This is a genomic window from Streptomyces sp. ME02-8801-2C, assembly GCF_033793965.1.
Classification (GTDB): domain Bacteria; phylum Actinomycetota; class Actinomycetes; order Streptomycetales; family Streptomycetaceae; genus Streptomyces.
Genome location: NZ_JARAXP010000030.1, coordinates 1 through 41,806 on the forward strand (window position 1 = coordinate 1; position 41,806 = coordinate 41,806).

Consider the following 41,806-nt stretch of genomic DNA (forward strand, 5'->3'; position numbering starts at 1 on the left):
GATCTGGACCCTCGACAAGTCCTATCGTTCCAGGTCAGGAGCACTTCTCGCGTTTCTGATCAAGCCTCGGACAGCTCACCTCATGAAAGCCCGAGGTTAGTCGACCCGGACACGTGGTTTGGAGAACTCGCCGGGATTCCCCGCCTCCTGAACCACACCGGCACCCTGAGGGAGATCGCGGCCAAGTACGACCAGATCCTCGAAAGCATCGAATTCGGTGCTCTGGAGAACCTCAGCGAGACCAAGATCCTCGCAGCCCTGCTCGTCCAGCGCGCCCTGCGGGACAAGCTCCAGATCGACGAACCACGCCTGATCGCAGCCGCCCGCTGCAAGAACATCACCTGGTCTCGCCTTGCCCCGGCCATGGAAGTCCGAAGCCGACAGTCGGCCGAACGACGCTACCTGCAACTGCGCCAGGACATCGACCGCATCGTCGGCCACTCCCTGACCCAGAGCGACCGCGTCGAAGCCGCCCGAACCCAGCGCGACCGCAAAGCCGAACAACGCTGGGCAGCCGATCATGCCCCCGAGATCACCGATCTGGCCCGCCGCCTGGCCGCCCTCCCCGACCTCCAGCAGCGGGCCGACGCCTGCCTCCACGTCAAAGCGCAGCGTAAACCGGCAGAACGAAAGAACAACCGCGAAGAAAACCTAGGGAGAGTCAGTGAAGAGGCGGACACTCATGCTGATCCCTTCCCTGGCTGTACCGCTGGGAGCTGCCAGCCTCGCTGTCTCTCTTGCCGCCAAGGACGAATCACCTGCCCCCGCAGTGCCGGAAACACTGCGCGACCTTCTGCCGCAGCCGCATCTGGAGATGGTGGCCCTCGACAGAGCGCCAGGAAACGCGCTCCGGCGTGCCGTACCTGAGCTGGAAGTTGCCCTTCGTCAAGCCCGCCAGCATGACCTGCGCGTGGACATCGGCATCGCGCATTCCATGTTCACTGACGAGACGACTCGGCCCCGGCAACTTCGGGCCATGCCTGCCTATCCAGGAGACCTGCTAGACCCGACCCGCAGCCACGGTGACATCTTGGTTCAGGTATCCGGCCCGACGGCCGAGAAAACCAGTACCGCCCGTGACCGGCTCCTGGCCGGTCTCTCCAACTGGACCGTGCGCTGGCAGACCACCGGATTCCGGCCGGACAACCGGATCGACAACGACAGGGCCCTCACACGCAATCCCTTCCACTCCGAGGAAGGTTTCGGCAATCCGCCGGACGCGCGCGGTGTCGCCGAGCGATCCCTTATCCGCTCCGACCAGAACGAACCGCAGTGGGCCGTGGGCGGCAGCTACCAGGTCGTCCGAATCATCCAGATGGCCACCAGCCTCTGGGACACAGACACTGTGGACGCGCAGGACAAGATTATCGGCCGGGCGCAACGGCCGCTGGCTCGACGGCACACCCGCCAACGAACGGCCCGACTTCGCCGCCGATCCCCACGGCAAGATCACACCTCTCGACTCCCATGTACGGCTCGCGGCTCCCGACCGCCGTAACCCGCCCCCCTCGTACGCCGTGGCTACCGCTACAACCAGGGCCAGGAAAATACAGGCCTGATCTTCTCCTGCTTCCAACGTGACATGGCCCATGGCTTCGAAGCCGTACAGAAGCGGCTGCAACACGAGTCGATGGCCCCGTACCTTCTGACCACCGGCGGCGGATACTTCTTCATGCCACCCGTCGGGGATACCTGGATCGAGGCACTGGCCGGAGCGTGATTTACGAAGGCCAATACTCCGTCTGCGACTGATGATCTCCACCGTCGGCTGGCAGCGGTCCTGGCACGGCGACGAGCAACTCGCGGACTTTGGACCGAGGCCCGGTTCGTACCCGCCACGCTTCACCGTGCCTGGCGACACACAATCCGCAACGACACCGACCACCGAACTGATCTGGGACTGGTTCGGCCACCCGCCTGGGAAGATGCGGACCGCCGAAGCCAGCTAATCGTCAAGGACTAGAATCGGCTGGGGCTTGACTGCCGAGGAGGGCCACGATCTCCCGTGCACCGTGTGACGTCAGCCGGGCCCACGACCCGTCCTGGAAGAAGATCGTGAAGTCGGTCTCTTCCATGCTGAACGGCTTGAGTTCTGCGCCGATGATTTCCTTCCGGGGCAGCGTCCAAAGGACGACCTCGGATCCCGGAACCCTCTCACCACCACCCCAGGAGAGGAGCCGGCTGCCCCGGGCATTGTCCGTGTACGCCGTGATGCGCACGAGCTCATCAGAGCCTGCGAGTTCGATCTCGGTCTCCATGGGCCAGGGCCGCCGGGAGGGATCGAGCTGCCAGGGCAGGGTACGAGCCGTCTCGCCCATGCCCGCCCATATGACGGGGAAGTCGTCGACCTCGTTTTCACGCTCCTCCAGCTTCCCCCGCTTGGCGGGCGAGGAGGGACTGCCGAGGGCATCGGCGATGATGTAGAGCGGCAGCATCAGGATCCCGGTCACGACACCAAGGACGTACTGACCGAGCCGGCCGAAGAACCCCCGCGCCGCGAAGGCCGGTCCAGGGGGCCAGCTGGGCAGGTCGGGTTCAATGTCGTTGCGCTCGTGGTCGCGGTAGGACCGCCTCTTTGCCACCGAGGCGGCAGTACCAGTGGCGAACTCAACCCGGTAGCGCTTCGGTTCGTCGTCCATGACCTTCCCTTCCCTGCCATTCCGGCAAGGTCAACTATGCCAAGGGGGCAGTAGCCGACCGTCCCGGCCCTTGCGGTCGGTGGCTGGGGTGGCCGTGGGACTACCCGTGGGACTACGGGGTGAATTCCTGCTCGAGCTTGTCGACCGCTCCGTCCGCGCCGGCGTGGTACTTGAAGACCAGGCCGGAGTTGGGGTGGGCCTCCAGCCAGTCGAGAAGTTCCTGCACGCCGATCTGCTGGTTCTCGCTGCTTTCGGTGATCGGGTTGGTGGCGGTGATGTAGGCGGCTTGGTCGAGCGGCAGGTCGTATTCCTTGCCGGTCGTCTCGAACGCCGGTCCGTCGGAGTCGGGGTCGGGGCAGCCCCAGGCACCGGCCTTCACGATCAGGTTGAGGCTGCCGCCTTCGGGGGTGTAGCGGTACACCGCGACCTCGTCCGGTGAGATCGGCATCTTGTGGTCGCAGCCCGGTGTCGCGCCGGGCGACGACGCAGCCGATGTCTCGGCGGCCGCCTGGGCTGTGGGGGCTGCGAGGGGCGCTGCGGGGGTCGTCGGGGCGGACACCGTCGGCGGGGCGGTTGTCGCCGTGCTGGGGCCGGAAGCGGAAGGCGCGGCGATACCGGTTGCCTTGTCCTGCGTCTCCTGCGTCGCGGTGGCCTTCCCGGAGCCGCCGCAGCCGGTCAGCGCGGCCGTGCCGAGCGTGGTGAGCAGGAGCGCCGCGACCACCGCGGGGTGTCCCGGTCTGCTACGGCTCGTTGAGTGTTCGTCGGCCATGGGTCCTCCCCTGCCAGGGACGGCCTCGGTGGCCGGTCCTCTCGGTGATCCGTTGGCGAACGTAGCAGCGGAAGTCGCTGTGCCAGGGTTTGCCGTCGTTCCGCCATATTCCCGGGACACAGCTGATGCACAGGGGCGGCGAAGGTCCCCGTCGTGTGTCCTCACCATGAGTGACAGACCAAGGCCCTCGCCGCATACGCTCAACTTGATTTGCTTCGTAGCGGGCGAAGCCCGTTCCTTCCTCTGCAATCCGCAGCCCACTCACCCGTCCGGGCCGGTAAGTCACACAGGCCCCCGCCCCCTGGTATGCAGAGCTGGCGCCGGCCGGACATGCGGGAAGGAACGTGAGCGGTGGCGTGAAACGGTGCGCCCGTCGATCGGTTGACGGCGGATCGGTTCCGCACACGGAAGGCGTGCTGCCCGCACCGCGCCGGGGCCCCCGCCGCGCCCTCAGCTCAGCTGACTGGCGACGATGCCGACTGGGGCCTGGTCCTCGAGGACCAGGCCCGCGAGCAGGTCCGGCATCGACTGGTACGGCGAGCGTCGGCGCAGAGACTGTTCACTAGGGCCTTCGTCGGTGGTCGTCCGCTGGCGCAGCCAGATGCTCCGCAGGACCAGCGGCCGGGACTCGACCGTCATCGCCAACGTCTGTGCGTTGTTGACACTTTGGATCCGCCTGCGCTGGCGGATCCAAGCGCGAACAGCAGCGGCCAGCGGTACTTTCTGGGTGTAGCTCCGCTCGGGGGACGGGCGACCGTGCTGTTGGATGGGTGCATGACGTCGCCAATGACTTTGACTGTGGAATGCACTCCGACCGCGTCGGCCCTGACCCTCCGTCCCCGGCAGGACTCGGACATTGCCATAGTTGTTGCCGCTCACTGCGACGAGGCGATGCGCCGATGGTTGATGCGCCCCATCAACGACGAGGACGAGGCCCGCGCCTGGCTCGCCGACCAGAACACGGGCTGGGCGGACGGCACCCATCTGAGCTGGGCTGTCGAAGAGGACGGCGCGGTCGTCGGCTACTTCGTTATCAAGGCGGCCAATCCGCCGGAGACGCTCGCGACCGGCGTAGGTTATTGGACGGTGGCCGAAGCCCGTGGCAAGGGCATTGCCTCGCGCTGCGTCGAGGCCGCCACGAAATGGCTGTTCGGTGGGCAGGACTTCATGCCAGCCGACGAGATTGAGTTGCTGCACGCAGTCGGCAACGAGGGCTCGTGCCGCATCGCGCAGAAATGCGGTTACGTCCTGGACTCGGTCCTCCCAGCTCTGCCGCCGGAGTTCCCAGACGAGGGACACCGGCACCTGCGCAAGCGGCCCGTGTAGGCAGCGACCAAATTGGGTGTGGCACTCCTTCCGGGACGTTCCAGATCAGGGGTGAGGTCGTAGTTGTGCTGGGGGGGGAGAGGCGTTGGTGTTCGCGGGCGCAGGCGCGGACGCGGTTGAGGGCAAGGTTGCGGCCGAGGCCTTCCACGCGCGCCGCCCGGGACCTTCAGAGCTGCCTGGGACGGTGGCACGCCGGAGTGACGCTACCCAGCTGCCGGGGCCAGAGCTCCTGGACCGATGGGGTGTCCCTGGCAAGATGGGGCCCATTCCTTAACCTTGACTCTGTCGGGGATCTTGGAGTTTCCCGGTGCGGCAGCGTGATCAACGGGCATGCTCGGGGTTGTTCCGAAGGCCCCTGCGATTGTCGAGGTGCTCGTTGTCGCGCCGTCTCCGTTCTGGTGAGCAAGTCCCGTCTCTGACCGCGCAGATCGCGCGGGCGAGCAACCCGGACGGCACGACGGCGATATGGGTGCGTGACCGGCTCGACGGGCTGTGGTGCGACGAGGACTTCGCCGACTGGTACCCGCGCGACGGGCGTCCGGGTCTCTCGCCTGCTCAACTGGCCACCGTCTGTGTGCTGCAGTTCCTGCTCGGCCTGTCGGACCGGCAGGCCGCCGAGGCGGTCCGCTGCCGCATCGACTTCAAGTACGCCATGGCCATGGAGCTGGATGATCCAGGGTTCCACCACAGTGTGCTGGCCGACTTTCGGGACCGTCTCGCCGAAGGCGACCGTGCCGACCGCCTCCTCGACCTGGCGCTGGCCCGCCTCAAGGAGGCCGGGGTGGTGCGCGAGCGCACCACGCAGCGCACCGACTCCACCCATGTCCTGGCCGCGGTGCGGGATCTGACCCGCCTGGAGCTGATCACCGAGGCGGTCCGCGCGGCACTGGAAGAAGTCGCCGGTATCTCTCCTCACCTGCTGGACGAGCTGGCGGATGAGGACTGGGGGCGCCGCTACGGCCGCCCGGTCCGCCTGGGCAGGAACCCCACCAAACCCAAGACCAGGATCCTCGCCACCGGAAACGACGCCGTCCGGCTCCTGGACCACCTCTACCAGCACGGGTCGGACCGAGCGTTTGGTCCCCGCGTCCAGGCCCTGCGCCGGATCATGGTGCAGAACTACCACCGCGACGCCGCAGGGCACCTGCGCTGGCGCACCGCCGAGACCGAAGGCGGACCCGGGCTGCCGCCCTCGTCCCGGGCGGTCGTCTCTCCCTACGACACCTCGGCCCGCTACGCACGGCACGGACACATCATCAGTTGGAAGGGGTTCTCCGCCCACCTGACCGAGACCTGTGCTCCCGACAGCGTCAACGTGATCACGGACGTGGCCACCACCGCGGCCACCACCCACGACAGCCAGGTCCTGCCCGGCATCCACACCCGCCTGTCACGTCGCGGGCTGCTGCCTGCCGAACACCTGGTCGACGCCGGCTACACCTCCCTGCCCCACCTGGAACAAGCCGCGCGTGAACACCAGGTCACCGTCTCCGGGCCACTGCGCAGCAACCCCACCCGCCAACACCGCAAGAACGAAGGCTTCGGCCGGGACGACTTCCACATCGACTTCGACCGCCGCCAGGTCACCTGCCCCCAGGGCCAGATCAGCGCAGGCTGGCACGGCCCCTACCCGACCTCCTCGCCCACCGCCGCCCCGCTGATCGTGGCCAGGTTCACCAAGAGCCAGTGCCGCCCCTGCCCTGCCCGCACCCGCTGCACCACCACCGCCGACAGCGCCCGGAGCGTGGGATTCCCCCCACGAGAACTCCGCGACCTGCAACTCCGCGTCCGCGCCGAGCAGCAGACCCCCGAGTGGAAGACCCGCTACGCGGTGCGCTCCGGGGTGGAGGGAACCGTCAACGAGTTCGCCCACGGCCACGGCATGCGCCGCTGCCGCTACCGAGGACAGGGAAAGGCCCACATTCAGCACATCCTGACGGCCATCGCCGTGAACATCGAGCGCATCAGCAGACTGACACCGACCGAGGCAGCACCCACACCCCGCCAGCCGACCGCCTTCCAGAAATACCTCGACCAGCACGAACTACCCCGGCCGAAGTCCTGGCGAACCCTAGGCACCTGACCCCGGCAACTCCAAGATCCCCGACAGAGTCAAGCTGAGAAGCTGTGTCAGAACCGGTGATCTGTGACGTTCTGCTACTGGTGTACCGGTCGGTGACTCCGAGGGCTGCGGTCGCAACAGGGGCTGAAATCGGCCATGTTGGCTCCGTATCTGGTGATGTTGGCGGTGCGAGGTGGAGTCTGGCCACAACGCCGGGCCGGGGTTCCGCAGCCGACGCAGGACGCCGACGCTTCGGCCCGCGCCGGGTGGTGCGCCATGGCCCCAATGGTGGAGATGGTCGGGAAGGTCACGCGAAGCCGTTACGACGAGCTGGTGGCCGAATCTCTGGACATGGTGGAGGAGGACACCCGCTGCCAGTTCTCGCTCGGGGACGCCGCCCTTGAGCTGGAGCCGCTGCGCGGGCACGGCGGTCACCTGCCGCTCGACGAGGGTGACCAGGGTGTGGAGGAGTCGCTGCGGCTGTTCGCCGAGGAGCTCGGTCTGTCCTTCTACACCGTCCGCACGCACCGGTGGGTGGCTGCGCAGTGGCCGGCGGAGCACCGGCAGCCTGGGGTCTCCTACGAGGTGCACCGGATCCTGGCCTCCGCGCCGGACCGGTTCGAGCTGATCGGGAACCCTCCGCTGAGCGAGCGCACCGGCCGGCGCCGGTGGAGTGCGGAGGTGGCGAAGAAGGTGGTGGGCTGGAAGACCGAAGAGATCCAGGTCCCGGTCACCACCGAGGAGAAGGTCGAGGCGATCCGTGAACTGGCGCGCGATGACGAGGCGGTGGCGGCGCAGGTGGCCACCGACTTCCTGCGCCGGCCGGAGGTGGCGTTCAAGGCCATGCGCGATGCCGAGGCCCGGGAGAACGTGAACGAGGCCCAGTTCGCAGGCCGGGCTCGACGGTGACGAGTTCGACGAGGAGTACGAGGATGCCTTCGCCGAGGAGGGCGAGGCGTTCGACGATCCGGCCCGCATCCTGGTTGTCGGCGTCGGTGAACGCGTGGATCGCCAGGAGGACGGATCGGGCGATCAGCTTCGCGGTGGCGGGGTCGTCGTCGGCGGGGGCGGCCTGATTGTGCAGGGCGTCGGTCAGGACGAAGACGATGCGGGCCATCGGATCACTGTTGATCTCCCCGACCAGCTGGCCCGTTTCGTCGTAGTCCATGGTGGCGTCGATACCGAAGCCGGCGATCAGGATGCGGTGGAGGGTGTGCTGCCCGTAGGCGGCCAGCAGCACCGGCAACGGCCGCTCGCCATCACTGCCCGCCAGGACTGTCAGGGCATCGTCGTTGTTTCCGACGATGGCCTCCAGCGCGGCCAGTGCCCGCAGGTGTTCATCGTCCGTCAGCTCGATGTCCATGGCACCGCAGGGTAGGGCAACGCTCCGAGGGCACGGCGGCGTTCGCCGCGAAACCACCCACCAGGGTCTGGCCACCGGTTGCCATCCGGGCGGCAACGCGTATCCGCGCGGAGTATTCACCAAGCGCCACGGGGACGTTCGGCACCGAGCTGGACCTCGCGCAGGCATTCGCGGCAGTCCGGCAGTCCGGTCACGGTGTGGCCTTCTTTCTCCGTCCAGCTGAAGCCGCACAGTGCTTTGGGCCAGCGCCTGGAGGCGCCTGTAGCCGCGAGGGAGCCGTAGCCCGGGACGTTCCAGGTGACCGTCGTCCCGCCGTCGTAGGGGGCACCGTGGGGCCAGGTGTAGGCGGCTTCGGTGGTGGTGCAGCGCATCCGCAGATCAGGCCGGTCCAGCGTTTGCCCTGCCGGGCCTCAGCCGCGGCATCGACGGCATCGGCCAGGCGCTCGAAGGACAGGTCGTAGTCGTCCATGTGCTTCCACCTCCAGGCCGCTGCTCGCGCATCAGTGAACGGAACATTAGAAGCAGCCGGGCCAGGTCGTGCTGACCGACCCGGACCGTGTTCGTCTCCGGGTCGTAGCCGTACGGGTTCTCGGTGCCGGTCTCCTTGGGCATCGCCTTCTCCTCGTCCACGCGCGCTGGTGGGCTGAGTGTGCCGGGAATGAGTGGCGCGGAGGCCCCATCCCGATCTCCGTACTGCTCGCGTGGACTCAGGTGTGGGCGGCATTCGGGAGGGGGAAGAGCCTAACGACCTTCTGCATGCGGCGAGTTGGCCGGGAACGCAGAGGACCAGGGCCAGGCTGAATGAAGGGTGACATGGACAGCTAGACCTCTTCCGGCATCTGACCGTCGAAGACGCGGACCACCGAACGGTCCAAGGCGAGGAGGGACATCCGTCGTTTGCGGGGCGTGGAAGTGTCACCGCCGATCTCCTCCACACGGCAGGGCCAGGCCTGCCAAGGCTGTTCCTCGACGAGCTTCGCGATGGGGTCGGGGGTGTCGGCGCCCACGGTCTTGAGCACGAGACGGCCCAGCAGAGCAGGGAGACCGAGAGCTACTGCCAGTCCCCAGGATGCTTCATCCATCGCGCCGGCAATGAACAAGAAGAGCACGAACGCTGCCAATGGCACCCAGACCGCCCACTCGTTGGCCGTCTGGCGCCGCTTCTCGATCTCGTTCCGCCGTTCCCTTATGAATTTGGAGGCCGCGCCGGACCGTATGGCCTTGCCAGGGGACACCCAGTAGCCGTACTCGCTCGCCAGCATGATCCCCCCGGTTTCGATGCTGAGTATCCCCATCCGTTGTGTCATGCTCGCGCTCCACAGAGCAACTGTTAGTCGCCGGTTGGAACGCCACTGTGACAAGGGCCGCGCCAGCTGGACGAACCGGGGCCGAGCGCGATGAGAGTCGTGCCTCTTCGACACGCTCACGGAGTACCAGTGAGCGCGGGACGCGGCCGGGCTGATGCCCGCGCCGATCGACCAGTCGATCAAGCCGGTGATCGAGATGTGCGAGGGCGCTGTCACGTTGTTGGGCGGGTAGGCGTCTGATGGTGCGTCGTGGTGTGGCGGAGCCCGGTTCCGGGCTGTGCTCAGGCAGTGGTGGCAAGGCCGGCGACTCCGGTGATCTGCTCCCGGATTGCGAAGCGGACGGTCATCTCGGCGCGGTAGTCGTGTGCGGGCATTGGGGGGCGGAAGTGGGGCGAGATGCCGCTGAACGCGGACAGAAAACGCTGCGCTCCGACCACGGAGCGGAAGCCTTTCATCGCCCGTTCGCGCTGCCTGGTTGCCTGGTGGCTGTTCTCCGCCCGGTTGTTCAGGCCCTTGTGCGAGCGATGTTCCACGGAGGGCATGATCTCGCGGTGGGCCGCGTCGTAGGAGCGGAGCTTGTCGGTGACGACCACCCGGGGCACCACGCGGGCCGTCTTCATCAGCCTGCGGAAGAAACGCCTGGCCGCGGCCTTGTCCTGGCGGTTCTGCAACAGGATGTCCAGCACGTTGCCGTCCTGGTCGACGGCCCGCCACAGGTACTGCAACCGCCCGTTGATCTTGATGAGACCTCGTCCAGGTGCCATGCGTCCCCGGGCCGTGGCTGCCGGCGGCGCAGGGAGTTGGCGTAGGTCTGCCCGAACTTCACACACCGCCGCCGCACCGTCTCGTAGGAGATGGTCACGCCGCGCTCGAGCATGAGCTCCTCGACCTCGCGGAACGACAGCGGAAGGCGGTGGTACAGCCACACGCAGTGGGAGATGACCTCGACCGGGTACCCGTGCCCCTTGTACGACAGCGACGCGCTCCCCACGGACGGCCCTTCCCAGGCTGATCAACCAGAAGATCATCCCACCGATCAGCCAACGTGACAGTGCCAGCCAGCCGATACGACTCGGTGCCGGTCTCGATGAGGGTGGCGTTGACGGTGAGCCGGTCCACGATCGCCGCGCAGAGCCGTGGGTCGGTGAAGGTGCGGCTCCAGCCGTGAAGCGACCTCGGCATCCGCACCGAGCGCGTTGCTGAGTGGGGCCGGGCTCGCGGCCGGCATCACCGTCGGAGCCCTGCTCGCACAGGACATGCTCGGCTCCACCGACCTCGCGGGTCTGCCGACACGCACAGCGGGCCGCCGAATTCTCGGCAGCCCGCTGGTTTACCTTCTCCGCATGGAGAAAAGCCCCCCTTCTTTCTGCTCCACATCCCCCCGCCCCCGGAAATGGCTTCGCCGTTGGATGATTCCGGGAGTCGTCATGCTGGTCACCGGATCGGTGCTCGGCATCTCCGCGTTCCAGGCGCCCTCACGAGCGCCGCACGCGATGAATATCCTGCTGATGGGAACCGACAGTCGCGACACCATCAGCCCCGAGGAAAAAGAGAGATTCCACGCGGGCGGTGTCGCCTGCGACTGCACGGACGTCATGATGCTCGTCCACGTGTCGGCACTCCGGGACCGGATCAGCGTCGTCAGCCTGCCGCGGGATTCCCTCGCCGACATTCCCGAGTATCGCGACGATTCCTCCGGACAGGAGTTCCCGGCGCGTCCGGCGAAACTCAACAACGCGTTCGCGGAGGGCGGTGCCCCCCTCACCGTACGCACCGTCGAGGCCATGACGCATGTGAACATCGACCGCTATCTGCAGGTCGATTTCCGGCGCTTCATGGACGCCGTCGACGCGATCGGCGGGGTCGAGGTGTGCACCGCGCGGCCGCTGAAGGATTCCGCCACCAAGCTCGACCTCCCGCCCGGGAAGCACCGGCTGAGCGGCGGACAGGCGTTGCAGTACGTCCGCTCGCGGCACGTCGACGGCAGCGCCGACCTCGGCAGGATCCAGCGCCAGCATCGGTTCCTGGTGTCGGTGATGCACGAGCTGAAGCACCTGACCAGCGATCCGGTGGCGATGGCGCGCGTGGCCCACGCGCTGCTCGATTCCGCGCAGGCGGACCCCGGCTTTGGTGTCGGGGAACTGGTGGACCTGGCGTCGTCGCTGAGCCGGATCCCCCTGTCGTCGACGGAGTTCACCACGGTGCCGGTCGCCGGGTCCAACCCGCTCATCGCGGGCGTCGGTTCGACGCTGCGCTGGGACGACAAGAAGGTGGACCAGGAGTTCGGGAAGCTGCGCGACGACCGTCCGCTGATCCCTCGTGGACAGTCGCCCCGGCCGGACGACCCGCCCCGGTTCAGCGGCTACGCCCCCGTCCGGGGGAGCTCACTGGCGTGCTCGTGACGGGCGTTCTCCCTCGCACGCTGGGTCAAACGGGGGCACAACCCGCAACCACGCCGACGACGAGATCAACGACGCCGCCTACCGCACGAAATACGGTCAGTACGCCGTCAACATCATCAAGGCCATCACCAGCCCCGAGGCGAGCTCAACGACCATGCGGCTCGTGCCCCGTTCCGAGGACGCCTAGTTGGAGAACGAGCAGTCCGGACCGTCGCGAGGCGGCCCGGCGACCGGAGTGTGTACCGCGCTGACGAGCAGCCGCGTGACCACCTTCGAGCTGTTCTTCGACCTGGTCTACGTCTTCGCGCTCACTCAGATCACCGAGTACATGGCCCACGAGCACACTGCCACGGGCGTGCTGCACGGCGTGCTGCTCCTGGCCCTGGTGTGGTTCTCCTGGTCCGGGTACGCGTGGCTGGGAAACCAGGCCGGGGCCGACCTCGGCGTCGTCCGCGCGGGTATGTCGGCGACTGAGTCGCCGACAAGACTCGCTACCGGCTCGCGGTGGACCCGAGCGAGGAAGCCGCGCTCTTCGAGGATCTCAGCCGCTGCCCGAACGAGCCCGTCACGGATACGTTCGCCCAGTAGCGCTGGCCGTTCGGCGGCGGGACAGGCTGCCGGGCGACAACGCGAAGCCCCGGCTGGTCGGGGGAGACCAGCCGGGACCGTGGCGGTGGCGGCCGGAGGGCGGTCGCCTCTCGGCGGAAGGCTCCGTGGGGCACTGTCACGTTGGCTGACCGGTGGGATGATCTTCTGGTTGATCAGCCTGGGAAGGGTCGTCCGTGGGGAGCGTGTCGCTGTCGCAGGGGCATCGGTACCCGGTCGAGGTCATCTCCCACTGTGTGTGGCTGTATCAGCGTTTCCCGTTGTCCGTTCCGCGAGGTCGAGGAGTTGATGCTCGAGCGCGGCGTGACCGTTTCCTACGAGACGGTCCGCCGCTGGTGCGCCAAGTTCGGGCAGGCCTACGCCAACGCGCTGCGCCGCCGGCAGTCACGGCCCGGGGACAAGTGGCACCTGGACGAGGTCTTCATCAAGATCAACGGGGAACAGAAGTACCTGTGGCGGGCCGTCGACCAGGACGGCAACGTCCTGGACATCCTCGTACAGAACCGCCGGGACAAGGCCGCGGCCAGGCGTTTCTTCCGCCGCCTGATGAAGAAGAGCCGAATGGTGCCGCGGGTGGTCGTCACCGACAAGCTCTGCTCCTACGGCGCGGCCCACCGCGAGGTCATGCCCTCCGTCGAACACCGCTCCCACAAAGGCCTGAACAACAGAGCGGAGAACAGCCACCAGCCCACCAGCCCACCAGACAGCGTGAACGCGCGATGAAGGGCTTTCGCTCTGTGGGCCGTGCCCAGCGGTTCCTGTCCGCGTTCAGTGGTATCTCGCCCCACTTCCGGCCCCGCCGCCATCTGCTGACCGCACACGACTACCGCGCCGAGATGACCGTCCGCTTCGCAATCCGGGAGCAGATCACCGGAGTCGCCGGCCTGCCACCGCGGCCTGAGCACAGCCCCCAACCGGGCTCCACCACACCACGACACACCATCAGACACCGCCCACCCAACAACGTGACAGCGCCCAGGGACAAGCTCGCTCAGGAACAGCTGGACGCGCTGCGGGAACTGGGTATCGAATGGGCATGAGCCGAGCAGGCACAGGGCTTAGCAGCGCGTGAGTTCCTCGACCACCTTGGTGATGCGCCGCTGACGCGTCGCGTCGGTCTTCGCGTCGTCAATCGACGTGACGTGCGCCTTTTGGCGGCTTGGGGACAGCGCGCGGAACGCCGCCCCCGCCCCCGGCACCGCAGCCAGGGCGGCCGCGAGGTCCGCAGGCGGCTCCACCGTGCGCGGCGCCGTGTCCAAAGCCAGCTCAACCTCGATGCTGTCGCCACCGGAGATACCCGACTCCCGCCGCTTGTCGGCGCTGAACGGGATCAGGAACTGCCCGCCCATCGAGGCGATCGTCGAGCGGTAGGCATAGCCGTTCACCAAGACGCTGACAGCTGGGCGCCTGCCGCCGCCCAGCGCCTCGACCACCTCAGCCGGAACCGGCACGCCGGTGTTATTGCCGGTCTGGAACATCTTCGTCGTGAACTTCATGCCCATCGCCCTCTCAAGTCTGCCGACACCCTGCGAGAAGAAGACCGCGGCCGCACGGAAAACTCATCGCCCCTCACATGCCGGCGCAGCACCGCCGCGTTTCCACCCGTCTGTCCCAGCGGAGCGGCCGCGGTCGGCGTGATGGTCGGCGGGCCGTGACGGGCGTGGGCCCCGTAAGCGTCAGCGGACCGTGCCGAAGTCCTGCGTCCAGTAGTTGCCGGGCTGCGCCACCCCCACACCGATCTCCTTGAAGCCGCAGTCCAGGATGTTGCGTTTGTGACCGGCGCTGGCCATCCAGCCTGCCATGACCTGCTCGGGCGTGGAGTACCCGTACGCGACGTTCTCTCCGTAGGTGCTCCAGAGGTAGCCCGCGCGCGTGATCCGCTGTCCCGGGTCGGACCCGTCGGAACCGGTGTGTGACATGGTGTTGTGGCTCGCCATGTCCGCGCTGTGGGCCTGGGCGGCCTGCGAGAGCTTCGCGTCCAGGGTGACCGGGGAGCAACCGACCTTGTCGCGCTCGCTGTTGACCAGGGCGACCACGCGGGCGACGGCGGGGGTCGCCGTGCCGGCGGGCGGCTTCGGTGCGGCGGTGGTCCTCGTCGGGGCGGGCGGGGCGGTCGTCTTCAAGACGGGCGCCTTGGGCTTCTCCGGGGCGGGCACCGCAGTCCCGGGAGAGGTCGTCGGCGTGGCCGAGGGCGAACCCGTCGCCGTGGGCTTCGCAGTCCGGATGTCCCGCCCCCAGTGCCCGTCCCAGGACGTCTGCCCCCCGTCCGTCCGGTGTCCGTTCCAGGACGCCTTCCTCCCGTCCGTCCGCGGACCGCTGGACGTGGCGGTGATGGCCTCGGCTCCTCCCTCGCCCACGCACGCCATGGCGGCCGACGGCACCGCCACCGCGCTCATGCGACCGGCTGATCGCCCGCCGCGATGTCCATCTCCGGGAGAAGACGCTATGGCGGATGCTCTACGAGACCGTCGCGCGGTCGGAGGAGATCCTCGGCGTCAACATCGAGGAACTGGATCTCGCCGGGCGTCGCGCCCCGGTGAAGGCCAAGGGCGCCCGGCCGCGTACCCGCCGCCGTGGCGCGGTGCGCGAGGACTTCGTGCTGGAGACCGTGTACTGGGACGCGGGCACCGCCCGCTTGCTGCCCCGCCTGCTCAAGGGCCGTACGCGCGGGCCGGTGTTCGTCACCCACCGCAGGCCGGGCCCCGGCAAGGTCGTCGGCCGGCGCGACGTGTGCCCGGACACCGGACTGGTCCGGCTGTCGTACGGGCAGGCCCGCATGCTGTTGGACGAGCACACTGCTCTCGGCGGCGTGAGCGGCACGGGCTGGGACCTGCACGAGTGGAGGCACTCCGGACTCACTCACCTCGGCGAGGCCGGGGCGAGCCTGCTGATGCTCATGGCAAAGTCCCGGCACAAGAAGCCCGAGAACGTACGGCGTTACTTCCATCCCTCTGCGGACGCGATTGCCGAAGTCACCAGTCTTCTCGCGCCCGGCGACAGCAGGCGCTGACCGCTGTTGGCCCGGTGCGGGGCCGGATGAGGTTTCACTGGGGGTAGCGCACGATCAGCAGAGCCTCGACGTCTCCGGACGGTGCCTGATACAAGTGCGGAACGTCGGCGGCCCAACTGCCATGCATGCCGGGGCCGATCAGGGCAGGAGCAGAGATCGTGCCGACGCGCGCGGTGCCGGCGAGGACGATGATGTGCTCTGTTGTGCCGGGGGCGTGGGCGGCGGACTCCTGCGTCGTTCCGGCGCGAATGAGCACTCGGTAGGTTTCCGTGACCGCCGCAGCAGTCTCAAATCGCTCGGTGAGGACGGCGTCCACGGCATGACCGGAGACCTTGGTGGGAAACGCGAGGTTGTGCAGCGCTGTGCTGAGCGGCACTTTGAGGGCCGTCGTCAGAGCGTAGAGCGTCTCCAGAGTGGGATTGCGCCGGCCACTCTCCAACTCGGAGAGCGTCCCTTTGCCGACCTTGGACCTGCGGGCCAGCTCGGACAGTGACATCCCCTGCGCTTCGCGCAATTCCCGCAGGCGCAATCCGACGTGGGTAGCCAGGTCCATGGTGAACCCCTCCTTGTTGTCGAGGCCAGTTGATCCGATGCCGCCCGAGAACTATCGTTCCACATACGGAACGTTCTGTATATGGAACACGTGATGATGCGACCTCGTATGAAGGAGTCCCATGGGGCCTCAGGAAAACGCGTCCCTGCCCGTTCGCAGCATGCAGGTGGCCCGCGCCCTCGCTGCGGCCGGTGTCGCGGGTCAGGTATGTGAGCTGGCGGAATCGATGCGCACGGCCGCCGAGGCCGCCTCGGCCCTGGGGTGCGACGTGGGTGCGATTGCCAACAGCCTCGTGTTCATCTCCGATGATGAAGCCGTTCTGGTTCTGACCAGCGGTCAGCACAAGGTGAACACCACCGCACTCGCCGCCCGGTGGGGACGTGGAAAGCTCCAGCGCGCCACTCCCGAGCAGGTGCGCCAGGCCACCGGACAGGCGATCGGAGGTGTGGCCCCCGTCGGCCACCCCCGTGCACTTCCCACCGTGGTCGATGCAGCCCTTGTCGGCTACGCCCAGGTCTGGGCCGCCGCCGGAACTCCCCGCACGGTCTTCCCCACCACCGCTGGAGAACTCGTCCAGCTCACAGGTGGACTTCTGCTCCCGGTCGGCCCATGACGAAGGGGCCCGTCGGGCCGGGGACGGATCTGTCCGGGCAGGTGGCTCTGGTTACCGGGGGCTCGACCGGGCTCGGTCGGGTTATCGCGCTGGGCCTGGCGTCCGCCGGATGCACGACGGTGGTGGCCAGCAGGCGGCCGGAGGTGTGCCGTCAAGCGGCGGTCGAGATCGCTGCCCAGACGGGCCGTGCTGCCTTGGGCCTCGCCTGCGACGTAACCGAGGAGGACGAGGTTCACCACCTCGTCGAGGAGATCGTCACCGAGTACGGCCGCCTGGACGTGCTGGTGACCAGCGCCGGGATCCAGGCTCGAGGCGAGCTCGGGGCGCTCGACGCTGTCACGTTGCGTCGCTGCCTGGATGTCAATGTCGTCGGAACCTTCCTCGCCTGCCAGGCAGCCGTCCCGGTGATGCGCAATGCCGGGTACGGCCGCATCGTCACCTTGGCCAGTGCTCTCGGGCTCGTCGGTGCCGCAGGTCGGGCAGGCTACGCGGCCAGTAAGGGCGCGGTCGTCCAACTCACCCGCAGCCTCGGTGCCGAACTCGCCGGCACCGGCATCTGTGTCAACGCGCTGGCTCCAGGTCCCTTTCGCACACCACTGAACGACGGTATCGATGACGACCCGCAAGTACGGGACTTCCTCGATCACCAAGTCCCCATGGGGCGCTGGGCCGACCCTGAAGAACTGGTCGGCGCGGCAGTCCTGTTGGCCAGCCCAGCGGCCTCGTACCTCACGGGCGCCGTACTTCCGGTCGATGGAGGCTGGACCGCCCACTGACAGCGACGGTCCATGCCTGCCCCCGGCCCCGGCCAAGGGCAATTCGATCTACCGAGGGTATACCTGTTCGGCATATCACCTACCAGGCCCGCCGCTGAAGAACGTAAGTGGGTGCAGCGAGCCGCCGTTTCTGGCGCCTCGCTGCACCCACTCCGATGCTGAAAAGCGCCAGCGCGGGGATGCAGGTGACCCAACAGGAGGCGGTCACTCGTCCTCGGGGGCATGCGGATCGCGTAGGGGGCGCAGTCCGCCGGGTATGTCGGGGAGCTGGAACGAGTAGCAGCCGAGCAAATGTTGATGTGCTGCCGTACGAACGGGGAGAGGCGGGCCACGTCCTCGTCGCAGACATCGAAACCGTCCGCCCGCAGCTGGGTGACGGTCCCCGGTGCCCTCGTGGCATGGTTCCTCGAAAGCGTGGGCACCGCGGGCATACTTCGCATGATGGTCGGCTGGGCGGACCGCTCCGCCCACGTCGTGACCGCCGTCGGCTACTGCGACGCCTCAGGAACCCAGGTGTTCGAGGGGACGGTCCAGGGTGAGATCGCGCTGGCGGAAGCGGGCGCCAACGGTTTCGGGTACGACCCCATCTTCGTTTCCGCCGGCAGCCGGTGCACCTTTGTCGAGCTCAGCGATGAGGAGAAGGACGGCGTTTCGATGCGGCGTCTCGCGCTCGACAAGGCCCGCACGGCACTGAACCTGGATGCCCGCCTCGTGGGTGAGGCTCTGCCGGTCCAGCTCTGAGCCGAAACCGCACCTACCCGACGAGAGGAACAGCATGACGCTCCCCCCACGGACTCCTCCGGCGACGGCGCGCCTGCTCGATCCGGCCGAACAGCCGCACGATGTCGCGCCGCGGCTGGCGGCGCAGATCGCCTTCATCGCGGAGGTCGACCGTCTCAAGACCGTGCTGCGGCTCAGCCCGCTGCTCGCCGCCGACCGCAGGGAGAACGACGCCGAGCACTCCTGGCACCTGGCGCTGATGGTCCTTGTCCTGGCCGAGTACGCCGACGAAACCGTTGACGTGGCACGGACGTTGAAGCTCGTCCTGGTGCACGACCTGGTGGAGATATACGCGGGCGACACCTGCCTCTTCGACGATGCCGCCAGGAGGGACCAGGCGGAACGTGAACGCGCCGCAGCCGACCGGTTGTTCGCCCTGCTGCCGGCGGACCAGGAGGGGACGTTCCGCTCCCTGTGGGACGAGTTCGAGGCGCGAAAGACGCCGGAGGCCCGATTCGCCAAGGCCATGGACCGGTTGCAGCCGCTGTTGCTGAACTTCGGCAACCACGGGGGGACCTGGCGCACCCCTGGCGTCACCCACGCCGTCGTACATGACCGCACGTCCGTCATCGGCGAAGGCTCCCGTGAGCTGTGGGGCTACACCGAGAAACTGCTCGCCCTCGGCGCCCGGCGGGGCTGGATCGACGGCGGGTGACGCGCGGCGAACGGATCGCGCCGACGGAAACGCCCTGACCTCCGGCTCTGCCACCGCCGCGCCGCGCGGCGGTGCGCTACGCCGTCCCCGTCAGGCGCAGTCGGGTGCGGGACGGCGCCGACTCGGGCAGCGCGCCGATGATGTCGGCGAGGGTGACCCCGGCGAGGCTGCCTCGCCACGCCTCATGCGCGTCGATCATCTTCTCCGCGAGGACACAGGTCCGGCGGCAGTCCTCGGGAGGCAGCGCGCCTCGTCCCTGCTGGCGGATCTCGCGGCACTCGTACGGCGAGGACGTGCCGTCGACGGCCTCGACGATCTGCAGCAGGGTGATCTCGCGGGCCGGACGCGCGAGCCGGAATCCTCCGCGCGGGCCGGTGGTGGCGGCCAGCAGCCCGGCCCTGACGAGTGCCTTGAGCTGCTTGGCGAGGTAGGCCGCGGGGAGGTCGTAGTACTGCGCGAGTTGCGTCGTGGACGCACTCGCTCCCGGTTCGAGCTGCGCCAGCGTCGTGGCGCAGTGCAGAACCCATTCAGTACTCACAGGCAGCTTCACGACCACAGTCTATCGCAGACATTGTGGACCTTTTTTATCCATGATATCTTCGGTGGCGAGAGAGAGAAGGAGAGATCACCATGCGGATTGCTGTCGCCGGGGCGACCGGAAACATCGGGACCCTCACCGTCGCCGCCCTCGAACGGGGCGGGCATGACGTCGTGCGGATCAGCCGCTCGCTCGGCGTGGACCTGTCGACCGGTGACGGGCTCGACGACGCCCTGACCGGCGTCGAGGCGGTCATCGACGCGACCAACGCCCCGGCGACCGAGCGGGCCGAGAGCGTCGAGTACTTCGGTACCGCGACCCGGCACCTGCTCGCCGCCGAGGCGCGGGCCGGTGTCCGTCACCATGTGCTGCTGTCGATCGTCGGGATCGATCGCATCGAGGGCAACGCGCACTACGCCGGCAAGCGGGAGCAGGAGCGCCTCGTGGCCGCGGGACCGGTGCCGTGGACGGTCGTCCCGGCGACCCAGTTCCACGACTTCGCCGCCATGGTGACCAGCTGGACCGAGCAGGACGGCGTCGCCACGATCGCGCCGTTGCTCGTGCAGCCGATCGCGCCCGCGGACGTGGCCGACATCCTCGCTGAGATCGCGGTGGGCGAGCCGCAGGGGCGGTACGTCGATGTCGCCGGGCCCGAACCGCAGGACCTGGTGGACATGGCCCGTCGCACCAACGACGCGCGCGGCCGTGTGGTGAAGCTCGTGCCGACGTGGTCGTCCGTGTTCGGTCCGGAGATGGCCGGCGACGCGCTGCTGCCGCGCGAAGGCGCCCGTATCGCGCCGACCGCCTTCGACGAATGGCTCGCGAAGCAGCGGTAGTTCCCGCGGACGTGCCGGCGCTCACCTCCGAGAGGTCCCACCCCTCGGAGGTGAGCCCCGGCACGTCCGTGCCGCATCCGGTCAGGCGGACGGCAGCAGGGCCTCGTAGGACGGGCCCTCGGAACCGGCCGCCAGCATCCTGAGTATGTCGGTGAGTTCGGGCTCTGGTCCACTTCGTGTGGTCGCGTACGCAGGGTGACTGTTGATCTTCGTGTGATGTCGGTTGAGTTCGCCCGAAAATCGCCAGGCTGGATGGTGGTGTGGTCGACAGTCCTTCGCCATGAACGAAGTGCTGCCGCAGCTGGATGAGCTCCTGTTCTCCTCAGCCGAGGGCGTGGTGGTGGAGTCGGTTGAGGTGACCGACACGGTCGTCCGGGTCGAGGCTCGGATGACCGTCAAGCGGGCGGCCTGTCCGGGGTGCGGATGTTGGTCAGGCCGATTACATGGCTCCTATCTGCGGTTTCCTCGTGACCTGCCGACAGCAGGCAAGTTCGTCGTGGTGTCGTTACGTGTGCGGCGGTTCGTCTGCGAGGAGGACTGCTGCCCGCGCAAGACCTTCGCCGAGCAAGTACCCGGGCTCACTCGCCGGTTCGCGAGACGGACTGAACGGCTGCGATCGACGCTGGTGTCGGTCGGCCTCGCGCTCGCGGGCCGAGCGGGCGCCCGCATGACGGATGCCTTCCAGGTCCCGGTCAGCAGGAACACCTTGCTGAGGCTGATCGCCTCGCTTCCGGACCCCGCCACCTCCGCACCCCGGGTGGTCGGCGTGGACGAATACGCCCAGCGCAAGGGCCATATCTACGGAACCGTGCTCGTCGACGTTGAAACACGTCGCCCGATCGACCTCCTTCCCGACCGGGAAGCGGACACCCTCGCGGCCTGGCTCGTCGAGCGGCCCGGCATCGAGATCGTCTGCCGTGACCGGGCCCCGTTCTTCGCCGAAGGCGCCACCCGCGGCGCTCCGCAGGCCCTCCAGGTCGCCGACCGATGGCATCTCTGGCACAACTTGGGCGAAGCCGTCGAGAAGTGCGTCTACCGGCACCGCGGCTGCTTGTGGCCCACGCTGGCGCAGCCTGAAGAACCTCAGGAGGAGGCGGAGCCAGCGGCGTTGTCACCTTGGCCGACAGGGCACCGGTTCGCCGAACGCACCCGCGCCAAGCACGCCACCATCCACGCCCTCCTCGCTGCCGGTCACAGCAAGAGGTCCGTCGCCCGGCAGCTTGGCATGACCCTCAACACCATTCTGCGCTTCTCCCGCGCCACGACCCCGGAGGAGATGTTCACCGGGCAGTGGCAAAGCCGTGCGACCAGGCTCGACGACTACAAGCCCTACCTCGATCAGCGCTGGCAGGAAGGCTGCACCAACGCCTGGAAACTGTGGGAAGAGATCAAGGAACAGGGCTATCCACGCGGCTACGCCAGCGTCCGCGACTACGTCAGCAGGACTCTTCGCAGCAAGCCTCAACCGGTCGGCCCCCGGCCGCCATCGGCCCGCGCCGTCACTCGCTGGATCCTCACTCACCCCGACGCCCTGCCCGAAGCTGACCGGCTCCAGCTCAAAGCCGCCTTGGCCAACTGCCCCGAACTGACCGCACTCGCCGAGCACGTGCGCTCCTTCGCCCACATGCTCACCCAACTGCAAGGAGACCGACTACCCGAATGGATCGAAGCGGCCAGTGCCACCACCGAGCTGCCCAGCCTTCGCCACTTCGCTCAGCACCTCCTGCGCGATCTCGACGCCGTCACCGCCGGCCTCACCCTGCCCTGGAACTCAGGCGTCGTCGAAGGCCACGTGAATCGGATCAAGATGCTGAAGCGGCAGATGTTCGGCCGTGCAGGATTCGAACTCCTCCGCAAACGAGTCCTGTTGGCGTGACCAGGTTATTTCTACCTCGCGACCTCGCCGGGTGAACGACGGGCGGGTTGGTATGCGGAGGGTAGTTCGTTGGCCGACGCACCCTAGTCAGAAAGGGCCAAGGCGGCGAGTAGTCCTGCTCCGACTCCCAGGACAATCAACTGCATGATGCCCGGGGTGCGCCACCGCAGGGCAAGGAGGCCGCCGCCTGTGACGACTGCACCACCGACCAGGAGCCACATTCCCTGCCACGCCATCTTGGGCGCACCAGGCAAGTTGTCCTGGTCGTAGCTGTCGGCCCAGCCTGTCATCCCATAGCGGAACACCAACCAAGCGATGACCATCAAGTCGAGGATGAGTAGCGCCAGGCTGACCCCAACCTGCTGACCGATCGACGGCTCACTTCCGCGTTCCATACTCACCACCGGTGCCCATGAGAGCCTGTTAACCGCATGAGGTCAGCATGCGACTGTGACGGGCTCTGCACATGAGTACGGCTACTCAGTGAGCTGTCAGTAGCGGAGACGGAAAACTGACCACAGGCTCGTTCTCGCAGCAGGGAGTGCTGGTCCACTTTCTAGCTGAACCTTCACTCAGCGTGCCCACACCACAAGAAGTGGACCAGAGCCCAATCTCGTGTACAGAGCCAACGGAGCGACTGACCGCCTGGCTCGCAGGCTTCCGCGTCCCCGCCGTCTAAGAATCACCCGCGATGAAATCCTGAACCCCATGGCCTACCGCAGCCGCCACCACCTGTCGGTAAACGTGGAATGACGACAGGCGCCCCGGGCGTCCAATGAACCCATACTTTCCGGGGCCTCACGAAGGCGCGGATCCAATCAGATCCGATGACGGCTGGCGACAGGGTTTGATGACACCTCGGGTCCGATGGGCCGACAGGAACGAGGAAGTACTGTGGTCAACCTGGTTTACAAGCGGGTGTCGACCGACCAGCAGTCGACCGACCGTCAGAACCTCGTCCTGGACGAGGCCGACATTGAGGAGCCGGTGGTCTTTGAGGAAGAGGGTGGCACCTCCAGCCGCCTTCACCCGCTGGAGCGCCCGAAGTTCGGCGACCTGCTGACGTACGCACGGCCGGGCGACACCGTGCACATCTCTGAGATGTTCCGCCTTGTACGCGGCACCCAGCACATCCTCGACGTGCTCGGCGTCCTGCACCGTGACCGCCTCGCCCTGCGCATCCACGACGGCGCGTTCTCAGCCATGGATCTCACCGCCCGCCACCCGCGCACCGGAGAGCTCCTGTCCACCGTGAAGTTCATGGTGCAGACCCTCGCTGCTGCCGGCGAACTTCAGCGCGACCTCCAGCGCGAGCGGACGTACGACGGACTACGGGCTGCCGAGGCGAAGGGCAACAAGGGCGGACGCCGCCCGGCAGTCACGGCCGGGAAGACCAAGGGCGTGCGCGCCGCGTAGCTGGAAGGCCAGTCCATCGCCGCCCTCGCCCGCGATCACAACGTCAGCCGCGGCGCCATCCGCACCGCCGTCGCGGACCTGCTGCCCGAGTACACGCCCGTCGGCGCGGGCACCCTGGCCCCGGAGCTGTCGGTGGTCCTCGACATGCCGGGGAAGGTGGCCGACTTCCTCCGCGCCGCTGATCTGGCACCCGTCGAGCGCGCCGTGCTCGACCAGGGCGTGACCGTACGGCGCGGCCAGGGCTACACCTTGCGTATCACCGCTGTGCCCGCGATCCACCGCCGACTCCTCGACCTCTGCCAGGCCCTCGACGGCGCCGCGGCGGTCCCGGCCCAGCGCAAAGCCCGCCGCGAGTACGAGAACCGCGTCAATCTGCATGCCCCCACTACAGATCTCGGAGGTCAGTCACGCTCCGCTACATGACGGGTAGCGGCAGCTATACGAGAACACGGCCGACCCGAGGCGTGACGTGGCGCGTGTCTACGCCGCGTCCTCGAGAAAGGCCCCCTCAATCCATCATTGCGGCGCCGAACCCGCCCAGGATCTCGTCCATGTTCAGCTCGGTGGCGCCGACCGGAGCCGTGGGCTTCTGGCCCTCGCTCATCCGCACCACCAGGCTCAGCTTCTTGACCTTCGCGTTCTTGGCCAGCTTTGCGAGGTCGACGGAGACCTCGGTCAGCTCTCCGTTCTTGAGGGTGAAGTCGGCTGTGACCTTGGCGTTCGGGGCGTCCTTGAGGTCCTCGTCCCTGGGCAATTCCATGCCCGGCGGCAAGTTCTTCGCGAGCGGACGGATCTCGCCGAGGAACTCCGTGATCAGCGTACGGAACGGAGCAGTGGCGGTGATGTGCTCGGAACCGTCCTTGTCTCCGGCGGTCTTGAAGTCGACCTCGCGGGCGACGGTCTCGCGCAGCGCCTCCAGTATCTGCTTTTGCGCCTTGGCGTCGAGGGTGGACTCTGGCGCGGGCGTCGCACCGGGCTCCGCTCCCATCTCGGCGGCGGTCTGCTCCATCTCCTTGTTGTTGATCTTCACCCACTCGCCCTCGAGTACCTTCTTGAGCCCGCTCGCCTCCGGGGGAAGGTCCTTCACCGACGGCACGGGAAAGCCCATCGCCTTGCCGAGGACGTTCACGTCGGAGCGGATGTACGTGTAGTCGCCGAGGACCCGGTACTCGGTGATGTCACCGTCCTTGTTGCTGATCTTCAGCGCCATGCCGACGTAGTCCTTCTCCCCAGACTCCCCGATCGGCTTTATCGACTGCACGGTGACACTGACCTTCGCGCCACTGAACAGGTCGGCGATCGCGGTGGGCATCTCCTCACCGGGCTCCGGATCCATCGAGGCGTCCAGCGCCTTCAGACTCCGGGCGTCCGTGTCGAGATCGAGCTCGAAGGAGATCGTCTTCTCCTTGGCGAGCTTCTCGAAGGCCTCGTCGAGCTTCTTCCCGGCGGTGAGCTGCTCCACGGTGCCGCAGGCTGCGGAACCCGCCAGGACGGCGCCGACAACTGCGGTGGCAGTCAAGGTCTTACGTATGGCGGTGATGATGGTCTCCTCGTCAGTACGATCACAACGTGATCATCGACGAAGACTTGTGACGTCAACAAATGGTTGTCCCCCGCGTGAGCGACGTCGACCGGGCGATGGGCCCCACGGGTTCGACCTGCTTCCGGCTGTCGATCTGGGTCTTAAAGAGCGCTCGTGCGCCGCCGGACGCGCGAGCACGGCCACCGTCTCGTGAAGCTGTTCGTGGAGAGGGCCGTCTCCGGCACGGTCGCCAGCGAGGAGCGCCCAGAGTTGGCCACCGGCCCTCCGTCGAACACCGCTCGCACAAGGGCCTGAACGACCGGGCGGAGATCAGCCACCAGCCGACCCGGCAGCGTGAACGCGCGATGAAGGGCTTTCGAAGCACTGGCGGGGCACAGCGATTCCTGTCCGCGTTCAGCGGGATCTCACCCCACTTCCGACCCCACCGCCACCTGATGACGGCCTCCGGCTACCGAGCCGAGATGACCATCCGCTTCACCATCTGGGACCAGATCACCCGCGCCGCCGGCTGGCCAACCGCACTCTGAACACACACCCGGACCGCTTGCCCACCACGCCCCGACACACCATCAGACAGTCACGCACCCAACAACGTGACAACACCGGTGGGGCTGTTACGTTTTGTTACTCACCGTCCTTGTTCCACATATTTCCTGAAGTGCTCCAGATCGTTGCCGACCACGCGTTCGACCGCGTTCGCCTGCGCGAAGCCTCTCGGGCCGCCGAAGGTGTCCCTGACGGCGTCCGGGTCGTACTCGAGCCGTGCCTGGACGCGGGTGTGGTTCTTGTCGATCGGCACCAGGGAGAAGGAGCCCGTCAGCTCGGGGGTGCCTCTGGTGTGCCACTCCAGCACGCGATTCTCCGCGTGGTCGTGGTAGTCGGCATCGAGTTCGCGGGTGTGATCGCCGGCCTCGATGGAAAGATGCGCGCGGCCCTTCGCGTCCGCACGCGCGTCGCGTACTCCGTCCACAAAGCGTGAGTAGTTCTCCACTTGGTGCAGGCTGTCCCAGGCCTTGTCGATCGGGACTCCGACGTCGACATGTTTCTCGAGGGTGCTCATGGCCCACCTCCATGTTCGGTTCACGGCGTATGGCCTTGCTCTTTCCAGTGTGCGCCTTTGAGGTCCCCGCTTCCCTGCTCACGTGTACAGAAGGCTCAGGAAGTTGTCGTCATCCTCGGGTTCACACGGCTTTCAGCCGGACAGCAAGTGGAAGTCTCTCTGGGGTTGGGTGGTAGGAGCTGTGGTTCTTGCGGCCGCGGTCGTCGGTATTCTGGCTTGGGCCGGCGTCCGGCCCCCTTGGTTGCCGCCGGAATCGACTCCGTCAGGGTCATCGTCCGAGCCGTCGGGGTCACCGTCAGAGCCAAGCCGCTCGCTCAATGTCTACGCCTATTGCCGATACAAAGGGTTCGCCACTTCACGACCGGAGCAGGATCCGGGGCTTCGTACTGTGAAGGACTGGACGTGTGTCCACGCCGACGGAACGTCGGTACCCATCACGACCACAGGCGTCCTCTCCTGGGATGAAGCCTGCCAGTACCAGTGGGGCCCTGATTTCTTGGCCACGCACCCCAGCCCCGATGCCAACTACCGCACGGTGAGGTGCGTGCGGGCTGCCTGACGAACGCCTTGGGGGAGGCCTTCACCGGCGCAGTACCGTGGGACCTCGAAGACTGATGAACGCGAACATGTCCCGGCCGAGTCCGGCCGATCAGACGCTCTTGAAGGTCGCCTCCCCGAACCCGTCGATGCCTAGGTGTGCCATCTCATGACATTGATGCCGTGCTGAGTTGAGGACGCGGACGTGACGCAGCCCCGACGGGAATCCCGTCGGGGCTGCGGTGTCCGGAGACTGCTCAGGGGCCGGGGTTGAAGTCCCCAGGTTCGAAGTCGACGTACTCCGGCGGACCGAAGTCGTCGTCGGACTCAACGTGCGGAGGCCAGATACGGCCGGCGGCGGTGTCGAAGAAGTCGGGGAGGGCTTCCTGGCCGTACATGGTGCTGGCCAGCACAGCGGCGAAGCGGCTGTCTGTTCCGGTGCCGATGTACTTCCAGCACGTGTAGTCGAACGCGAGGTCCTCGTCCATGGGCGTCACCTCTTGTCCGTGATGTAGCGGAAGACTTCGTGGAGCTTCCAGGAACCCGCGTCCAGGACGACCGGGTCGACCTCGGGGACCAGTGCTTTTCGTTCACGAATGGCCCGCACCTCGTATGCCCAGTCGCCGCAGGGGCGCCTTCGTCGACCGGCCATATGTATCCGTACCAAGGCTCCGGGTAGTCCCGGTAGGACGTAGTGGGCTGGCGCCTGGCCACGGCGAGGCCGTCCAGCAATCGAGCCGCCAGCCCTCGTGCGCGTTCCGTGCCACGAAGTCCTTCACGGTGTTGGCCGGGGGCCGGCGCGGCCCTGGAGGAGCTCGGGTGACAGGCCGGCCACCGGTTCGAGGGTGGTACCAAAGCCGCAACACCAAGACGCTTTCACATCAGCGATCGCCTTTTTATTGCCTTTTGAGGCGATTTTCCGTAAAGCATCGGCCAAGATCAAATCCGCGAAGGCGTTGCGAGTGAACTCCAATCTTGGCGCGAATAGTATGATCTTTCGATATTTGCGGCATCTGCGGAGACCGTCGATCGAAGGTTGCAACAGGCCTTCTTTCGAACATGTTTGCTTTGTCTTTGCGAAGTGATCAATAGCCCGATGTGCGGCTTGTGGGGGCGGTGTAAAGATCTGCTGCCGATATCACCACAGGCTTCACCATCAGGAAGATCACGGGGAATGTTCGTGCGCAGTAGATCGCGATTTGGCAGATCTGGTTCTCGTTCACGGTCGGTGGGCCTCGTGGCCGCCGTCGTTCTGGTCGCTGAGACGGCACTGACCCTCGCCGGTACCGGGATGGTCTTCGCCCTACCGGACAGCGACACCGCGGTGTCCGTCGCCACGTCCGTCTCCGGGGCCGCCCAGTACGGCCCGGCCGAGGCGCAGGATGCGACGTCGGCGTTGCTGATGGCCCGGTTGCAGAACCGGAGGATCGAGATCCTGTCGGAGCGGACGACGGACTCGACAACGTACGCGCTGCCAGACGGAAACATGCAGACCGAGGCCTACGTGGGCCCGGTGCGGGTGAAGCAGGACGGGGCCTGGCACGACATCGACACCAGCCTCACCGACTCCGGCGACGACCTGAAACCGGAGGTCGCAGCGGCCGACATCGCGGTGTCCGACGGCGGTGACACCGCTCTCGCCTCCGTGACGAAGAGCGGCAGGTCCTTCGGCCTCGGCTGGGAGGACAAACTGCCCACGCCCACCGTGCGCGACGCGACCGCCTCCTACGCACTGGGTGACGGCCAGACCCTCACGGCGACCGCGCTCGCGCAGGGCTTCTCCGAGAACATCACTCTCGACCAGCAGCCGGCCGGCCAATCCCTGTCGTACCGGATCCCGCTGAACCTGAAGGGCCTGGCCCTCTCCCAGGCCGACTCCGGGCATCTCCTGTTGAAGGACTCCGACGGCAAGCTGGTCGCCGAGGCGCCCGCGCCGATGATGTGGGACGCCAGCAAGGACCCGGCCTCCGGCGAATCCGCGCACCAGGAACAGGTGGCGACAGAGATCGAGACCGCCGCCGACGGCGCACAGACCCTCGTCCTCACCCCCGACATGACCTTCCTTGCCACCGCGACCTACCCGGTGACGGTCGATCCGACCACCACTCTCGCGGTGACCACCGACACCTGGATCCAGACCCCGGACTACCCGGACTCGCAGATCTCCTCGCAGGAGCTGAAGTCGGGCACGTACGACGGCGGCGCGGACAAGGCCCGGTCGTACCTGAAGTTCGACGTGTCGAAGTTCGTAGGAAAGCACATCACCGACACCAACTTCGCCCTCTACAGCTACTACTCCTCGACCTGCGCCACCGACGGATCAGGCACCACGGTCCGTCGGATCACCTCCACCTGGACGTCGGCGGGCCTGACCTGGGCCGGGCGGCCCGATTCCACCGGCACCGGCGCCGTGAACAACCTGGTGCCGCGCGGCTACTCCTCCGCCTGCCCGGCCGCCTGGTCCAACTGGGACATCGACGCCATCGTGCAGGCCTGGGCCGACGGCGCCCCCAACTACGGCGTCATGGTCTACGGCACCAACGAAAGCGACTCCACCACCTGGCGCCGCTTCCGCTCCGCCAACTACACCACCACCGGCTACGCACCGAAGCTGACGGTCACCTACAACTCCTACCCCGCCACGCCGACTTCGGCCGCAATGTCACCGTCCGCCGTCAACACCTACAACGGCAAGCGGTACGTGACCTCGTACACTCCGACGCTGTCGGCGAAGGTCTCCGACCCGGACGGCTCGACGGTCAAGGCTCAGTTCGAGATCACCAACGACCCGGCCTACACGGGCGAGACCTCGTACTCCTACACCGCCACCTCCGCCTCCGTCTCCTCCGGCGGCACCGCCACCCTGGCTGTCCCGAGCGCGAGCCAGTTGGCCGCCTCGCATCTGCGGATGCGGGTGCGCGGCTACGACGGCACCGACTACGGCGCATGGTCGTCCTACCTCTACTTCGAGCCGAACGTCGCCAAGCCCACCGCACCCACGATCTCCTGCGACGCATACCCCTCCGGTGTCTGGACGGACAAGTCCAGCAGCGGCGCGACCTGCACACTCGACACCTCCTCGAGTGACGGGCAGGGCTACGAGTGGGGCCTGGACAACTCGGCCGCCCCCAACAAGGTGTCCGACACGACAGACGGAATCGGCGGAGACCCGCTGACCGTCCACATCACGCCCGCCAACGGCTGGCACACGTTCTCCGCGAAGACCATCGACTCCGGCGGCAACCTCTCCACCTCCACCACCTCCTACTCCTTCGGCGTCGGCAAGGCCGGCCTCAACTCGCCGACGACCGGCGACACCACCGATGACGACGTGACCCTGGCGGCGACGCAGTCGGGAGCGTTCACGGGGGTGACGTACCAGTACGAGATCGGGTCCGCCGACCCCAACGGCTGGCAGCCGATCCCCCTGTCGTACGTCACCAAGGCTTCAGACGGTACGGCGGTGTCGTCCTGGCCGCTGGGCTTCGCCGCCTCCGCCCAGCCCGTCGACCTGGACTGGGCGGCCACCGGCCAGCTGAACGACGACGGCCCGGTACAGGTGCGGGCGCTGTTCACCGACGGCACGAACACCTACGCCACTACTGCGGCCACTGTCACCATCGACCGCAAGGCCGACAACGCACCGACCGCGGATCTCGGTCCAGGGTCGGTGAACCTGCTGACCGGTGACTACGGACTGGACGCTACGGACGCCTCCGCGTTCGGGGCTGCGGTGACCCGTACGTTCTCCTCCCGCGACCCGCTGGGAGCGTCCGGGCAGGACGGCCAGGTCGCGATCTTCGGCCCGAACTGGATCTCCGGCATCACCGCCACCAAGGCCGACTGGGGATACATCAAACAGACATCTCCCAGCTCCGTTGCCGTGGTGGACTCCACCGGCACTTCAACCGGCTTCACCCTCCTGAACGCCACCGCTGGCACCTGGACCCCGCAGCCGGGTTCGGAGAGCCTGACCCTGACCGGCACCTTGTCCGGATCCTCCTTCACGCTGAAGGACACCGACGGCACCACAGCCACCTTCACCAAGCCCAACGGCAACTCGACCTGGCAGCTCGCCACGTCCTACACGATCACCAGCGACTCGGCGACCACCACCACGGTGACCTCCCACGCGGTCGCGGTCTCCGGCGGCAGCCAGTATCTGGCCGAGCCGCAGTACGTCATCGCCCCCACCAGCGCCGTCTCCGCAGCCACTTGCGCGGGTGCCCCGTCCACGAAGGGCTGCCGGGTCCTCGAGTTCGCCTACGCGCCCTCCACCACAGCGACCGCCTCCACCCCAGGCGACTACGCGGGCCAGGTACAGCAGATCAACCTGTGGGCGACCGCCCCGGGAGCCTCGGCCTCCACCGCCACCCCGATCGCCGCCTACGACTACACCAGCAGCGGCCAACTCGCCGATACCTGGGACCCGCGGCTGTCCACCCCGCTCAAGACCAGCTACACCTACGACAGTGCCGGCCTGGTCACTACCCTGACCCCGCCCGGCCAGCTGCCGTGGACCTTCGCCTACGACCACGTCGGCAGCAACGGCGACGCAGGGGACGGCATGCTGGTATCCGTCTCGCGCCCGACCTTGCAGGCCGGCACCACCGCCACCACCGACGGCGGCACAGCCACCACCAACGTCGTCTACGACGTCCCCGTCTCCGGCTCCGCCGCCCCCTACGACCTGTCCTCCAACAAGACCGGAACGTGGGCCCAGACCGACAACCCCACCCTCGGCACCGCCGTCTTCCCGCCCACCTCCGTCCCGTCCAGCCACAACGGCACCGCCCTCGGCTCAGGCGCCTATATCAAGGCAACCATCACCTACATGGACGAGCGCGGCCTGGACGTGAACACCGCCGCCCCGGGCGGCCACATCACCACCACCGAGTACGACGACCTGGGCAACACCACACGCCAGCTGACCGCCGCCAACCGCGAACTGGCCCTCGGCACCACGACCAGTACCGACCCCCTCGTGGCAGGTGCGATCACCAGCGCCGGGTCCCCCGCGGAGGCCGCCGGCCTACTGTCGACCACCACGAACTACACGACAGCCTCCGACGGCTCCTCGTTGGTGTCGGATGTCCTCGGGCCCCTGCACACCATCACCCTCCGACACACTCTTCCAGGCGGGGCCAGCACGGCGGACCTTGTGGCGGGATCGGAAACCCTCGCCCGCTCCCACACGTCCATCGACTACGACGAAAACCGTCCCAGCAGCGCCAAAGTCTCCGACCTGATGACGTCTGTCACCAGCGGCGCCGCTGTCCCCCTCTATCCGTCCGACGGCGACAAGCAGACGACGGCCACGACCTACGACTGGACCACCGGCCTGCCCTTGACCACTGTCACCGATCCCTCGGGCCTGGCCATCACCACCACCTACAGCTACGACAGCGACGGCAACCAGACCAAGGAAATCCAGCCGACCTCCTCCGGCACCGACGCAAAAACAATGCTGACCACCTACTACACCGCCACCGGCACCGGTTCATGCGCCGGCCACTTCGACTGGGCCGACCTGGTGTGCACCCAGGCCCCCGGAAACACGATCACGGACGGCGGCAGCAACCCGAACCAACTGCCCACCCGGACCTACACATACGACAACTACGGCCAGGTCAAGACCCTGACCGAGACCGCGAACGGCACCACCCGCACCACCACCACGACCTACGACAGCATCGAGAGGCCCCAGACCGTCACGACCACCGGTGGCACGGGCACGACCACGCCTGCCACGACCTACACCTACGACACCACCACCGGCGCCCCGTCCACGGTGACCTCCAACAATCAGACCGTCACAGCGACCTACGACAAACTCGGCCGCCAGATGACGTACAACGACGGCACCGGCAACACCACCGCCACGTCCTACGACAGCTCCGACCGCCCGGTCAGCCGCACCGACTCGGCACCCTCCACCACCACTTACACCTACGACACCACCACCGGCCTGCCCACCACTCTCACCGACTCCGTCGCCGGCGCCTTCACCGCAGCCAGCTACGACGCCGACGGCAACCTCACCGGCGAAACCCTCCCCGGCAGCTACACCCTCACCCAGACCTACGACACCACCGGCGCACCGACCGTCCGCGCATACGCCGACTTCAGCAAAACGCCAGTCCTCACCGACACCGCCGACTACACCGCCGACGGACAGCAAGCCGGCCACACCGAGAACAACGGCACCACCACCACCAGCACCTACACCTACGACGCCGCCGACCGCCTCACCCAGGCCAGCGACGACAGCGGCTCCACCTGCACCACCCGCAGCTACGGCTTCGACGGCGACACAAGCTACAACCGGACCTCACTGACCACAGCCGCGAGCATCACCGACTGCGCCAGCACCACCACCGCCACGACCACCGCCACCACGGCAACCCACACCTACGACAGCGCCGACCGCATCACCGACACCGGCTACACCTACGACGCCTTCGGCCGCACCACCGCACTCCCCGACGGCACCACTCTCGCCTACTACACCGGTGACCTCGTCCGCCAGGAAACCACCAGCACCACCAAGCAGACCTGGACCCTCGACGCCACCCATCGCCTGGCTGCCTGGACCACCCAGACCAGCACCGACGGCGGCACCACCTGGGCCACCACCGCGACCCGGGCAAGCCACTACGACGACGGCACCGACAGCCCCGCCTGGACCACCGAGGACACCTCCGGCACCATCACCCGCAACGTCACCGACCTCGCGACGGGCCTCGCGGCCACCACCTCCGCCACCGGAGGCACCACGCTGCAGCTCGCCAACATCCACGGAGACATCGCAGTCCAACTCGCCATGAGCACGACCGCCATCACAGCACTCAGCTACGACGAATTCGGGAACGCCACGGGCTCGGCTCGCTATGGTTGGCTCGGCGAGGCACAACGCAGTTCAGATGCCCAGTCCGGAATCATGCTCATGGGACTTCGTCTCTACAATTCGGGCACTGGACGATTCCTTTCTGTGGACCCTGTTCTGGGAGGTAGTGCGAACGCGTACGACTACACCAACCAGGACCCCGTGAACCAGGTGGACCTCGCTGGAACCCATACCGCCCACCGAACCTGCGGGTACTTCACTTGCACCATCTATATTTCACGCAAAGCCACGGAGTCTCTCTACGCCTATTTCGTCCGGCACGGCTGGACCTTCGCGGCTGCAGCCGGGATTATCGGCGCTATTGGCGGGGGCTTGGCATGCGACGGTAATTACTGGTGCCTGGGTGCATTCGAGGCTTGGGCCCTCCTCTGGGGGGCAGACATCATCGATGCCACGGATGAAGCTCACATGGACCACAAATGCCTTGCCATCAAGACCACATCACCAACAATCGGGTTTTGGTCCCATCATGCATTTCTCGGGTACCTACCACTTTATCCTGAAGAAGTAGGGGGAAAGAATTGCCAAAAGAAGTGAGTGTAAGTGACGCACATCCGCTCGTGCTCGCTGCGCGGATACTGCTCGCCCAGACCGTTGTCTGTTACCTGGCGTTCCTGATACTGCTCTTCGCTGAAGGAATGATCCATTTTGGAGCGCGCGTGGCATTTCAGCATGCGCTCGAGCGAGCTGTGATAGGGGGCGTTGTGCTCGCTGTGGTCGTTACCCTCTCGCGGCTCAAGAAAGCGAAAAGAGGGTCAGGTATCTCTGCGCGCTCAATACTTGGCGTCGAGCGCTTCGACATCCCTCTCCCGATGGCCGCATCTGCTTCCTTCGATATCCAGGAGAAACTGCAGTCGGTACCAGGAGTCGGCAACGTCATAGTTCTGGGTGACCAGAGTTGGGGCGTAGTCCTGAAAGGTCCCGCTCGATGGCTCGCCAGAGTCCACGTCACTGTGACGGGCGACCGGCTGGCCGTAGTAGAAGCGGCACCACGACATCCTTTCTTCTTGCCCGCCGGTGCGGACACTCGAACGGTCGGCGCCTTGACCAAGAAGCTGGGTGAACAGTGAAGTTCCGGAGTGTTTGAGGGGCGAGACAGGAAGGCGTTCACGCCGACGGGAGGAACGGCGCGGCCCCGCCAGGCGACAGCACGCGGGCGGGGCCAAGGGCGGGCCTGAGGCGGCGGGGCTCGGCGGGTCGCTCCCAGGGACGGCGCAGGTCCTCGGCGAGGGGGCGGGCGAGGCGGAGCTGGGTGTGGGCGGCGATGATGAGCCAGGTCCACAGATCGGCGCTGTCGGCGTGGCGGACTTTCGGGGCCGTCCAGCCGAGCGTCTGCTTCAGGAGCCTGAAGGTGTGTTCAAGATCGAATCTGCGGAGGAACGACTGCCACCAGCGGTCCACGTCCACCGGCGTCGCGGCGGTAGCTGAGCACCACAGCCAGACTGGTTTCGGGTCGCGGTTGCCCGGCAATCGCTCGACCTGCAGCCGCACCAACGTGCCGTGCAGGACGGGAAGTTCCTCCTCGGCGTGATCCAGCCATGGACCGCAGTGGGTGAGTCTGGGGTGCATCCGTTCCCAGGCCATCGTCTCGGCCTTGCCATAGCTGGTGGTGTCCGTAGCTGTGGTGACGTCGGGCTGGTGCCAGCTGTCGGGCTTGGCCAAGGTGAGGACGCCGCCGTGCCGACGGGGCCGCCCGCCCTTCGGGCCGGAACGTGCGGGGCCTGCGTCGCGGAGCATGACCCGGTCCGAGCGCAGGCGCCCGACCAGCACGACCGGCAGGTCGGCCAGGGCGTGGGAGAGGTAGGTGACGTCGTAGCCGACGTCCATCACGATCAGGATCTCCAGGTCGCCCGGCCGCCAGTGGCCAGCTTGCGTCAACCGCTCGACGACGTCGCGCAATTGGGCGGCGGTGACGAGCGTGGCGTCGTCGCAGGGCCCCAGGCGCACGGCGTCCAGCAGTGCGACCCAGGAGGTGCGGCCGGACTCCAGCGCGGCAACGAAGGAGTACGGCCAGCCCGGCACGAACTGGTCCGTCTTGCGGTCGCCACGTCCGTAGACGTGGCAGAACAGCCGGTTAGGGGAGGTCCCTTGCCCGCTGGCCACCTCGTTGGTACGTTCGGGTCGCTACTTTCTGTGATGGCGCGCGTACTTGCAGGAGGTGTGGCCATGGCCTGCTGGCCCCTGTGCAACCGTTGGTGTGAGTGCGTGGACGATGTCTGTCGCCCCTCAGCACTCGTCGTGAACGCCATCCGTCTGCGGACTCTCGACGGTCGGCCTGTCAAAGTCCGCGCTGGCCGCCCGGACGTACGTATGGGGGAACTTGAGGCGAACAACGATGTCTACCCCGTATGGTCCACATTCTTCCTGCTCTCGCCCCCTGGCCACTGGCCAATGAACAGTGGCGACAAGGTCAGCCTCGTCAGCCCCGACGACCGCTGGGCGCCTTCCGCCAACAAAGTGCGCGTCGAACATGGCGGCCGCCGGAAGGAGGACATTGAGTACTACGTGATGGGCGGCCCGAACACCTGGGTGTGGGCCGCGCCCGCCGGTGCACCAAACTTCACGTCCGGCTTACCCGGCTACGCCCAGGACACGGACCCCTTCGAGTGGGAATTCACCCTCGAGAAGGCCGGCGGCGGCACGATCGACGACGGCGACCACGTCTCGATCCGGATTGGGCAGAGACGCATCGATGAGGGCCCCTACTACTTCCGCGTCAGCGATTCCGGCGACGGCGCGACGATATTCGGGGACGGTCTGGCGCCATTCGAGAGCGACTCCACGTTCATCATCAGCTCTGCCGAAGTCCGCAACGTCCTCGGGCCGCGGCCCGAGGGGGAGATCGACTGTCAACTATGCGGGACCGTCACCGGCACCGTGACAGACACACACGGCCAACCGGTCGCCGACGTCACGGTTACCGCCGAGCCAGGCCCTCAGGACGCAGGCGCACCCGCACCGATCGCCGATCATCCGGTCTCGGCCACCACCGACGCCGACGGCAACTATCGCCTCCGAGACGCCGAGGGCCGGGACTGCATAGCGCCGGGCCAGATCACCCTCACCTTCACCTCCGACCGCCACCAAACCTTTAGCCGCGCGGCTCTGGTGCCTGGCGAAGGCGGCGTCACCAAGGACATAAGACTCGCGTGCACGGTGGTCCAAGGCAAAGTAGTCGAAAACATCGGCGGGAACGATGTGCCGGTTCCTGGCGTCGAAGTGACTCTCACCTACACCGACACCGCCGTGTCGTTGATCGCCGTAAGCGATCCAATCACTGGAGAATTCGTCTTCGAGTGTGTGCGTCACACTGTCGCCACGCTCGCCACGGAGTCCACCTCGCCGCAGTCCGTTCTCACCATCGCCAGCGTGTCGAGACCGATCCCCGACACAGGTGTGCGCGATATCATCATTCGCATCCCTAGTCCTGGGCAGTGTCCGGTCGTCTCTGGCATCGTGACCGACGCCATGACCGGCGCGGCGCTCGAAGGCGCGAAGGTGACCGTGCTGAACACCACCCCGGCCGGCGTCCTCCACACGGACACTGATGCCCAAGGCCGCTACTCGATCCAGATGTGCGGCCTCAACGGGAACTGGTCGCTCAAGGCCGGGAAGACCAGGTATGAATCGCTCACCCAGCCGACCGGCGCGCTACCTGTTACCGGGACGGTGACCGTCAACTTCGCGCTCCGGCCGTTGGTCCCGCCAGGAACACCACCCACCATCGACTGCACACTATTCTGGGGGAAGCAACCCGCCCAGCTGGGCCAGCCGCCACAGCAAGACCTGGACTCCCACCTCTCAGGGCCCGACGGATCCGGTGCCGCCGACTCGAGATTCCACTGCTACTACGGGCGGCCCGCGCCGGTCACCTTCGTGGAACTCGACCGTGACGACACCGACTGGGAAGGCCCCGAGCACATCGTCGTCAAGGAATTCATGTTGGCGGGGCAGCCGACTATCGTACCCGGCGAATACCACTACTGGGTACGCAACTTCTCGGGCGAGTCCGGCCTGACCTCCTCGGGCGGTCGTGTGAGCGTGCTCGTGGACGGCCGACTCGAGCATCAGTTCTACGCGTCCAAGGCGCTGGGGGACTCCACCAAACGTGGGTGGCGTGTGTTCGACTTCAGGGTTACCGCAGACGGATCGGTCACCATTCGTCAGCTCGAATTCAACGGCGTGCCCGCCCCCGATGGCTACTTCGTAGACGCTGCCGACAGTGAGGATCTGTAAAACGCCGGGCTGAGTGCCTTCGTGGTGTAGCGCCGTATGCCTGGCTGATCTGGCTCAGCTTGGCCCAGTTCGCGTCCTTCGGCCCCACCGCCATAAGGAGAAACGGAGCCATCAGCACGATCCCGAGCGCCGCCGGACGCGCGAGCACGGCCACCGTCACGTGAGAGAGCTCGTCTCCGGTCGCCAGCGAGGAGCGCCCAGAGTTGGCCACCGGCCCTCCGTCGAACACCGCTCGCACAAGGGCCTGAACAACCGGGCAAAGATCAGCCACCAGCCGACCCGGCAGCTGAACGCGCGATGAAGGGGTGTGACCGAGATACGGGTCAAAGGGGCAACGGGATGATCTTGAAGCTCTGAGCGCCCGGCCCGTGGCTCAGTGTCGTTGGTGGTGATGTTGACCGTCGTCTGGGGCCTGGGGTGGGTTGTGACATCGATCGAACGGACCGCGTATCCGCGGTTCAAGCGGCTGATCACCGCGCACGAGCTGCATCTGTTCTTCTCGCCGACTCGCGATGAGCTTCAGTGGGCGGCCGATGCCACGGACTGCGATGAGCATCTGCTGGCCCTGCTGCTGATGCTGAAGTCGTACCGGCGCATGGGGTGTTTCCCGGCGATGGAGGACGTCCCGGAGATGGTGGTGGACTTCGTGCGGCGGGCGGTGGAGCTGCCGGAGGGCACGCTGCCGGTCTACCGGGCGGAGCGGACGGCCAAGCATCACCGCGGCCTGGTCCGCAAGCGGGTCGGCGTGACGTACGACCAGGCCAGGGCCCGGGGGATCGTCGAGCAGTCGATCCGCAAGGAGGCCGCGGCGAAGAACCGCCCGGCGGATCTGATCAATATCGCGCTGGAGAAGGTGGTCGAGGCAGGGCTGGAGCTGCCGGGGTTCTCCACCTTCGACAAGATGGCCTCGAAGATCCGTACCGAGGTGAATGCCTCGATCCGCGCGGGCATCCACGACCGCATGAGCGCCCCTCAACGGGCGGGGCTCATGCTGCTGCTGGAGGAGCGCGACAGCGACGGGACGACGCTGTTCAACCGGCTGAAAAAGCCCGCCAAGGGCCCGACCTGGTCGCACTTCAAGAACCTGACCAAGCGTCTGGAATGGCTGGACGGTCTCGGCGACACGGACGGGTGGATGGACGGTGTCGCCGCCGGGAAGATCACCGACTTCGCCGGGGAGGCGGACGCGGCGGATGCCTCGGAGCTGCGGGACTTCGTCCCCGTCAAGCGCATCGCGCTGGTAGCGGCCCTGACGCACAAGGCGAGGATGCGGGTGCGGGACGACCTGGCGACGATGTTCTGCAAGCGCGTGGCCACGAAGATCAAGAAGGCCAAGGCGGAGCTGGAGGAGATCCGGCTCGCCGAGCGGGAGATCGTCGAGGCCCTGATCGGGAACTACCGCACCGTGCTCAAGCACATCGACGACGGCGGCCCGGCCCAGGAGGCGCTCACGAAGGCCGCGGCCATGACCGCCGAGGCCCGCCAGGCGCTGGAGGGCCTGGACGAGAAGGCGTCGGTGGACGAGGTCGCGACGCGGCTGGACGGCCGGGTCTCACCGGCGGTCCTCGCGCTGGCGAAGGCCCAGGTGGTGCAGGCCGGCGGGCTCGGTGCGGTCACGCGCGGTGGAGGGTTTCGGCGGGTTCGCGGGGCAGTACGAGCAGATCGAGAAGGTCTCCGCCCATCACGGCAACTTCTGGGAAGTGCTGCTGTACGGGCAGATCGGCCGGGACCGGGCGGTGATGTTCGACCTGGCCGCCGCCGAGAACCTGAAGTTCACCGCGACCAGCGAGGACAACCGGGTGCTGGACGCGCTCGCGCATGCCCAGCGTCACCAGGCGGCCCGCGGCGAGTACATCACCGCCTTCAACGAGGAGGGCAAGGAGGTCGACATCTCCTTCGCCACCCAGAACTGGCGCAAGGCCGTCCTCGACAAGACCCGGACCGGGCAGTTCGTCCGCAAGCACTTCGAGGCGATGGTCTTCACCGCACTCGCCGAGGAGCTGCGTACCGGCGACGTCGCGGTGGTCGGCTCGGAGGAGTACGCCGACTGGTCCGAGCAACTGCTGGACTGGGAGGCCGTCCAGGAGACGCTGGGGTCCTACCTGGTGGAGGTCGGCCTGTGCGAGCCAGGTGAGAGCGCCGAGTTCGACGCGAAGTTCTTCCGCCGGCAACTGGAGGACAAGCTGCGAAGTGCCGCCGCGGCGGCCGATGCCGGGTACCCGGAGAACGAGGGCCTGGTCATCGATCCGGAGACCGGCATCCCGTCACTGAAAGCGTTCAGGGCTGACGGTCAGCGGCTCTCGGCGAAGCGGCTGGAGCAGGAGATCAAGGCGAGGATGCCGGAACGGTCCCTGATGGGGATCGTGGCCCGGACCGCGTACTGGGTGGAGTGGTGGCGCCGTTTCGGCCCGCCGTCAGGCAACGAGCCCAAGCTCACCGACCCCTTGGGCCGCTACGTGATCGTCACGTTCGTCAAGGGCACCAACATGGGCCCCTACGAGGCCGCCCGGCACATCCCCGGGGTGTCCGGGCACGAGCTGTCGTACGTCGCCAACAAACACTTCTCGATCGTGCTGCTGAACGAGGCGGTCGCCGACCTGGTCAACGCGCACGCCCGCCTGGACATCTCGCAGGCATGGGGCGACGGCACCGCGGTGGCGGCGGACGGCACCCATATGGACACCTACCTCGACAACCTGCTCTCCGAGACAAGCGTCCGGTACGGCAAGCCGGGCGGCATCGCCTACCACCACGTCTCGGACACCTACATCGCGCTGTTCCCGCACTTCATCCCGTGCGGCGTGTGGGAGGCCGTCTACATCATCGAGGGCCTGCTGAAGAACACGAGCGAGGTGCAGCCGACCACGGTGCACGCGGATACGCAGGGCCAGAGTTTCCCTGTCTTCGCGCTCGCCCACCTCCTGGGCTTTCGACCTGATGCCCAGGATCAGGAACTGGAAGGAACTGACCTTCCACCGGCCCTCCAAGCAGACGGAATACGTGCACATCGACGCCCTGTTCGGGGAGCCGGGCAAGAACGTCATCGACTTCGACCTGATCGAGTCCCAGTTCCGCCACCTGATGCGCGTGGCCGTCTCCGTACGCGAGGGCGCCATCTCCTCCTCCACGCTGCTCAAGCGGCTGCGCTCCGGGTCGAGGAAGAACGCCACCTACGCCGCCTTCCGTGAGGTCGGTCGCGTGATCCGCACCGTCCAGCTTCTGCGCTATCTCTCCGACGCGCCGCTGCGCCGGCGGGTGACGGCGGCGACCAACAAGGTGGAGTCGTTCAACCGGTTCTCCCAGTGGATCGGCTTCGGCAACCGTGGTGTCATCGCGGACAACGACCCGATCGAGCAGGAGAAGGCGATGAAGTTCAACGCGCTGCTCACGAACGCGGTGATCTTCCACAACGCCCTGGACATCGCCGAGATCGTCCGCCAGCTGCTGGAGGAGGGATGGGAGATCGATCCGGAGGACCTGGCGCACATCTCGCCGTACCTGACCGAACACATCAACCGGTTCGGCGAGTACAGCACCCACGAACTCGGTATCCAGCCCGACGCGTACGACCCCAAGCTCGACGTCGACTTCACCCCGCTGCGCGAGCAGGACCTGACCCCCGCCGGCCTCGGCCAGGCCGCCTGACCATCCGTACCCGAAGACTTCTCCTGCTGCTTCGCCTGGTCCCTGGAGGCCGGGGGCTCTAGGGCCTGTATTGAGTGGTGATCAATTTGCCGGATCTGCCTTCGCTCGGGAGGCCGATCCGGTAGTCCAGTGCACATGACGCGTGCGCAACTGACGGACGAGGAGTGGGGGTTCGTCGAGCCGTATCTGCCGGTCGGCGAGTACGGCCCGTATCCCGAGCGGCTGCGGCAACAGTTCGAGGGCGTGATCTGGAGTTCCGCTCGGGAGCGCAGTGGCGGGAGATGCCGGACCGGTTCGGTGCCTGGTCCACCGTGCACAACCGGTTTCGGCAGTGGCGGGACGCCGGGGTCT

General features: G+C 67.0%; 34 protein-coding genes and 12 pseudogenes. 26 read left to right on the top strand and 20 right to left on the bottom strand.

The genetic code is table 11. The annotated features are described in order from the left end of the window. Nucleotides 1-96: 96 nt before the first annotated feature. Entirely contained in the window at nucleotides 97-600 is a 504-nt protein-coding gene (locus tag PV396_RS42605) for a hypothetical protein (RefSeq protein WP_319213751.1), read from the bottom strand. A 214-nt stretch (nucleotides 601-814) separates the two neighbouring features. Between PV396_RS42605 and PV396_RS42610 the strand changes: the two are divergent. Further along, a pseudogene (locus PV396_RS42610) lies at nucleotides 815-1,720 on the top strand (Dyp-type peroxidase). Nucleotides 1,721-1,952: 232 nt separating this feature from the next. Here the strand turns inward: PV396_RS42610 and PV396_RS42615 are convergent. From PV396_RS42615 to PV396_RS42625, 3 genes are all read right to left on the bottom strand, one after another. Next, nucleotides 1,953-2,639 carry a hypothetical protein gene (locus PV396_RS42615; RefSeq protein WP_319213752.1) on the bottom strand — a complete coding sequence of 229 codons (687 nt, stop codon included), beginning with the start codon at nucleotides 2,637-2,639 and terminating at the stop codon, nucleotides 1,953-1,955. A 112-nt stretch (nucleotides 2,640-2,751) separates the two neighbouring features. Continuing rightward, nucleotides 2,752-3,408 (bottom strand): hypothetical protein, encoded by a 657-nt coding sequence (locus PV396_RS42620; protein ID WP_319213753.1) that lies wholly within the window; start codon nucleotides 3,406-3,408, stop codon nucleotides 2,752-2,754. Between the two features lie 450 nt (nucleotides 3,409-3,858). Then, the gene (locus PV396_RS42625; protein ID WP_319213754.1) at nucleotides 3,859-4,047 is read right to left on the bottom strand and encodes a hypothetical protein; all 189 of its coding nucleotides are present in this window, start codon (nucleotides 4,045-4,047) and stop codon (nucleotides 3,859-3,861) included. A 135-nt stretch (nucleotides 4,048-4,182) separates the two neighbouring features. Between PV396_RS42625 and PV396_RS42630 the strand changes: the two genes are divergently transcribed. The 3 genes from PV396_RS42630 to PV396_RS42640 all read left to right on the top strand — a co-directional run bounded on the left by PV396_RS42630 (nucleotide 4,183) and on the right by PV396_RS42640 (nucleotide 7,705). Beyond that, a complete protein-coding gene (locus tag PV396_RS42630; RefSeq protein ID WP_319213755.1) occupies nucleotides 4,183-4,734 on the top strand; it encodes a GNAT family N-acetyltransferase in 552 nt (183 codons plus the stop codon). A gap of 376 nt (nucleotides 4,735-5,110) precedes the next feature. After that, nucleotides 5,111-6,817: an IS1182 family transposase gene (locus PV396_RS42635; protein WP_319213756.1), complete on the top strand. Its 1,707-nt coding sequence runs from the start codon at nucleotides 5,111-5,113 to the stop codon at nucleotides 6,815-6,817. Nucleotides 6,818-7,072: 255 nt separating this feature from the next. Further along, on the top strand, nucleotides 7,073-7,705 hold the full coding sequence (locus PV396_RS42640; RefSeq protein ID WP_319213757.1) for a DUF6192 family protein: 633 nt from the start codon (nucleotides 7,073-7,075) through the stop codon (nucleotides 7,703-7,705). Here PV396_RS42640 and PV396_RS42645 read toward each other — a convergent pair. The 5 genes and pseudogenes from PV396_RS42645 to PV396_RS42665 all read right to left on the bottom strand — a co-directional run. Further along, entirely contained in the window at nucleotides 7,632-8,159 is a 528-nt protein-coding gene (locus PV396_RS42645; protein WP_319213758.1) for a hypothetical protein, read from the bottom strand. The genes PV396_RS42640 and PV396_RS42645 overlap by 74 nt on opposite strands. Nucleotides 8,160-8,275: 116 nt before the next feature. Further along, nucleotides 8,276-8,530, bottom strand: a complete 255-nt coding sequence (locus tag PV396_RS42650; RefSeq protein ID WP_319213759.1) for a hypothetical protein — start codon at nucleotides 8,528-8,530, stop codon at nucleotides 8,276-8,278. A 450-nt stretch (nucleotides 8,531-8,980) separates the two neighbouring features. Beyond that, on the bottom strand, nucleotides 8,981-9,466 hold the full coding sequence (locus tag PV396_RS42655; RefSeq protein ID WP_319213760.1) for a hypothetical protein: 486 nt from the start codon (nucleotides 9,464-9,466) through the stop codon (nucleotides 8,981-8,983). Nucleotides 9,467-9,747: 281 nt separating this feature from the next. Beyond that, nucleotides 9,748-10,457, bottom strand: a pseudogene (locus PV396_RS42660) (IS6 family transposase). A gap of 44 nt (nucleotides 10,458-10,501) precedes the next feature. Continuing rightward, nucleotides 10,502-10,639: pseudogene (locus PV396_RS42665) on the bottom strand (ATP-binding protein); the annotation flags it as partial. 254 nt (nucleotides 10,640-10,893) lie between these two features. On the opposite strand from PV396_RS42665, the gene PV396_RS42670 reads away from it, so the two are divergent. From PV396_RS42670 to PV396_RS42680, 3 genes and pseudogenes are all read left to right on the top strand, one after another. Then, complete coding sequence (locus tag PV396_RS42670) at nucleotides 10,894-11,868, top strand: LCP family protein (RefSeq protein ID WP_319213761.1); 975 nt, start codon at nucleotides 10,894-10,896, stop codon at nucleotides 11,866-11,868. 262 nt (nucleotides 11,869-12,130) lie between these two features. Continuing rightward, a pseudogene (locus tag PV396_RS42675) lies at nucleotides 12,131-12,322 on the top strand (low temperature requirement protein A); the annotation flags it as partial. 328 nt (nucleotides 12,323-12,650) lie between these two features. Continuing rightward, nucleotides 12,651-13,304 (top strand): annotated as a pseudogene (locus PV396_RS42680) (IS6 family transposase); the annotation flags it as partial. A gap of 228 nt (nucleotides 13,305-13,532) precedes the next feature. Here the strand turns inward: PV396_RS42680 and PV396_RS42685 are convergent. Next, complete coding sequence (locus PV396_RS42685) at nucleotides 13,533-13,970, bottom strand: YdeI/OmpD-associated family protein (protein WP_319213762.1); 438 nt, start codon at nucleotides 13,968-13,970, stop codon at nucleotides 13,533-13,535. Nucleotides 13,971-14,150: 180 nt separating this feature from the next. After that, nucleotides 14,151-14,870 carry a CAP domain-containing protein gene (locus PV396_RS42690; RefSeq protein WP_319213763.1) on the bottom strand — a complete coding sequence of 240 codons (720 nt, stop codon included), beginning with the start codon at nucleotides 14,868-14,870 and terminating at the stop codon, nucleotides 14,151-14,153. Here PV396_RS42690 and PV396_RS42695 point away from each other — a divergent pair. Next, nucleotides 14,870-15,484 (top strand): annotated as a pseudogene (locus tag PV396_RS42695) (tyrosine-type recombinase/integrase); the annotation flags it as partial. The gene PV396_RS42690 and the pseudogene PV396_RS42695 sit on opposite strands and share 1 nt — an antisense overlap. A gap of 34 nt (nucleotides 15,485-15,518) precedes the next feature. Here PV396_RS42695 and PV396_RS42700 read toward each other — a convergent pair. Continuing rightward, the gene (locus tag PV396_RS42700) at nucleotides 15,519-16,037 is read right to left on the bottom strand and encodes a helix-turn-helix transcriptional regulator (RefSeq protein ID WP_319213764.1); all 519 of its coding nucleotides are present in this window, start codon (nucleotides 16,035-16,037) and stop codon (nucleotides 15,519-15,521) included. A 121-nt stretch (nucleotides 16,038-16,158) separates the two neighbouring features. On the opposite strand from PV396_RS42700, the gene PV396_RS42705 reads away from it, so the two are divergent. The 4 genes from PV396_RS42705 to PV396_RS42720 all read left to right on the top strand — a co-directional run bounded on the left by PV396_RS42705 (nucleotide 16,159) and on the right by PV396_RS42720 (nucleotide 18,861). Continuing rightward, the gene (locus PV396_RS42705) at nucleotides 16,159-16,650 is read left to right on the top strand and encodes a YbaK/EbsC family protein (RefSeq protein ID WP_319213765.1); all 492 of its coding nucleotides are present in this window, start codon (nucleotides 16,159-16,161) and stop codon (nucleotides 16,648-16,650) included. Beyond that, nucleotides 16,647-17,426 (top strand): SDR family NAD(P)-dependent oxidoreductase, encoded by a 780-nt coding sequence (locus PV396_RS42710; protein ID WP_319213766.1) that lies wholly within the window; start codon nucleotides 16,647-16,649, stop codon nucleotides 17,424-17,426. The genes PV396_RS42705 and PV396_RS42710 overlap by 4 nt, the downstream gene beginning before the upstream one ends. Before the next feature lie 297 nt (nucleotides 17,427-17,723). Further along, nucleotides 17,724-18,167, top strand: a complete 444-nt coding sequence (locus PV396_RS42715) for a non-canonical purine NTP pyrophosphatase (RefSeq protein WP_319213767.1) — start codon at nucleotides 17,724-17,726, stop codon at nucleotides 18,165-18,167. Nucleotides 18,168-18,201: 34 nt separating this feature from the next. Next, nucleotides 18,202-18,861: an HD domain-containing protein gene (locus tag PV396_RS42720; protein WP_319213768.1), complete on the top strand. Its 660-nt coding sequence runs from the start codon at nucleotides 18,202-18,204 to the stop codon at nucleotides 18,859-18,861. Between the two features lie 76 nt (nucleotides 18,862-18,937). Here PV396_RS42720 and PV396_RS42725 read toward each other — a convergent pair whose 3' ends face one another. Further along, nucleotides 18,938-19,411: an Rrf2 family transcriptional regulator gene (locus PV396_RS42725; protein ID WP_319213769.1), complete on the bottom strand. Its 474-nt coding sequence runs from the start codon at nucleotides 19,409-19,411 to the stop codon at nucleotides 18,938-18,940. An 80-nt stretch (nucleotides 19,412-19,491) separates the two neighbouring features. Between PV396_RS42725 and PV396_RS42730 the strand changes: the two genes are divergently transcribed. Together PV396_RS42730 and PV396_RS42735 are read left to right on the top strand one after the other, a co-directional pair. Next, nucleotides 19,492-20,235 (top strand): SDR family oxidoreductase, encoded by a 744-nt coding sequence (locus PV396_RS42730; RefSeq protein ID WP_319213770.1) that lies wholly within the window; start codon nucleotides 19,492-19,494, stop codon nucleotides 20,233-20,235. Nucleotides 20,236-20,515: 280 nt separating this feature from the next. After that, a complete protein-coding gene (locus PV396_RS42735) occupies nucleotides 20,516-22,111 on the top strand; it encodes an ISL3 family transposase (protein ID WP_319213771.1) in 1,596 nt (531 codons plus the stop codon). Nucleotides 22,112-22,194: 83 nt separating this feature from the next. Here PV396_RS42735 and PV396_RS42740 read toward each other — a convergent pair whose 3' ends face one another. Continuing rightward, nucleotides 22,195-22,506 carry a DUF6234 family protein gene (locus tag PV396_RS42740; protein WP_319213772.1) on the bottom strand — a complete coding sequence of 104 codons (312 nt, stop codon included), beginning with the start codon at nucleotides 22,504-22,506 and terminating at the stop codon, nucleotides 22,195-22,197. Nucleotides 22,507-23,005: 499 nt separating this feature from the next. Between PV396_RS42740 and PV396_RS42745 the strand changes: the two genes are divergently transcribed. Together PV396_RS42745 and PV396_RS42750 are read left to right on the top strand one after the other, a co-directional pair. After that, entirely contained in the window at nucleotides 23,006-23,527 is a 522-nt protein-coding gene (locus tag PV396_RS42745) for a recombinase family protein (protein WP_319213773.1), read from the top strand. A 144-nt stretch (nucleotides 23,528-23,671) separates the two neighbouring features. Then, nucleotides 23,672-23,950, top strand: coding sequence for a hypothetical protein (locus tag PV396_RS42750; RefSeq protein ID WP_319213774.1), 279 nt, complete (start codon nucleotides 23,672-23,674; stop codon nucleotides 23,948-23,950). 85 nt (nucleotides 23,951-24,035) lie between these two features. Here the strand turns inward: PV396_RS42750 and PV396_RS42755 are convergent, their stop codons facing one another. After that, nucleotides 24,036-25,046 carry a hypothetical protein gene (locus PV396_RS42755; RefSeq protein WP_319213775.1) on the bottom strand — a complete coding sequence of 337 codons (1,011 nt, stop codon included), beginning with the start codon at nucleotides 25,044-25,046 and terminating at the stop codon, nucleotides 24,036-24,038. Nucleotides 25,047-25,223: 177 nt separating this feature from the next. Here PV396_RS42755 and PV396_RS42760 point away from each other — a divergent pair, with 177 nt between their 5' ends. Both PV396_RS42760 and PV396_RS42765 read left to right on the top strand, forming a co-directional pair. Beyond that, the gene (locus tag PV396_RS42760; protein WP_319213786.1) at nucleotides 25,224-25,364 is read left to right on the top strand and encodes a hypothetical protein; all 141 of its coding nucleotides are present in this window, start codon (nucleotides 25,224-25,226) and stop codon (nucleotides 25,362-25,364) included. After that, nucleotides 25,298-25,469, top strand: a pseudogene (locus PV396_RS42765) (DDE-type integrase/transposase/recombinase); the annotation flags it as partial. The gene PV396_RS42760 and the pseudogene PV396_RS42765, both read left to right, overlap by 67 nt. Nucleotides 25,470-25,698: 229 nt before the next feature. Here PV396_RS42765 and PV396_RS42770 read toward each other — a convergent pair. From PV396_RS42770 to PV396_RS42780, 3 genes are all read right to left on the bottom strand, one after another. Then, nucleotides 25,699-26,130, bottom strand: a complete 432-nt coding sequence (locus PV396_RS42770; RefSeq protein ID WP_319213776.1) for an SRPBCC family protein — start codon at nucleotides 26,128-26,130, stop codon at nucleotides 25,699-25,701. Between the two features lie 794 nt (nucleotides 26,131-26,924). Further along, nucleotides 26,925-27,155 carry a hypothetical protein gene (locus PV396_RS42775; protein WP_319213777.1) on the bottom strand — a complete coding sequence of 77 codons (231 nt, stop codon included), beginning with the start codon at nucleotides 27,153-27,155 and terminating at the stop codon, nucleotides 26,925-26,927. A gap of 5 nt (nucleotides 27,156-27,160) precedes the next feature. Next, the gene (locus PV396_RS42780) at nucleotides 27,161-27,319 is read right to left on the bottom strand and encodes a hypothetical protein (protein WP_319213778.1); all 159 of its coding nucleotides are present in this window, start codon (nucleotides 27,317-27,319) and stop codon (nucleotides 27,161-27,163) included. A gap of 585 nt (nucleotides 27,320-27,904) precedes the next feature. On the opposite strand from PV396_RS42780, the gene PV396_RS42785 reads away from it, so the two are divergent. Beyond that, the gene (locus PV396_RS42785) at nucleotides 27,905-34,111 is read left to right on the top strand and encodes a DNRLRE domain-containing protein (RefSeq protein WP_319213779.1); all 6,207 of its coding nucleotides are present in this window, start codon (nucleotides 27,905-27,907) and stop codon (nucleotides 34,109-34,111) included. Next, complete coding sequence (locus tag PV396_RS42790; RefSeq protein ID WP_319213780.1) at nucleotides 34,108-34,644, top strand: hypothetical protein; 537 nt, start codon at nucleotides 34,108-34,110, stop codon at nucleotides 34,642-34,644. The genes PV396_RS42785 and PV396_RS42790 overlap by 4 nt, the downstream gene beginning before the upstream one ends. A gap of 97 nt (nucleotides 34,645-34,741) precedes the next feature. Here PV396_RS42790 and PV396_RS42795 read toward each other — a convergent pair. Continuing rightward, nucleotides 34,742-35,659, bottom strand: a pseudogene (locus PV396_RS42795) (transposase); the annotation flags it as partial. A gap of 225 nt (nucleotides 35,660-35,884) precedes the next feature. On the opposite strand from PV396_RS42795, the gene PV396_RS42800 reads away from it, so the two are divergent. The 3 genes and pseudogenes from PV396_RS42800 to PV396_RS45295 form a co-directional block, all read left to right on the top strand. Then, a complete protein-coding gene (locus tag PV396_RS42800; protein ID WP_319213781.1) occupies nucleotides 35,885-37,810 on the top strand; it encodes a carboxypeptidase-like regulatory domain-containing protein in 1,926 nt (641 codons plus the stop codon). Between the two features lie 181 nt (nucleotides 37,811-37,991). Further along, nucleotides 37,992-38,096 (top strand): annotated as a pseudogene (locus PV396_RS42805) (IS6 family transposase); the annotation flags it as partial. 105 nt (nucleotides 38,097-38,201) lie between these two features. Continuing rightward, nucleotides 38,202-38,663: pseudogene (locus PV396_RS45295) on the top strand (DUF4158 domain-containing protein); the annotation flags it as partial. Between the two features lie 542 nt (nucleotides 38,664-39,205). Here the strand turns inward: PV396_RS45295 and PV396_RS42820 are convergent. After that, the gene (locus PV396_RS42820) at nucleotides 39,206-39,427 is read right to left on the bottom strand and encodes a hypothetical protein (protein ID WP_319213784.1); all 222 of its coding nucleotides are present in this window, start codon (nucleotides 39,425-39,427) and stop codon (nucleotides 39,206-39,208) included. A gap of 737 nt (nucleotides 39,428-40,164) precedes the next feature. Between PV396_RS42820 and PV396_RS42825 the strand changes: the two are divergent. The 3 genes and pseudogenes from PV396_RS42825 to PV396_RS42835 all read left to right on the top strand — a co-directional run. Beyond that, nucleotides 40,165-40,725, top strand: a pseudogene (locus tag PV396_RS42825) (Tn3 family transposase); the annotation flags it as partial. 22 nt (nucleotides 40,726-40,747) lie between these two features. Then, nucleotides 40,748-41,455, top strand: a complete 708-nt coding sequence (locus tag PV396_RS42830; protein ID WP_319213785.1) for a Tn3 family transposase — start codon at nucleotides 40,748-40,750, stop codon at nucleotides 41,453-41,455. 135 nt (nucleotides 41,456-41,590) lie between these two features. Further along, nucleotides 41,591-41,806: pseudogene (locus tag PV396_RS42835) on the top strand (transposase); the annotation flags it as partial.

Excerpts from the sequence above, each read along its gene's own strand:
- PV396_RS42630 (WP_319213755.1), top strand. The coding sequence starts at position 4,183 with ATGACGTCGCCAATGACTTTGACTGTGGAATGCACTCCGACCGCGTCG.
- PV396_RS42740 (WP_319213772.1), bottom strand. The coding sequence starts at position 22,506 with ATGGAACGCGGAAGTGAGCCGTCGATCGGTCAGCAGGTTGGGGTCAGC.
- PV396_RS42685 (WP_319213762.1), bottom strand. The coding sequence starts at position 13,970 with ATGAAGTTCACGACGAAGATGTTCCAGACCGGCAATAACACCGGCGTG.
- PV396_RS42670 (WP_319213761.1), top strand. The coding sequence starts at position 10,894 with ATGCTGGTCACCGGATCGGTGCTCGGCATCTCCGCGTTCCAGGCGCCC.
- PV396_RS42650 (WP_319213759.1), bottom strand. The coding sequence starts at position 8,530 with ATGCGCTGCACCACCACCGAAGCCGCCTACACCTGGCCCCACGGTGCC.
- PV396_RS42830 (WP_319213785.1), top strand. The coding sequence starts at position 40,748 with ATGCCCAGGATCAGGAACTGGAAGGAACTGACCTTCCACCGGCCCTCC.
- PV396_RS42800 (WP_319213781.1), top strand. The coding sequence starts at position 35,885 with ATGGGGGAACTTGAGGCGAACAACGATGTCTACCCCGTATGGTCCACA.
- PV396_RS42720 (WP_319213768.1), top strand. The coding sequence starts at position 18,202 with ATGACGCTCCCCCCACGGACTCCTCCGGCGACGGCGCGCCTGCTCGAT.
- PV396_RS42625 (WP_319213754.1), bottom strand. The coding sequence starts at position 4,047 with ATGACGGTCGAGTCCCGGCCGCTGGTCCTGCGGAGCATCTGGCTGCGC.
- PV396_RS42705 (WP_319213765.1), top strand. The coding sequence starts at position 16,159 with ATGGGGCCTCAGGAAAACGCGTCCCTGCCCGTTCGCAGCATGCAGGTG.
- PV396_RS42620 (WP_319213753.1), bottom strand. The coding sequence starts at position 3,408 with ATGGCCGACGAACACTCAACGAGCCGTAGCAGACCGGGACACCCCGCG.
- PV396_RS42780 (WP_319213778.1), bottom strand. The coding sequence starts at position 27,319 with ATGGCCGGTCGACGAAGGCGCCCCTGCGGCGACTGGGCATACGAGGTG.
- PV396_RS42615 (WP_319213752.1), bottom strand. The coding sequence starts at position 2,639 with ATGGACGACGAACCGAAGCGCTACCGGGTTGAGTTCGCCACTGGTACT.
- PV396_RS42640 (WP_319213757.1), top strand. The coding sequence starts at position 7,073 with ATGGCCCCAATGGTGGAGATGGTCGGGAAGGTCACGCGAAGCCGTTAC.
- PV396_RS42730 (WP_319213770.1), top strand. The coding sequence starts at position 19,492 with ATGCGGATTGCTGTCGCCGGGGCGACCGGAAACATCGGGACCCTCACC.
- PV396_RS42710 (WP_319213766.1), top strand. The coding sequence starts at position 16,647 with ATGACGAAGGGGCCCGTCGGGCCGGGGACGGATCTGTCCGGGCAGGTG.
- PV396_RS42645 (WP_319213758.1), bottom strand. The coding sequence starts at position 8,159 with ATGGACATCGAGCTGACGGACGATGAACACCTGCGGGCACTGGCCGCG.
- PV396_RS42700 (WP_319213764.1), bottom strand. The coding sequence starts at position 16,037 with ATGGACCTGGCTACCCACGTCGGATTGCGCCTGCGGGAATTGCGCGAA.
- PV396_RS42715 (WP_319213767.1), top strand. The coding sequence starts at position 17,724 with ATGTGCTGCCGTACGAACGGGGAGAGGCGGGCCACGTCCTCGTCGCAG.
- PV396_RS42775 (WP_319213777.1), bottom strand. The coding sequence starts at position 27,155 with ATGGACGAGGACCTCGCGTTCGACTACACGTGCTGGAAGTACATCGGC.
- PV396_RS42750 (WP_319213774.1), top strand. The coding sequence starts at position 23,672 with ATGCCGGGGAAGGTGGCCGACTTCCTCCGCGCCGCTGATCTGGCACCC.
- PV396_RS42690 (WP_319213763.1), bottom strand. The coding sequence starts at position 14,870 with ATGAGCGCGGTGGCGGTGCCGTCGGCCGCCATGGCGTGCGTGGGCGAG.
- PV396_RS42770 (WP_319213776.1), bottom strand. The coding sequence starts at position 26,130 with ATGAGCACCCTCGAGAAACATGTCGACGTCGGAGTCCCGATCGACAAG.
- PV396_RS42655 (WP_319213760.1), bottom strand. The coding sequence starts at position 9,466 with ATGACACAACGGATGGGGATACTCAGCATCGAAACCGGGGGGATCATG.
- PV396_RS42735 (WP_319213771.1), top strand. The coding sequence starts at position 20,516 with ATGAACGAAGTGCTGCCGCAGCTGGATGAGCTCCTGTTCTCCTCAGCC.